Origin of the sequence: Variovorax sp. Sphag1AA (genome assembly GCF_014192575.1) — a bacterium.
GTDB lineage: Bacteria > Pseudomonadota > Gammaproteobacteria > Burkholderiales > Burkholderiaceae_C > Variovorax.
The window spans coordinates 507,533-565,203 of record NZ_JACHYC010000006.1; the positions used below are offsets into that span (position 1 = coordinate 507,533).

Annotated in this window: 47 protein-coding genes (2 of these 47 running past the window's edge); 30 read left to right on the plus strand and 17 right to left on the minus strand. The window is 65.6% G+C overall.

Annotated elements, in window-relative coordinates:
• Positions 1-875, plus strand: the 3' portion of a protein-coding gene (locus FHW64_RS25220) for an LLM class flavin-dependent oxidoreductase (protein WP_184530960.1). Its footprint begins 124 nt before the window's first position; 875 of the gene's 999 nt are visible here — the last part of the coding sequence; its start codon lies beyond the left edge, outside the window; its stop codon occupies positions 873-875.
• Between the two features lie 56 nt (positions 876-931).
• On the plus strand, positions 932-2,047 hold the full coding sequence (gene mnmA / locus FHW64_RS25225) for a tRNA 2-thiouridine(34) synthase MnmA (protein WP_184530961.1): 1,116 nt from the start codon (positions 932-934) through the stop codon (positions 2,045-2,047).
• On the opposite strand, the gene FHW64_RS25230 is transcribed toward mnmA, so the two are convergent.
• Genes FHW64_RS25230 through FHW64_RS25240 form a run of 3 tightly spaced genes read right to left on the minus strand, consistent with a single transcriptional unit; the run spans position 2,044 to position 5,661 of the window.
• Positions 2,044-2,520: an NUDIX hydrolase gene (locus FHW64_RS25230; protein ID WP_184530962.1), complete on the minus strand. Its 477-nt coding sequence runs from the start codon at positions 2,518-2,520 to the stop codon at positions 2,044-2,046. The genes mnmA and FHW64_RS25230 overlap by 4 nt on opposite strands.
• A gap of 7 nt (positions 2,521-2,527) precedes the next feature.
• A complete protein-coding gene (locus FHW64_RS25235; RefSeq protein WP_184530963.1) occupies positions 2,528-4,924 on the minus strand; it encodes a CHASE2 domain-containing protein in 2,397 nt (798 codons plus the stop codon).
• Complete coding sequence (locus tag FHW64_RS25240; protein ID WP_184530964.1) at positions 4,921-5,661, minus strand: response regulator transcription factor; 741 nt, start codon at positions 5,659-5,661, stop codon at positions 4,921-4,923. The genes FHW64_RS25235 and FHW64_RS25240 overlap by 4 nt, the downstream gene beginning before the upstream one ends.
• A 263-nt stretch (positions 5,662-5,924) precedes the next feature.
• Between FHW64_RS25240 and FHW64_RS25245 the strand changes: the two genes are divergently transcribed.
• The 10 genes from FHW64_RS25245 (at position 5,925) to FHW64_RS25290 (ending at position 17,235) form a co-directional block, all read left to right on the plus strand.
• Positions 5,925-7,067 (plus strand): Re/Si-specific NAD(P)(+) transhydrogenase subunit alpha, encoded by a 1,143-nt coding sequence (locus tag FHW64_RS25245; protein WP_184530965.1) that lies wholly within the window; start codon positions 5,925-5,927, stop codon positions 7,065-7,067.
• A gap of 32 nt (positions 7,068-7,099) precedes the next feature.
• Positions 7,100-7,429 carry an NAD(P) transhydrogenase subunit alpha gene (locus FHW64_RS25250; RefSeq protein WP_184530966.1) on the plus strand — a complete coding sequence of 110 codons (330 nt, stop codon included), beginning with the start codon at positions 7,100-7,102 and terminating at the stop codon, positions 7,427-7,429.
• A gap of 1 nt (position 7,430) precedes the next feature.
• Positions 7,431-8,921: an NAD(P)(+) transhydrogenase (Re/Si-specific) subunit beta gene (locus FHW64_RS25255; RefSeq protein WP_184530967.1), complete on the plus strand. Its 1,491-nt coding sequence runs from the start codon at positions 7,431-7,433 to the stop codon at positions 8,919-8,921.
• Between the two features lie 113 nt (positions 8,922-9,034).
• The gene (locus FHW64_RS25260) at positions 9,035-10,714 is read left to right on the plus strand and encodes a long-chain-fatty-acid--CoA ligase (protein WP_184530968.1); all 1,680 of its coding nucleotides are present in this window, start codon (positions 9,035-9,037) and stop codon (positions 10,712-10,714) included.
• Positions 10,715-10,765: 51 nt separating this feature from the next.
• On the plus strand, positions 10,766-11,776 hold the full coding sequence (locus FHW64_RS25265) for an ABC transporter permease subunit (RefSeq protein ID WP_184530969.1): 1,011 nt from the start codon (positions 10,766-10,768) through the stop codon (positions 11,774-11,776).
• Entirely contained in the window at positions 11,773-12,669 is an 897-nt protein-coding gene (locus FHW64_RS25270) for an ABC transporter permease subunit (RefSeq protein ID WP_184530970.1), read from the plus strand. Before FHW64_RS25265 ends, FHW64_RS25270 begins: the two co-directional genes overlap by 4 nt.
• A 2-nt stretch (positions 12,670-12,671) precedes the next feature.
• Positions 12,672-13,691: an ABC transporter ATP-binding protein gene (locus FHW64_RS25275; RefSeq protein WP_184530971.1), complete on the plus strand. Its 1,020-nt coding sequence runs from the start codon at positions 12,672-12,674 to the stop codon at positions 13,689-13,691.
• On the plus strand, positions 13,688-14,707 hold the full coding sequence (locus tag FHW64_RS25280) for a dipeptide ABC transporter ATP-binding protein (protein WP_184530972.1): 1,020 nt from the start codon (positions 13,688-13,690) through the stop codon (positions 14,705-14,707). Before FHW64_RS25275 ends, FHW64_RS25280 begins: the two co-directional genes overlap by 4 nt.
• A gap of 14 nt (positions 14,708-14,721) precedes the next feature.
• Positions 14,722-16,341: an ABC transporter substrate-binding protein gene (locus FHW64_RS25285; protein WP_184530973.1), complete on the plus strand. Its 1,620-nt coding sequence runs from the start codon at positions 14,722-14,724 to the stop codon at positions 16,339-16,341.
• Between the two features lie 117 nt (positions 16,342-16,458).
• A complete protein-coding gene (locus tag FHW64_RS25290; RefSeq protein ID WP_221210477.1) occupies positions 16,459-17,235 on the plus strand; it encodes a 5'-methylthioadenosine/adenosylhomocysteine nucleosidase in 777 nt (258 codons plus the stop codon).
• A 114-nt stretch (positions 17,236-17,349) separates the two neighbouring features.
• Here the strand turns inward: FHW64_RS25290 and corA are convergent, their stop codons facing one another.
• The gene (gene corA, locus FHW64_RS25295) at positions 17,350-18,336 is read right to left on the minus strand and encodes a magnesium/cobalt transporter CorA (protein WP_184530974.1); all 987 of its coding nucleotides are present in this window, start codon (positions 18,334-18,336) and stop codon (positions 17,350-17,352) included.
• A gap of 213 nt (positions 18,337-18,549) precedes the next feature.
• Here corA and FHW64_RS25300 point away from each other — a divergent pair, with 213 nt between their 5' ends.
• The 4 genes from FHW64_RS25300 to hprK all read left to right on the plus strand — a co-directional run bounded on the left by FHW64_RS25300 (position 18,550) and on the right by hprK (position 22,970).
• Entirely contained in the window at positions 18,550-20,661 is a 2,112-nt protein-coding gene (locus tag FHW64_RS25300; protein WP_184530975.1) for an ATP-dependent helicase, read from the plus strand.
• A gap of 329 nt (positions 20,662-20,990) precedes the next feature.
• Positions 20,991-21,320, plus strand: coding sequence for a ribosome hibernation-promoting factor, HPF/YfiA family (gene hpf / locus FHW64_RS25305; protein WP_184530976.1), 330 nt, complete (start codon positions 20,991-20,993; stop codon positions 21,318-21,320).
• 95 nt (positions 21,321-21,415) lie between these two features.
• Positions 21,416-21,883: a PTS sugar transporter subunit IIA gene (locus FHW64_RS25310; RefSeq protein WP_088958292.1), complete on the plus strand. Its 468-nt coding sequence runs from the start codon at positions 21,416-21,418 to the stop codon at positions 21,881-21,883.
• A 127-nt stretch (positions 21,884-22,010) separates the two neighbouring features.
• Positions 22,011-22,970, plus strand: coding sequence for an HPr(Ser) kinase/phosphatase (gene hprK, locus FHW64_RS25315; protein ID WP_093166495.1), 960 nt, complete (start codon positions 22,011-22,013; stop codon positions 22,968-22,970).
• Positions 22,971-22,980: 10 nt separating this feature from the next.
• Here the strand turns inward: hprK and fur are convergent, their stop codons facing one another.
• Complete coding sequence (gene fur / locus FHW64_RS25320; RefSeq protein WP_184530977.1) at positions 22,981-23,400, minus strand: ferric iron uptake transcriptional regulator; 420 nt, start codon at positions 23,398-23,400, stop codon at positions 22,981-22,983.
• Between the two features lie 85 nt (positions 23,401-23,485).
• Between fur and FHW64_RS25325 the strand changes: the two genes are divergently transcribed.
• The 4 genes from FHW64_RS25325 (at position 23,486) to FHW64_RS25340 (ending at position 26,073) form a co-directional block, all read left to right on the plus strand.
• Positions 23,486-24,052 (plus strand): outer membrane protein assembly factor BamE, encoded by a 567-nt coding sequence (locus FHW64_RS25325; protein ID WP_184530978.1) that lies wholly within the window; start codon positions 23,486-23,488, stop codon positions 24,050-24,052.
• A gap of 64 nt (positions 24,053-24,116) precedes the next feature.
• Complete coding sequence (gene dapB, locus FHW64_RS25330; protein ID WP_184530979.1) at positions 24,117-24,947, plus strand: 4-hydroxy-tetrahydrodipicolinate reductase; 831 nt, start codon at positions 24,117-24,119, stop codon at positions 24,945-24,947.
• A 7-nt stretch (positions 24,948-24,954) separates the two neighbouring features.
• Positions 24,955-25,614, plus strand: a complete 660-nt coding sequence (locus tag FHW64_RS25335; RefSeq protein ID WP_184530980.1) for a MotA/TolQ/ExbB proton channel family protein — start codon at positions 24,955-24,957, stop codon at positions 25,612-25,614.
• A gap of 3 nt (positions 25,615-25,617) precedes the next feature.
• Positions 25,618-26,073 (plus strand): biopolymer transporter ExbD, encoded by a 456-nt coding sequence (locus FHW64_RS25340; RefSeq protein ID WP_184530981.1) that lies wholly within the window; start codon positions 25,618-25,620, stop codon positions 26,071-26,073.
• 117 nt (positions 26,074-26,190) lie between these two features.
• Here the strand turns inward: FHW64_RS25340 and FHW64_RS25345 are convergent, their stop codons facing one another.
• The 6 genes from FHW64_RS25345 to FHW64_RS25370 all read right to left on the minus strand — a co-directional run bounded on the left by FHW64_RS25345 (position 26,191) and on the right by FHW64_RS25370 (position 37,327).
• A complete protein-coding gene (locus FHW64_RS25345) occupies positions 26,191-28,647 on the minus strand; it encodes a glycogen/starch/alpha-glucan phosphorylase (RefSeq protein WP_184530982.1) in 2,457 nt (818 codons plus the stop codon).
• A gap of 31 nt (positions 28,648-28,678) precedes the next feature.
• Complete coding sequence (gene glgA, locus FHW64_RS25350; protein ID WP_184530983.1) at positions 28,679-30,139, minus strand: glycogen synthase GlgA; 1,461 nt, start codon at positions 30,137-30,139, stop codon at positions 28,679-28,681.
• A gap of 6 nt (positions 30,140-30,145) precedes the next feature.
• Positions 30,146-31,444, minus strand: coding sequence for a glucose-1-phosphate adenylyltransferase (gene glgC, locus FHW64_RS25355; RefSeq protein ID WP_260306331.1), 1,299 nt, complete (start codon positions 31,442-31,444; stop codon positions 30,146-30,148).
• A gap of 63 nt (positions 31,445-31,507) precedes the next feature.
• On the minus strand, positions 31,508-33,550 hold the full coding sequence (gene glgX, locus FHW64_RS25360) for a glycogen debranching protein GlgX (RefSeq protein ID WP_311733360.1): 2,043 nt from the start codon (positions 33,548-33,550) through the stop codon (positions 31,508-31,510).
• Positions 33,547-35,706, minus strand: a complete 2,160-nt coding sequence (gene glgB, locus FHW64_RS25365; protein WP_184530985.1) for a 1,4-alpha-glucan branching protein GlgB — start codon at positions 35,704-35,706, stop codon at positions 33,547-33,549. Before glgB ends, glgX begins: the two co-directional genes overlap by 4 nt.
• The gene (locus tag FHW64_RS25370) at positions 35,696-37,327 is read right to left on the minus strand and encodes an alpha-glucosidase family protein (RefSeq protein ID WP_184530986.1); all 1,632 of its coding nucleotides are present in this window, start codon (positions 37,325-37,327) and stop codon (positions 35,696-35,698) included. The genes glgB and FHW64_RS25370 overlap by 11 nt, the downstream gene beginning before the upstream one ends.
• 190 nt (positions 37,328-37,517) lie before the next feature.
• On the opposite strand from FHW64_RS25370, the gene leuS reads away from it, so the two are divergent.
• The 9 genes from leuS (at position 37,518) to gshB (ending at position 49,892) form a co-directional block, all read left to right on the plus strand.
• Positions 37,518-40,157, plus strand: a complete 2,640-nt coding sequence (leuS, locus tag FHW64_RS25375; protein WP_184530987.1) for a leucine--tRNA ligase — start codon at positions 37,518-37,520, stop codon at positions 40,155-40,157.
• 8 nt (positions 40,158-40,165) lie between these two features.
• Positions 40,166-40,672 (plus strand): LPS assembly lipoprotein LptE, encoded by a 507-nt coding sequence (gene lptE, locus FHW64_RS25380; RefSeq protein WP_311733361.1) that lies wholly within the window; start codon positions 40,166-40,168, stop codon positions 40,670-40,672.
• A gap of 8 nt (positions 40,673-40,680) precedes the next feature.
• Entirely contained in the window at positions 40,681-41,724 is a 1,044-nt protein-coding gene (gene holA, locus FHW64_RS25385; protein WP_184530989.1) for a DNA polymerase III subunit delta, read from the plus strand.
• 139 nt (positions 41,725-41,863) lie between these two features.
• Positions 41,864-43,150 carry a glutamate-5-semialdehyde dehydrogenase gene (locus FHW64_RS25390; protein ID WP_184530990.1) on the plus strand — a complete coding sequence of 429 codons (1,287 nt, stop codon included), beginning with the start codon at positions 41,864-41,866 and terminating at the stop codon, positions 43,148-43,150.
• A gap of 167 nt (positions 43,151-43,317) precedes the next feature.
• Complete coding sequence (gshA, locus tag FHW64_RS25395) at positions 43,318-44,613, plus strand: glutamate--cysteine ligase (RefSeq protein WP_184530991.1); 1,296 nt, start codon at positions 43,318-43,320, stop codon at positions 44,611-44,613.
• A 152-nt stretch (positions 44,614-44,765) separates the two neighbouring features.
• A complete protein-coding gene (locus tag FHW64_RS25400) occupies positions 44,766-46,634 on the plus strand; it encodes a potassium transporter Kup (RefSeq protein ID WP_184530992.1) in 1,869 nt (622 codons plus the stop codon).
• Positions 46,635-46,795: 161 nt separating this feature from the next.
• A complete protein-coding gene (locus FHW64_RS25405; RefSeq protein ID WP_184530993.1) occupies positions 46,796-47,623 on the plus strand; it encodes a hypothetical protein in 828 nt (275 codons plus the stop codon).
• A 24-nt stretch (positions 47,624-47,647) separates the two neighbouring features.
• Positions 47,648-48,940: a benzoate/H(+) symporter BenE family transporter gene (locus FHW64_RS25410; RefSeq protein WP_184530994.1), complete on the plus strand. Its 1,293-nt coding sequence runs from the start codon at positions 47,648-47,650 to the stop codon at positions 48,938-48,940.
• Position 48,941: 1 nt separating this feature from the next.
• Positions 48,942-49,892 carry a glutathione synthase gene (gene gshB, locus FHW64_RS25415; protein ID WP_184530995.1) on the plus strand — a complete coding sequence of 317 codons (951 nt, stop codon included), beginning with the start codon at positions 48,942-48,944 and terminating at the stop codon, positions 49,890-49,892.
• 10 nt (positions 49,893-49,902) lie between these two features.
• Here the strand turns inward: gshB and FHW64_RS25420 are convergent, their stop codons facing one another.
• The 3 genes from FHW64_RS25420 to FHW64_RS25430 all read right to left on the minus strand — a co-directional run bounded on the left by FHW64_RS25420 (position 49,903) and on the right by FHW64_RS25430 (position 54,492).
• Positions 49,903-52,122, minus strand: coding sequence for a TonB-dependent siderophore receptor (locus tag FHW64_RS25420; protein WP_184530996.1), 2,220 nt, complete (start codon positions 52,120-52,122; stop codon positions 49,903-49,905).
• 123 nt (positions 52,123-52,245) lie between these two features.
• Positions 52,246-53,010, minus strand: a complete 765-nt coding sequence (locus tag FHW64_RS25425; protein WP_184530997.1) for a class II glutamine amidotransferase — start codon at positions 53,008-53,010, stop codon at positions 52,246-52,248.
• A 9-nt stretch (positions 53,011-53,019) separates the two neighbouring features.
• Complete coding sequence (locus tag FHW64_RS25430) at positions 53,020-54,492, minus strand: DHA2 family efflux MFS transporter permease subunit (protein ID WP_260306332.1); 1,473 nt, start codon at positions 54,490-54,492, stop codon at positions 53,020-53,022.
• Between the two features lie 111 nt (positions 54,493-54,603).
• On the opposite strand from FHW64_RS25430, the gene FHW64_RS25435 reads away from it, so the two are divergent.
• Positions 54,604-55,869, plus strand: a complete 1,266-nt coding sequence (locus tag FHW64_RS25435; RefSeq protein WP_184530999.1) for a putative zinc-binding metallopeptidase — start codon at positions 54,604-54,606, stop codon at positions 55,867-55,869.
• Here the strand turns inward: FHW64_RS25435 and FHW64_RS25440 are convergent.
• The 3 genes in view from FHW64_RS25440 to FHW64_RS25450 are tightly spaced (at most 45 nt apart) and all read right to left on the minus strand, a layout consistent with a single transcriptional unit that may run on beyond the window.
• Positions 55,860-56,084: a cysteine-rich CWC family protein gene (locus FHW64_RS25440; RefSeq protein WP_184531000.1), complete on the minus strand. Its 225-nt coding sequence runs from the start codon at positions 56,082-56,084 to the stop codon at positions 55,860-55,862. The two genes, FHW64_RS25435 and FHW64_RS25440, sit on opposite strands and share 10 nt — an antisense overlap.
• Positions 56,084-57,340, minus strand: a complete 1,257-nt coding sequence (locus tag FHW64_RS25445) for a 6-phosphofructokinase (RefSeq protein ID WP_184531001.1) — start codon at positions 57,338-57,340, stop codon at positions 56,084-56,086. Before FHW64_RS25445 ends, FHW64_RS25440 begins: the two co-directional genes overlap by 1 nt.
• A 45-nt stretch (positions 57,341-57,385) precedes the next feature.
• A protein-coding gene (locus FHW64_RS25450; protein WP_184531002.1) for an acyl-CoA dehydrogenase family protein crosses the window boundary here: on the minus strand, positions 57,386-57,671 show its 3' portion. The gene runs 878 nt beyond the window's last position; 286 of the gene's 1,164 nt are visible here — the last part of the coding sequence; the start codon falls outside the window, past its right edge; it ends in the stop codon at positions 57,386-57,388.

The window sequence follows — 57,671 nt, forward strand, 5'->3', positions numbered from 1 at the left end:
TGGCCGAGCATCACGGCATGCCTGGCATCGCGAGCGCCGCGACGGCCGTGCTGCTGGCATTCGTCGGCGCGGGCACGTCGACCATCCGAATCGGCGCCGGCGGTGTGATGCTGCCCAACCACTCGCCGCTGGTGATCGCCGAGCAGTTCGGCACGCTGGAGTCGCTCTACCCGGGCCGCGTCGACCTCGGCCTCGGCCGCGCGCCGGGCTCCGACCAGCGCACCGCGCAGGCACTGCGGCGCGACCTCCAATCCGATTCCGATCGCTTTCCGCAGGACGTGATCGAGCTGATGGACTTCATGTCCAAGGAGCCGCGCCAAGCGGTGCGCGCCGTGCCCGGCATGGGGTTGGAAGTGCCGGTGTGGATCCTCGGTTCGAGCACCTTCGGTGCGCAGCTCGCGGCGCATCTTGGCCTTCCTTATGCCTTTGCCTCGCACTTCGCGCCGCAGCAGCTCATGCAGGCGATCCGCATCTATCGCGAAACTTTCAAGCCCTCGGCGCAACTGGCGAAGCCTTACGTCATGCTGGGCTTCAACGTGTTCGCCGCCGACACCGATGAAGAAGCCCAGTTCCGCGCGACCTCATGGCAGCAGGCCTTCGTCAACCTGCGCAGCGGGCGCCCCGGCCGCCTGCCGCCACCGGTGGCCGGCTATCGCGAGCGCGTGGGCCCGGCCGAGAACGCGCTGCTCGATTCGGTGCTGTCGTGCTCCGCGGTGGGTTCGCGCGACACGGTGCGAGAGCGCCTGCAGGCATTCATCGACCAGACTGGCGCGGACGAGCTGATGATCACCTCGCAAGTCTTCGATCACCAGGCGCGACTGAAGTCCTACGAGATCGTGGCTGGCCTGCGCAGCGAGATCACCGCCAGGGCCTGAACGCGATTTCCCCGACGCGGGCACCGGCTTGGCGGGGCTGAGACAATCCCAGCCCTATGAAAAAGCAGCGCATCGTGGTGGGCCTGAGCGGCGGAGTGGACTCCGCAGTCACGGCGCACCTGCTGAAAGAGCAGGGCCACGAGGTGGTCGGCATCTTCATGAAGAACTGGGAAGACGATGACGACAGCGAATACTGCTCGTCGAACATCGACTTCGTCGACGCCGCCAGCGTGGCCGACGTGCTGGGCATCGAGATCGAGCACGTCAACTTCGCGGCCGACTACAAGGACCGCGTCTTCGCCGAGTTCCTGCGCGAATACCAGGCGGGCCGCACGCCGAACCCGGACGTGCTGTGCAACGCCGAGATCAAGTTCAAGGCCTTCCTCGACCATGCCATGCGCCTGGGCGCGGAGAAGATCGCGACCGGCCACTATGCGCGGGTGCGCTTCAATGAGGCGAAGGGCCGGCATGAGCTGCTCAAGGGCCTCGATCCGGCGAAGGACCAGAGCTACTTCCTGCATCGGCTGAACCAGCAGCAGTTGTCAAAGACCTTGTTCCCGGTCGGCGAACTGCGCAAGACCGAGGTGCGCCGCATCGCAGACGAGATCGGTCTGCCCAATGCAAAGAAGAAGGACTCGACCGGCATCTGCTTCATCGGCGAGCGGCCGTTCCGGGAGTTCCTGAACCGCTACATCTCGAAGGAGCCGGGCCCGATCCGCGACGAGCGCGGTCGCAAGATCGGGGAGCACCAGGGCCTGAGCTTCTACACGCTGGGGCAGCGTCAGGGGCTGGGCATCGGCGGCATCAAGGAAAAGGGCGCGCAGCGCGGCGGCGGCGAGCACGCGCCGTGGTTCGTGGCGCGCAAGGATGTCGAGAACAACACGCTGTGGGTGGTGCAGGGGCACGACCATCCGTGGCTGCTGTCGAATGCGCTGGAGGCCGATGACGCGAGTTGGGTCGCCGGCGAAGCGCCTGCGCAGGGCGCGTATGCGGCGAAGTCGCGCTACCGGCAGGCGGACTCGGGCTGCGATCTTGCTGATGGTGCGAACGGCGTGTTCCGGCTTGACTTCGCGGAACCGCAGTGGGCCGTCACGCCAGGGCAATCGGCAGTGCTCTATGACGGCGAGGTCTGCCTGGGCGGCGGCGTGATCGCGAAGGCCGTCGGCGGCTAGGCGTCCGGCGCTGCCACCGAATCGTCGAGGTGGATCAGGTCGAGTGGATAGCGCTTGCCCGCAAGGAAATCCTCGACGCACTGCAGCAGGAGTGGGCTGCGATGTCGCTCGCGGCTCGCGCGGATTTCATCGGCGGTCATCCAGAGCGTGCGCACGATGCCTTCGTCGAGCTGGCGATCGGCTTCGAATGCGCCGAGCGTGCCAGTGAAGGCGAAGCGCATGTAGGTGATGTCTTCCGCGCGTCGGGTGCGGGCCATGTAGACGCCCAGCAGTGCGGTCGGCGTGAAGTGGTGCGCCGTCTCTTCGAGCGTCTCGCGGATGCATCCCTCGGCCGGCGATTCACCCGGATCGAGATGGCCTGCGGGCGTGTTGAGCATCAGGCCGTCGGTCGTCTCTTCCTCGACGAGCAGGAAGCGGCCGTCCTTCTCGATCACCGCTGCCACCGTGACATTGGGCTTCCATCGCTCTGCCATGTGCTTGCTACTCCTGGGTTGGTGCCAGTGCTTCGAGTTCGGCCGCGGTGGGCTTCGGCAGCACCAGCGTGACGGTGCAACCTGCTCCCTCGGCGCTGTCGATCTCGACCGTTCCGCCGTGTCGCTGCGCCACAGTTCGCACCAGCAATAGCCCCAGGCCGACGCCGTGGACTTCGGGGTGCGCCTTGTGATGCAGGCGATGGAAGGGCTGGAAAAGCTGCGACTGTAGCTCGACCGGAATACCAGGGCCGTGGTCGCGGAACGCGATCCGCCAGTGCCGGTCTTGCTCGTGCACCGCACATTCGAGATCGGCGCCCCGCGGCGAGTACTTGAGCGCGTTGCTCAGCACGTTGGTCAGCGCGCGCATCAGCAGCGTGCGGTCGGCGATGCACAGCGCTTCTTCCGGTGCGGCCGTCAGCAGCATGCGCACCTGCTGTTTCCGGGCATGAGCCCATCCGTCGTCGATCGCCTGCTGCACCAGCGCGACGATGTCGAGTGCTTCGGGGTGGAAGCGCTCAGCCTCGGCGCGCGCGAGGTTGACGAAGCCGTCTGCCAGCTCCAGCCCGGTTCGTGCCTTGCGCTCGATGCCTGCAAGCAGGTTCTCGAGGTTCACGTCGGGCGTTTGGCGGGCCAGTTCGAGGATGGTCAGGATCGAGGCGCTGGGCTCGCGTGCGTCGTGCGAGATGAAGCGGAGCGCTTCGTCGCGCTGGCTCTGCGCGCGGCGCAACTCGGTGATGTCGACCAGCGCGATCACCCAGCCGGCATGGGCGTTGTCGGCATTGAAGAAGGGCACGCAGCGCAGCAGAAGCGTGCGCGCCTGCGCATCCACGCATTCGCCAGTGATGGGCTCCGGCTCGGCGAGCAGCGCGCCGGGCGGCATCATCGGCGCCCCTGTAGTGCGACGGCGGATGCCTGCCATTAGGGCGTGCGCATCGGCACCGATCATTTCCGAGCCATCGCGCGCCCAGTAAGCCAGCGAGGCGGCGTTGGCGAGCACGACGTGGCCGGAGGGGTCCAGGGTGATCGTGGCGTCGGGAAGGTGGTCGATGACGTCGCGGACAAAGCGGTGCATGTCGCGCATGCTGTCGACGGCGGCGCGCGTGGCTTCCATCTGGCGGTCGAGGAAGTCCCCGGCGATGCCCTTCGGCGCCGCAGCCGGCCGGCGGCCCATGTCGCGCAGGATGGCGGCGGTGCCGCGCTGCAGATGCCGCACTGCGGCCGACAGGCGCATGAGACTCCACAGCGGATAGAGCAGCAGCAGGCCGGTGACGCCGGCCGCCGGCGCGAAGAGCACGCCGATCGACGGCCGCCCGAGGTGGATGCCGAGCTGCAGCGCGAGCATGGCGCCGATCAGCGCGATCACGCCCAGCGGCCGCAGCCAGAGGACGCCGAGGAGCGCAACGGCCAGTGGCGCCAGATTGAACAGCAGGTCTTGCCACGGCTTCGCGATCACGACAGCCCGTCCATCGGTCAGGGTCTGCAGCACGTTCGCAAAAACCTCGACGCCGGACATGAGGCCCGGCACATCGGGCGAGGTGTTGGCATGCACGTCCCCCAGGCTCGGCGCGGTAGCACCCACCAGCACGTAGCGGTTGCCGAACACGTCGGGCGGTACCTTGCCTTGCAGTACGTCGATGTACGAGACGGTCGTGAAGCGTCCCGGGCCGCGTGTGAACAGCAATACCCGCTGGTCGCTGCGCAACCAGGGGCCGGACATCGGCGTGGGTGTCGGCGGCGGCGGTTCGGCGTGGCCGAGCGCCGCATCGCGCAACGCGAGCGCAAAGTGCGGGCGCATGCGGCCTGCGAAGCCTTCGTACAGGTAGACACTGCGCACGACGCCGTCCTGATCGAACGCAAGGCGCGTGTGGCCGATGCCCGTGGCGGCCTCAGCGAGAACTGGCGCGGGGACCCACTCCAGCAGCTGCTGCGACTTCAGTGTGCTGACGGACGCCGGCAGCACTGTGCAGCGGCTGTCGCGGATCGCCTGCGCAAGCGCGGCGTCGTCATCGGGGTGTTCGGTGTCCGGCCCGATCAGTCTCAGGTTCAGTCCGATGCATTTGGGCGATTGGGCGGCGATGCGGTCGAGCAATTCGGCGTGGGTCACGCGCCGCCATGGCCAGCGGCCGATGGCAGCGAGGCTTTTTTCGTCGATCGCGACGATCACGATGTCGTCCGAAGGCGGCGGCGCCAGCGCCGCGCGGGCGCTGTCCTGGAGAAGCTGGTCGACGCGCGGGAGCGGCTGGGTCAGGCTGAGGAAGGCAACGAGCGTGACCAGGCCGATCGAAAGGAGCACCCACGGTCCACGGCGACGCAACCAGCCCTGCAGCGGCGTGAGCTTCGCTGCAGCGTGGCCGGGGTCCTGCCGGGAATCGGTGCCGCCCTTCCGGTGGGCGGCGCCGTTCATTTCGACCTGTCGCCAGTCAAGGGCCCGAGCGGGCTCAACGGGTCGAGTGGATCGCCGCCGGTGCACTCCAGCCGATAGCCGAGGCCGTACACCGCTGACAGCAGGAAGCCGTTGGAAGGCACCAGATCGAGCTTGCCGCGCAGGCGCGAGATGTGGGTGTCGAGGGTGCGTGAGGGGGAATCCTTGATCTCGCCCCAGATGGCCTCGCGGATGTGCTCGCGCGAGAGCAGGCGGCCCATGTTCTGGAACATGAGGAAGGCGAGGTCGTATTCGCGGTGGCTGAGCTCGGCAGCCTGCCCCCTGATGCGGAGCGTGTGCGTCGCGGCGCTGAACTGGTAGTCGCCGAACGTCAGGTCGGTGCCATGCAGCGCCGGATAGGAACGGCGCAGCAGCGCACGCACACGTGCCTGCAGCTCCCCGACGCGGATCGGCTTCACCATGAAGTCGTCTGCGCCGGCAGCGAGGCCTTCGACCATGTCCGCCTCTTCATGCCGGTTCGTCACGAACAGGATGGGGATTCGGCTGTTGAGGTCATCACGGATCCATCGCACCACGCGTGGGCCGTCCACGTCGGGCAGGCTCCAGTCGAGGATCAGCAGGTCGTAGCTCTGTTGCCGGAGATCGCGCAACAGGACCTTGCCTTCGGAGAAGGAATGGCACTCGTGGCCGATGTCCTCCATGGTGTGCCGGATGAGTTCGAGCTGGCACGGCTCGTCGTCGAGCGCTGCAATTCGCATTCCATTCCCTGTATCTTGTTTTGGCGCTGACCCGTCGACTTGCACGAGCCGCGCGAGCGTCAGTGTACTCATGGCCAGACGATTGGGGTTCACCATCCGGCGACCTGCTGCGCATGCTGAAATTGCTATGGATTTCGTAGCTGCGATGTCAATAAGGATGCGCCCTGAGCCGCATGTCCGTGCCGTGACAAAGGAGCGACTTCGGGGGAGCGTCTTCATGTAAGCTCGGGCGCCAATTCCAACGCTTCCCGAGGAGATTTCCCATGCTCATAGGCGTGCCGGCCGAAACTGCGCCAGGCGAAACCAGAGTGGCCGTCACGGCGGAGACCGCGAAGAAACTGGTGGCGCAAGGCCATACCGTTCGAGTGCAATCGGGAGCGGGCACGATCGCCAGCGTCACCGATGCGGCCTACCAGGCAGCGGGCGCGGAGATCACCGATGCTGCAGGCGCCTTCGGCTGCGAGATCGTGCTGAAAGTGCGCTCGCCCGACGAGCGTGAGATCACCCTCATGAAGCCTGCGACCGCGCTGGTCGGCATGCTCAACCCCTTCGACGCCGCGGGCCTGCAGCGACTGGCTGCAGCCGGCCTCACCTCCTTCGCGCTCGAAGCTGCCCCGCGCACCACGCGTGCGCAGAGCATGGACGTGCTCTCCTCGCAGGCCAACATCGCCGGCTACAAGGCCGTGATGATGGCCGCCGACAAGTACCAGCGTTTCTTCCCGATGCTGATGACCGCTGCCGGTACCGTGAAGGCGGCCCGTGTCGTCATCCTCGGCGTTGGCGTGGCCGGATTGCAGGCGATCGCTACTGCCAAGCGGCTCGGCGCGGTCATCGAGGCTTCGGACGTGCGTCCCTCGGTCAAGGAGCAGATCGAATCGCTCGGCGGCAAGTTCATCGATGTGCCGTATGAGACCGCCGAAGAGAAGGAAGCCGCAGAAGGCGTCGGCGGCTATGCGCGCCCGATGCCCCCGAGCTGGCTCGATCGCCAGAAGATTGAAGTCGCCAAGCGCGTGGCACTGGCTGATGTGGTCATCAGCACCGCGCTGATCCCCGGCCGCGCCGCACCGACGCTGATCACCGAAGACATGGTCAAGTCCATGAAGCCAGGCTCGGTCATCGTCGACATCGCCGCCGGCAAGGGGCCTGTCAATCCCGATGGTGGCATCGGCGGCAACTGCCCGCTCTCCGAAGCCGACAAGACGGTGGTCAAGCACGGCGTGACGATCATCGGCGAGACCAACCTGCCCGCGCTCGTAGCGGCCGATGCTTCCTCGCTCTATGCGCGCAACGTGCTCGACTTCCTCAAGCTCGTGCTGCCGAAGGAGGGTGGGCTCAAGATCGACCTCGAGGACGACATCGTCGCCGCCTGCCGCATGACGCAGGACGGCCAGGTCACGAAGAAGTAAACGAACGACGAGAACCCCGAGGAGAAGAACCCATGGATCCCGTTTCCCATACCGTCATCAACCTGATCATCTTCGTGCTGGCCATCTATGTGGGCTATCACGTGGTGTGGACTGTCACGCCGGCGCTGCACACGCCGCTGATGGCCGTGACCAACGCCATTTCCGCGATCGTCATCGTGGGCGCCATGCTCGCTGCTGCACTCACCGAATCGACGCTCGGCAAGACCATGGGCGTGCTCGCCGTCTCCTTGGCGGCGGTGAACGTCTTCGGCGGCTTCCTGGTCACCCGGCGCATGCTGGAGATGTTCAAGAAGAAGGACAAGAAGGCAGCCCCTGGCGCCGAGAAGGCGGAGGGCCACTGACATGTCGATGAACGTCGTCACGCTGCTCTATCTCGTCGCCAGTGTCTGCTTCATCCAGGCGCTCAAGGGCCTCTCGCATCCGACCACTTCCATTCGCGGCAACATCTTCGGCATGGTCGGCATGGCCATCGCCATCCTGACGACCGCGGCACTGATCGTGCAGCTCTCGGGCGGCAAGGCCATTGGCATGGCCTGGGTGCTGCTGGGACTCGTCGTCGGCGGCGGCTACGGCGCGTATCGCGCCAAGACCGTCGAGATGACGCAGATGCCCGAACTGGTGGCCTTCTTCCACAGCATGATCGGCTTGGCGGCCGTCTTCATCGCGGTGGCGGCGGTGGTCGAGCCCTGGGCCTTCGGCATCACGCCGGCGCCGGTGGCTGCGGCCGTGGGCGTGCAGACGCCCGAAGGCGCCGCGATCATCGACGGCTTCCTGCGCTACGCGATTCCTGCTGGCAACCGGCTGGAGCTCTTCCTGGGCGCGGCCATCGGCGCGATCACCTTCAGCGGCTCGGTCATCGCCTTCGGCAAGCTCTCGGGCAAGTACAAGTTCCGCCTCTTCCAGGGCGCGCCGGTGCAGTTCAAGGGCCAGCACATGCTGAACCTGATCCTCGGGCTCGTGACCATCGGCCTGGGCCTGGTCTACATGGCCACCGAGAGCTGGTTCGCCTTCCTGCTGATGGTGATCCTGGCCTTCGTGATGGGCGTGCTGATCATCATCCCGATCGGCGGGGCGGACATGCCGGTGGTGGTGTCGATGCTCAACAGCTACTCGGGCTGGGCGGCCGCCGGCATCGGCTTCAGCCTGAACAACGCGATGCTGATCGTGGCCGGCTCGCTGGTGGGCTCTTCGGGTGCGATCCTGAGCTACATCATGTGCAAGGCGATGAACCGCTCGTTCTTCAACGTGATCCTGGGCGGCTTCGGCGGCGAGGCGGCTGCAGCGGGTGCCGGTGGCGCCAAGGAGCAGCGGCCGGTCAAGAGCGGCAGCGCGGACGACGCGGCCTTCGTGCTCAGCAATGCCGAGACGGTGATCATCGTCCCGGGCTATGGCCTGGCGGTCGCCCGGGCGCAGCACGCGGTCAAGGAACTCGCGCAGAAGCTCACCGAGCATGGCGTGACGGTGAAGTACGCGATCCACCCGGTGGCGGGCCGCATGCCGGGCCACATGAACGTGCTGCTCGCCGAAGCCGAAGTGCCCTACGACCAGGTCTTCGAGATGGAAGACATCAACAGCGAGTTCGGCCAGGCCGACGTGGCGATCATCCTGGGCGCCAACGACGTGGTGAACCCGGCAGCCTTGCAGAAGGGCACGCCGATCTACGGCATGCCGATCCTGGAGGCCTACAAGGCCAAGACGGTGATCGTGAACAAGCGAAGCATGGCCGCGGGCTATGCGGGCCTGGACAACGAACTGTTCTACATGGACAAGACCATGATGGTCTTCGGCGACGCCAAGAAGGTGGTCGAGGACATGGCAAAGGCCATCGAGTAACGCGGCCGCCATCAAAACCACAACGGGCCGCAGAGATTCGCGGCCCGTGCCGCTTGGATACGTCAAGTTACGATAGCGGCAATTTTTCCTATCGAGATTCTGGAGACTTCAACGTGACTGACCGCCCCTGGCTTTCGAGCTATCCGCAAGGCGTGCCTGCCGACATCGACGCTTCGCACTACACCTCGCTCGTCGGGCTGATGGAGGAGAGCTTCACCAAGTACGCCGATCGCACGGCCTACAGCTTCATGGGCAAGGACGTGAGCTACGCGGAGGTCGACCGCCAGAGCCGCGCCTTCGGGGCGTATCTGCAAGGCATCGGTCTCGCCAAGGGCGATCGCGTCGCGGTGATGATGCCGAACTGCCCGCAGTACCCGATCGCAGTCGCGGGCCTGCTGCGTGCGGGCCTCATCCTGGTCAACGTCAACCCGCTCTACACCCCGCGCGAACTGGAGCACCAGCTCAAGGATTCCGGCGCCAAGGCCATCGTGCTGATGGAGAACTTCGGCACCACGCTGCAGCAGTGCCTCGCGCACACGCCAGTCAAGCACATCGTGCTGGCCTCGATGGGCGATCGGCTCGGCATGTTGAAGGGCGCGATCGTCAACTACGTCGTGCGCAACGTGAAGAAGCTGGTGCCCGCGTACAGCCTGCCCGGCGCGGTGCGCTTCAATGACGCGCTCGAGAAGGGCGCGACGCGCAAGCTGCAGGCGCCGGCGCTCGGTCCCGATGACGTCGCGGTGCTGCAATACACCGGCGGCACCACTGGCGTCTCGAAGGGTGCGGTGCTCCTGCATCGCAACGTGATCGCGAACGTGTTGCAGTCCGAGGCGTGGAACGATCCGGTCATGCAGAAGGTGCCGGCCGGCGAGCAGCCGACGAGCGTCTGCGCGCTGCCGCTGTATCACATCTTCGCGTTCACGGTCGGCATGATGCTGTGCATGCGCACCGGCGGGAAGCTGATCCTGATCCCCAATCCGCGCGACATCGCGACAACGCTCAAGGAACTGTCGAAGCACACCTTCCACAGCTTCCCGGCGGTGAACACGCTGTTCAATGGCCTCGCGAACCATCCCGACTTCAACACCGTCAACTGGAAGAACCTGAAGGTCTCCGTCGGCGGCGGCATGGCCGTGCAAGGCGCGGTCGCCAAGCTCTGGCTCGAGAAGACCGGCTGCCCGATCTGCGAAGGCTATGGCCTTTCGGAAACCTCGCCCTCGGTCACCTGCAACCCGACCACTAGCATTGCCTACACCGGCACCATCGGCGTGCCGTTGCCGAGCACCTACGTGAAGCTGGTCGACGACGACGGCAACGAAGTCGCGCCCGGCCAGTCCGGCGAACTGGCGGTGATGGGGCCGCAGGTGATGGCCGGTTACTGGCAGCGTCCCGACGAGACCGCCAAGGTCATGACCGCCGACGGTTACTTCAAGACCGGTGACGTCGCAGTCGTCGATGAGCGCGGCTACTTCAAGATCGTCGATCGCAAGAAAGACATGATCCTCGTGTCGGGCTTCAATGTGTATCCGAACGAGATCGAGGACGTCGTCGCACAGATTCCGGGCGTGCTCGAATGCGCGGCGGTCGGTATTCCCGACGACAAGACCGGCGAAGCAGTGAAGCTCGTGATCGTCAAGAAGAACCCCGATCTCACTGAAGCCGAGGTGCGCGCGTTCTGTCACGACAACTTGACGGGTTACAAGCGGCCGCGCGTGATCGAGTTCCGCACCGATCTGCCCAAGACGCCTGTCGGAAAAATTCTGCGCCGCGAGTTGCGCGACACCAAAAAATAAGGGTTCCGCCGGGGACGAGACCCGGCATCGCTCTTGCATATTGGGTGATGAATGTTCCGCTTCATCGTCACGCGTGCGAGCCTGCTCGTGCCGACCTTCATCGGCATGACCTTGCTCGCCTTTTTCCTGATCCGGCTGGTCCCCGGCGACCCGATTGAAACGCTCGCCGGCGAGCGCGGCATCGACCCTGCGCGCCATGCTGTCCTGCTGAAGGAATACGGGCTCGACAAGCCGCTCCTCACGCAATACGGCATCTACATCGAGCGCGTGCTGCACGGCGACCTAGGCAAGTCGGTGATCACGCAGGAGCCGGTGATGAGCGAGTTTCTCGCGCTCTTTCCGGCCACTGTCGAGCTCGCGATCTGCGCGGTGCTCTTTGCACTGCTGCTGGGCATTCCGGCGGGCATCATCGCGGCGGTCAAACGCAACTCCGTGTTCGACCACGGCGTGATGGCGACATCGCTCACCGGCTACTCGATGCCGATCTTCTGGTGGGGCCTGCTGCTGATCTTGTTCTTCTCGGTGCAGCTCGGCTGGACGCCCGTGTCGGGCCGCATCGCGGTGCAGTACTACATCGAGCCTGTCACCGGCTTCCTGCTGATCGATTCGCTGCTGTCGGATGACAAGGGCGCTTTCTTCTCGGCGGTACAGCACCTGATCCTGCCGGCGATCGTGCTCGGCACCAACACGCTTGCGGTCATCGCGCGCATGACGCGCTCAGCCATGCTCGAAGTGCTGGGCGAGGACTACATCCGCACCGCCCGCGCCAAGGGTCTCGCACCGATCCGGGTGGTCGGCGTGCATGCGCTGCGCAACGCGCTGATCCCGGTGGTGACGGTGATCGGCTTGCAGGTCGGCGTGCTCTTCACCGGCGCGATCCTGACCGAGACCATTTTTTCGTGGCCGGGCGTGGGCAAGTGGCTCATCGAGGCTATCGCCCGTCGCGACTATCCGGTGCTGCAGGGCGGCATGCTGCTGCTCGGCGTGATCGTGATGCTGGTCAACGTGCTCGTCGACCTCGCGTACGGCCTTATCAATCCGCGTATCAGGCAGGCACGATGAGCTCGGTGGCTGTTCCTTCCAACAAGAGCGCGCCGCCCGGCCCGTGGCGCGAGTTCTGGATTTCGTTTTCCGCCAATCGCGGCGCGGTGATCGGTCTCGGCGTCATCGTGCTTCTGCTGCTGGTAGCGCTCTTCGCGCCATGGATTGCGCCGCATGCGCCCAACCAGACCGACAGCAGCGCCTTCCTGCGACCTCCTGCATGGCAGGCAGGTGGCTCCATCACGCATCTGCTCGGCACCGACGCCATCGGTCGCGACGTACTTTCACGGTTGATGTATGGCGCGCGACTGTCGTTGTCGATCGGTGTCGCGGTGGTGGCGATCTCGGTCGCAGTCGGCATTGCGCTCGGCATGGTCGCTGGCTTCTTCCGCGGCATCCTCGAGATCGCGATCATGCGGCTGATGGACGTGATCCTCACGCTGCCGAGCCTGCTGCTCGCCATCGTGATCGTCGCGATTCTGGGACCGGGACTCATCAACGCGATGCTCGCCGTTGCGATCGTGGTGTTGCCGCACTACGTGCGCATCACGCGCGCGGCGGTCATCTCCGAAGTCTCGCGTGACTACGTCACTGCCGCGCGCGTGAGCGGCGCCGGCACGCTGCGCCTGATGTTCAGCGAAGTGCTGCCCAACTGCGCCGCGCCGCTCATCGTGCAGGCCTCGCTCGGTGTCTCGACTGCGATTCTTGATGCGGCCGCACTGGGCTTCCTCGGCCTCGGTGCGCAGCCGCCTTCACCGGAGTGGGGAACCATGCTCGCCGATGCACGTGAATTCGTGTTGCGTGCATGGTGGGTCGTCACCTTCCCTGGCCTCGCGATCCTCGCCGCCGTGCTTGCGTTCAACCTGCTGGGCGACGGCTTGCGCGATGCGCTCGATCCCAAACTCAAGCGATAGCCATGGCACTCCTCGACATCCGTGATCTCCACGTGGAGTTCCCTTCGCAGGGCGGCACGCTGCATGCGGTCGATGGCGTGAGCCTCAGGCTCGAAGAAGGCGAAGTGCTCGGCATCGTCGGCGAATCGGGTTCGGGCAAGAGCGTCACGATGATGGCGCTGATGGGCCTCATCGGTTGGCCCGGCCAAGTGCGTGCGGAGCATCTGCGCTTTGCGGGGCACGACCTGCTCGGCTTGACCGACAAGGCACGTCGCGGCCTCGTCGGCAAGGACATCGCGATGATCTTCCAGGAGCCGACGACCAGCCTCAACCCGTGCTTCACGATCGGCTGGCAGCTCATGGAAACCATCCGGCTGCATCTGCGTCTCGACAAGCGCGAAGTGAAGAAACGCGCGATCGAGCTGCTCGAACAGGTCGGCATCCCGGCTGCTTCGTCGCGGCTCAACAGCTATCCGCATCAACTCTCAGGTGGCATGAACCAGCGCGTGATGATCGCGATGGCGATCGCGTGCAATCCGCGTCTCCTGATTGCCGACGAGCCGACCACCGCGCTCGACGTCACCATCCAGGCGCAGATCCTCGACCTGCTGCGCACGCTGCAGAAGGAGCGCGGCATGGGGCTCGTGCTCATCACGCACAACATGGGTGTGGTCAGCGAGATGGCGCAGCGCGTGGCCGTGATGTATGCCGGCCAGCTGATGGAAGAGCGCAGCGTGGACGATCTCTTCGCGATGCCGCAGCACCCGTACACCGCCGCGCTACTTGCTGCGCTGCCCGAGCGCGCGACCGGCGAGCAGCGACTGGCGACCATCGCCGGCGTGGTGCCTGGCGTGCATGACCGGCCGGCGGGTTGCCTATTCGCGCCGCGCTGTGCCTATGCCACGCCGCATTCGCACGCCGTGCGTCCCGAGCTGCGCGAATGGCTCGGCGGACAGGTGCGCTGTCACTATCCGCTCGGCGAGCGGGATCGGGATGCGCACCGTCTGCGGGATGGCGGCCAGGTCGTGGAGTTCGTGCGATGAGCGAGGTCGTGGTCGAGGCGAAGGACCTGCAGCGCGTCTACACCGTGCGGCGCGGTTTGTTCCATGCGCCGGCGCATCTGCAGGCCGTCGGCAGCATTTCCTTCAAGCTGGAGAAGGGCCGCACGCTCGCAGTGGTCGGTGAATCGGGCTGCGGCAAGTCGACGCTCGCGCGCATGGTCTCGCTGATCGAGAAGCCCACGGCCGGCTCGCTGACGCTGGTGGGGGTCGATGCGGTTCATCCGCCCGCTGACCGCAAGCGCGAGCTGCGCCGCGCGGTGCAGCTCGTGTTCCAGAACCCCTACGGATCGCTCAATCCGCGCAAGAAGATCGCGACGGTGCTCGAGGATCCGCTGGCCATCAACACCACGCTCGGCAAGGCGGAGCGCGCCGCAAAGGCGCGCGAGATGCTCGCGCGCGTCGGCCTGCGGCCCGAGTACGCGAACCGCTATCCGCACATGTTCTCCGGCGGGCAGCGGCAGCGCATCGCGATCGCGCGTGCGCTCATGCTCGGTCCGCAGTTGCTGGTGGCCGACGAGCCGGTGTCGGCGCTCGACGTGTCGATCCAGGCGCAGGTGCTGAACCTGCTCGCGGACTTGCAGGCGGAACTCGGGCTTTCGTACCTCTTCATCTCGCACGACCTTGGCGTGGTGCGTCACATCGCGCATGACGTGCTGGTGATGTACCTGGGCCATGCGGTCGAGCAGGGTCCGAAGGCGCGCATCTTCGCGCGGCCGCTGCATCCCTACACGCAGGCTCTGCTGGCGTCGACGCCGGGCCTGGCCGAGCAGCGCATCGTGCTCAAGGGCGAATTGCCATCGCCGCTTTCGCCGCCACCGGGCTGCGTGTTCAACACCCGCTGCGCTCATGCCACCGAGCGTTGCCGCGCCGAGCGCCCGTTGCCGCGTCTGCTCGACGAGCGGCTGGTGGCTTGCCATCACGCCGAAAAGTTTCTGGATGGCGTGGCCGTGGGCCACGTCGACCATTCCCCGCCCGCCGTTGCGCGGATTCAACCCTGAAGGAGCAGAGTCTCATGTCCCACATCTCCAAACTCTCGCGCCGTCTGCGCGCCGCCTCGCTGCTGGCGCCGACCGCGCTCGCGCTGGCTTGCGGCGCGGCGTCGGCGAAGACGCTGGTCTTTTGCTCCGAGGGCAGTCCCGAGAACTTCTATGCGGCGGTGAACACGACGGGCACGTCGTTCGACGTCACCACGCAGGTCTACAACAACCTCGTCGAATTCGAGCGCGGCGGCACCAAGGTCGTGCCGGGCCTTGCAGAAAGCTGGACCATCTCGCCCGATGGCACCGAGTACACCTTCAAGCTGCGCAAGGGCGTGAAGTGGCACAACACCTCCAAGAGCTTCAAGCCGACGCGCGACTTCAATGCCGATGACGTGATCTTCATGATGGAGCGGCAGTGGAAGGAAAGCGACCCCTACTACAAGGTCACGAGCACGAATCACTCGTACTTCAACGACATGGGCATGCCCAAGCTGCTGAAGTCCATCGATCGCATCGACGACTACACGGTGAAGTTCGTGCTGAACAAGCCGGAGGCGCCTTTCCTTGCGAACCTCGCAATGCCGTATGCCGGCATCCAGTCGAAGGAATACGCGATCGCGATGCTCAAGGCCGGCACGCCCGAGAAGGTCGACCAGGACCCGATCGGCACGGGCCCGTTCTATCTCGTGCAGTACCAGAAGGACGCGATCGTCCGCTTCAAGGCCTTCCCGCAATACTGGGGCGGCAAGGCCAAGATCGACGACCTCGTCTTCGCGATCACGCCCGATGCCTCGGTGCGCTGGGCCAAGCTGCAGAAGGGTGAATGCCATGTGATGCCGTATCCCAACCCCGCAGACCTGGATGCGATTCGCAAGGATGCGAATGTGCAGGTGCTCGAACAGCCCGGCCTGAACGTCGGCTACCTCGCCTACAACACGACCAAGAAGCCATTCGATGACGTGCGCGTGCGCAAGGCGATCAACATGGCGATCAACAAGAAGGCGATCATCGACGGCGTTTACCTGAGCACCGGCGTCGCGGCAAAGAACCCGATCCCGCCGACGATGTGGTCGTACAACGACTCGGTCAAGGACGATCCGTACGATCCCGAAGCCGCGAAGAAGCTGCTCGCGCAGGCGGGCTATGCGGACGGCTTCACGACCGATCTGTGGGCGATGCCGGTGCAGCGGCCTTACAACCCGAACGCGAAGCGCATCGCCGAGCTGATGCAGGCCGATCTCGCCAAGGTCGGCGTGAAGGCCGAGATCAAGTCCTTCGAATGGGGCGAGTACCGCAAGCGCATGCAGGCCGGCGAGCACCAGATGGGCATGCTCGGCTGGACCGGTGACAACGGCGACCCGGACAACTTCCTCTACACCTTGCTCGGTTGCGCGTCGGCGCAGTCGAACGGCAGTAACGTGGCGAAGTTCTGCTACCAGCCGTACGAAGACCTGGTGGTGAAGGCCAAGAACGTGCCGAAGCAGGCGGAGCGCGACGAGCTCTACAAGAAGGCACAGGTGATCTTCAAGGAGCAGGCGCCGTGGTTCACGATCGCGCATGCGGTGCAGCTGAAGCCTGTGCGCAAGGAAGTGGTCGACTTCAAGCTGAGCCCGTTCGGCCGCCACACCTTCTACGGCGTTGATATTAAGTAAACCCCCAGCCTCGCCCACTTCGTGTGGCTCTGCACCCCCTTGCAGGGGGCAACCCCGGCGGCCCGGCCAAGCCGGTTCCGCGGGGTTTCCCGCTTGGGCCAGTGATGGCGCGCTTCGATGAATGATTCTGTGATCGCGCCCATCGCCATCGTCTCGGCGATGCACGAGGAGCTGGGCGCCTTGCTCGCGCAGATGCCGGACGAGCAACGCATTCCGGTTGGCGGACGCGACTTCTGGGTGGGCCATCTGCAGGGACAACTCATCGTCGCGGTGCTGTCGCGCATCGGCAAGGTGGCGGCCGCGACGACTGCTACGGTGCTGCTGGAGCGCTTCGGCGCACGGGCCGTTGTCTTCACCGGGGTCGCTGGCGGGTTGGCGCCCGGCGTGGACGTCGGCGACGTGGTGGTGGCGACGCGACTGCTCCAGCACGATCTCGATGCCTCGCCCATCTTTCCGAAATACGAAGTGCCGCTGACCGGTCATGCGCGCTTCGCGGCCGACACGGAAATCAGCGACGCACTCGCCGTCGTGGCCGCTGACGTGTTGGCCGATCCGGTGACGCTGCTCGGCGAGAAGGTGGCTGACGACTTTGCGCTGAAGGCACCGAAGGTTCACCGCGGCTTGCTGATCAGCGGCGATCGCTTCGTGTCGACCGCCGCCGAAAGCGAAGCGCTGCGCCGTGACCTGCCCGATGCGCTTGCGGTGGAAATGGAAGGCGCGGCCGTTGCGCAGGTCTGTCACGACTTCGGCGTGCCGTTCGCGGCAGTGCGGACCATCTCCGACCGCGCCGACGACGCGGCGCACGGCGACTTCACGCGCTTCGTCTCTTCGGTGGCGAGCCGCTACAGCCTCGCCCTGGTCAGCGCCTGGCTAGCAACTCTCTCGGAGCCATAAGACGCTCAAGTCATCGTGTACCAGGGCACCCGCGGAACCGGCTACGCCGGGCCGCCGGGTGCGCCCCCTTGAGGGGGTGCAGAGCCACACGAAGTGGGCGAGGCTGGGGGTGGGCTACTTCAACCAGCCTCGGCGGCGGAAGTACCACATCGGGACCAACGCGCTGGCGACCATCAGGCCGATCGCAAATTCGTACCCGAACGACCACTCGAGTTCCGGCATGAACTTGAAGTTCATGCCGTAGACGCTGGCGATCAGCGTCGGCGGCAGGAGCGCGACGCTCGCGACCGAGAAGATCTTGATGGTCTTGTTCTGGTTGATGTTGATGAAACCGACGGTTGCATCCATCAGGAAGTTGATCTTGTCGAAGAGGAAGGCGGTATGGCTGTCGAGCGATTCGATGTCGCGAAGAATCTGCCGCGCTTCCTCGAACTGCTCGGCATTGAGCATGCGGCTGCGCATCATGAAGCTCACGGCGCGGCGCGTGTCCATGACATTGCGGCGGATGCGACTGTTCAAGTCTTCCTGCCGCGCGATGAGGCCGAGCACCTCGCCGGCCAGTTCATCGCTCACGTTGCCCGACAGCACTTTCTTGCCGGCCAATTCCAGTTCGTCGTAGATGTTCTCGAGCGTGTCGGCCGAATATTCCGCGTCGGCGTCGAACAGCTTCAGGAGCACTTCCTTCGCGTCCTCGATCAAGCCGGGCGCGCGGCGCGCGCGCATGCGAACGAGGCGGAACACCGGCACGTCCTCGTCGTGGATCGAGAACAGCACGCCACGGCTGCGCAACTCGGTGTTGTGCTGATTGAGGATGAAGGCGACGCGCACCGAACGCGGGTTCTCGGCGTCATCGATCAGGAAGTCGCTGCGGATGTGGAGTTCGCCGTTGTCTTCCTCATAGAAGCGCGCGGATTCCTCGATGTCCTCGTCCATCGCGTCTTCAGGGATGGACAGGCCGTAGTACTGCTTGATCCAGCGCTTCTCCTCGAGGGTCGGCGATTCGAGATCGACCCAGATCGGCTGGAACTTGGACAGCTCCTCCAGCGCCTCGATCTCTTCCTGGACGAGGCGGCCATTGGCGAGCGTGAAGATGTTGAGCATGGCTCACTCCCTGTGAAAGTCTGGCGGTATGGCGAGTGGGGTGGGGCGCTTTCAATCCCCTCGCCGGCAGTGCGTCAGAAGGGGAGTGAAAGCTGCCGAGACGGGACGATTTCCATCGAAAAACTCCGGTTTTGCAGCGAGGCGCGATTATGTCATCGGGTTGTTACCAAGGCATCGCGACCTCTGGATAAACATCCAGTACAGTTGCGCTCGATGTCGAGCGTCGCGACCCCCTTGATCCACAGCCCCGAAGAGCGGCTTGCCGAGGCGCTCGCGCAACTCAACGACGCACAGCGCGCGGCAGTGCAGCATGGGCTCGATGCCGCGCTCGGCGATGCCGCGCGAGACGAACGCCCGCTGCTGGTGATCGCCGGCGCCGGTTCGGGCAAGACCAGCACATTGGCGCATCGGGTGGCCAACCTGATCGCCCGCGGAGCGGATCCACAGCGCATTCTTCTGCTGACCTTCTCCCGCCGTGCTGCGCAGGAAATGGAGCGCCGCGCCGGCCAGGTGCTTGTGCGTGTATTGGGCCTGCCCTCGCAATCACCGCCGGCATTGCCGTGGGCCGGCACCTTCCACGGCGTGGGTGCGCGGCTGCTGCGCGAGTACGCCGCGCAGATCGGTCTGGACGAGAACTTCACCATCCACGACCGCGGCGACGCCGAGGATCTGATGGGGCTCGTGCGCAACGACCTTGGGCTATCGACCTCCGCCCGGCGGTTCCCGCTGAAGGGCACCTGCGTCTCGATCTATTCGCGCACCGTGAACACCTGTGCACCTCTGGCGGAAGTACTCAAGCAGGCGTTCCCGTGGTGCGCGGAATGGGAGACCGAACTCAAGCGGCTCTTCGGCGCTTATGTCGAAGCCAAGCAGCAACAGCACGTGCTCGACTATGACGATCTGCTGTTGTACTGGGCCGAGATGATGTCGGAGCCGACGCTCGCACGGCAGGTCGGCGAGCGGTTCGATCATGTGCTGGTGGACGAATACCAGGACACCAATCTGCTGCAGGCGGCCATCCTGCGATCGCTCAAGCCCGACGGTCGTGGCGTGACGGTGGTCGGCGACGATGCGCAGTCGATCTACTCGTTTCGCGGCGCAACGGTACGGAACATCCTCGATTTTCCGGAGCACTTCAGCCAGCCGGCGCGCATCGTCACGCTCGAGCGCAACTACCGATCGACCCAGCCGATCCTCGATGTGTCGAATGCGGTAATCGCCGCGGCGGCAGAGCGCCATGCCAAGACGCTCTGGACCGACAAGCCATCGGCGGGCCAGCCGCAGCTTGTGCTGGTGGCGGACGAGGCCGCGCAGGCGACGTGGGTCGCCGATCGTGTGCTCGCGCACCGCGAGGGCGGGCTGGCACTCAAGTCGCAGGCGGTGCTGTTTCGCACATCGACCCATAGCGCCGCGCTCGAACTCGAACTGGCCCGGCGCAACATCCCGTTCGTCAAGTACGGCGGACTCAAGTTTCTCGAAGCGGCGCATGTGAAGGACATGCTCGCGGTGCTGCGTTTCGCGCAGAACCCGCGCGGGCGCATGGCCGGGTTCCGGGTGACCCAGCTCATCCCGGGCATCGGCCCGGTCACGTCTGCAAGGCTGCTCGATGCCATGGATACCGCGGCCGATCCGGGCGAGGTCGTGCGCTCCTTCGTGCCGCCTTCCCAGGCGCAGGCCGAATGGGCGCGATTTGCGGAGGCCTATGCCGCGCTGCGCCAGCCATCGCTTTCGTGGCCAGCCGATATGGAGATCGCCCTGGCGTGGTATCTGCCGCATCTGGAGCGCCTCTACGACGACTCAGGCGTTCGGCGCGGCGATGTGGAGCAACTTGCCCGCCTCGCGGCCGGCTACGGGTCGCGCGAGCGCTTTCTTACCGAGCTGACGCTCGATCCGCCCGAAGCCACCAGCGACCGCCCGGGGCCGCCGCTGCTCGACGAGGACTACCTCATCCTTTCCACCATCCATTCCGCCAAGGGTCAGGAATGGACGTCGGTGCACGTGCTGAACGTGGTCGACGGCTGCATACCCGCCGACGTGGCGCAGGGCGCGCAAGAGCTCGAGGAAGAGCGCCGGCTCCTGTACGTCGCCATGACGCGGGCGCGCGATCACCTGCACCTGCTCGTGCCGCAGCGCTTCTATGTCACGCAGCAGGCGGTTCGCGGCGATCGCCATCTGTATGCCGGTCGCACCCGGTTCATCACGGCGGCCGATGCGAAACGCTTCGAGCAGGTGACCTGGCCGCCACCGCCGCCGCGCGCGCCGCATGTTCCTCCGCCCGCGGCAACGATCGATCTCCTCAGCCGTATGCGCGCCGCCTGGCGTTGAGGCAGGGCGCGGCCCTTCGGTCGGCGTGGTCGTATTTCCCCGGTCTTGACACGTTGACTGGGCTTCCGGATGGGCTGCGATGTCCTGTGTCTCCGGGCTTTTCTGCTATCGATTTCATAGCGATTTCACGCCGTGAATTCGACGTGGATCAAGCATATGTGGCGAAGGCATTGCAATTCGATGACAGCCTGTGCATAGTGAACCGACCTTCCCGCATTTGCTTGTCTTCCCTCTCTTCTCTCCCCACACCCCCCTTGATTTCCCCCGGTCGCGTCTCCCAACTGGAGACACGGCTATTTCCCCAACCGTCAATTTCCAGGAGGTCATTCATGAATTTGACGATCAGCGGTCACCACCTCGACGTCACCCCCGCGCTGGACAACTACGTTAGGAACAAGCTGAGTCGGATCAACCGCCACTTCGATCAAGTCGTCGACGTAAAGGTGATCCTCACGGTGGAAAAGCAAAAGGAAAAGGAACGCCGGCAACGTGCCGAATGCAATATTCACGTCAAGGGCAATGACATGTTCGCGGAAGCGAGCCACGCTGATCTCTACGCCGCAGTCGACGAACTGGTCGACAAGCTCGACAGACAGGTCGTCCGCCACAAGGACCGCCTGCAGGATCACCATCACGCAGCACCCAAGCGTGTGATGTAGTTGCAGCCTTCGGGCAAATACTCTTGCGGGCCGCTTTCAAGCGGCCCTTTGCTTTTTGCGGGCTGGGTGCATAATCGCCCCCGCCCCGCATCAACATGAACCGACTCGCGTCCATCCTGCCGCCCGCTCAAGTGCTTGTGAGCGTCGACGCCACCAGCAAGAAGCGTGCTTTTGAAGAAGCCGGCCTGCTGTTCGAAAACCTGCATGGTCTCGGCCGCGCCCTCATCACCGACAGCCTCTTCGCGCGCGAGCGCCTGGGCTCCACCGGCCTGGGTCATGGCGTAGCCATCCCGCACGGCCGTATCAAGGGTCTCAAGTCGCCGATGGCGGCTGTGTTCCAGCTCGCTAACCCCATCGGGTTCGACGCGCCGGACGAGCAACCGGTCGTCCTGCTCATCTTTCTGCTCGTGCCCGAGGCAGCGACGCAGAAACACCTTGAGATACTTTCCGAGATTGCCGAGCTGCTCAGCGACGCGAACCTGCGCGAGCAGATCAAGTCGAGCACCGATGCGGCGGCGCTGCACGCGCTGATCGCCGGCTGGCAATCCGCCCAGGTCGCCTGAAGCAGTGCTGCCCGACCGGGTCGCTGCTTCGTCCTCCTCGCTCCACTGGAATCCGTCGCCTCTACGGGCAAGCCCGTGCTTGGCGCCGCTCGTCCGCGGCCGCTAGTGCCCCATACTCTGCGCCATCATGAAGCCCACAGTCATCAGCGCCGACGCCATGTTCGAGGAGTTCCGGGGTTCGCTCCGGTGGGAATGGCTGGCGGGTCTGGGGGCCTCGGAGCGCCAGTTCGACCCCGACGTGATCAGCCGGGCCCAGTCCGCGGCGGATCTGGTGGGTTATCTCAACTACATCCATCCTTACCGGGTGCAGATCCTCGGCGCCCGCGAGGTGGCCTATCTCACGCGGGGCACGCACGAGGACTGCGTGCGGCGCATCGCCCGTATCGTCACCCTCGAGCCGCCGATGCTGGTTCTGGCGGACGGTCAGCCGGCGCCTGACGAACTCCTCTCGATCTGCGAGCGCGCTCAACTGCCGCTTTTCGCGACGCGCGAATCGTCGGCCTTCGTGATCGACCTGCTGCGGGCTTACCTATCGAAGCACTTTGCCGAGCGCACCTCGATGCACGGCGTGTTCATGGACATCCTGGGCCTCGGTGTGATGATCACGGGCGAGTCGGGCCTCGGAAAGAGCGAACTCGGCCTTGAGCTGATTTCGCGCGGCAACGGCCTCGTCGCGGACGATGCGGTCGATCTCTACCGCATCAACCAGACCACGCTGGAAGGCCGCTGCCCCGAGCTGCTGCAGAACCTGCTCGAAGTGCGGGGCATCGGCCTGCTGGACATCCGGGCGATCTTCGGCGAGACCGCGGTGCGCCGGAAGATGCGGCTCAAGCTGATCGTGCACCTCGTGCGCCGCGACAGCTTCGAGCGCGACTACGAGCGGATGCCCTCGGCGCCGCTCACCCAGGACGTTCTGGGCATCCCGGTCAGGAAAGTGATCATCCAGGTGGTCGCCGGCCGCAACATCGCCGTGCTGGTGGAAGCGGCAGTGCGCAATTCGATTCTGCAATTGCGCGGCATCGACACCTACGCCGATTTCGTCGCCCGCCACCACAAGGCCATGGAAGCCGCGAGAGACGACGACTGACTCGCTGGGGTTATCTTTTGCTAGTGCACTCGGCGCACAGGCCGTACAGGGACATGGAGTGATCCTGCAGGATCCAGCCCTTGTCCTTCGCGATCATCTGCTGCCGCCGCTCGATCTCGGCGTCGTAGAACTCCTCGACCCGGCCGCACGACGTGCAGATGAGGTGGTCATGGTGCTTGCCCTCGTTCAGCTCATAGACGGCCTTGCCGCTCTCGAAATGGCTGCGTTCGAGGATCCCGGCCTGCTCGAACTGCGTGAGCACACGGTAGACCGTGGCCAATCCGATGTCGGAATGGTCGTTGAGCAGCACGCGGAACACGTCTTCGGCCGTCATGTGGCGTTGCCCGCCGTTCTGGAAGATCTCGAGGATCTTGAGGCGTGGCAGCGTGGCCTTGAGGCCGGTGTTCTTGAGTTCGTCGATATTGCTCATGAGTCTTCCCTGCGGCCAGCCCGGAAAAGGGGCTTCAGAGGCCAACCGCTACAATGATTTGATCATATCGTCCAACCCCTTTTCCATGCCTGCCATTCCCCAACGCCGTCTCTGGCCGCTTGCTGCCGCCGTCGCGGCAAGCCTGGGCCTCGGCGCTTGCAGCAGTGTCAACAACAGCGCGCGCAATGCGCTGTACGCGGTCACTCCCTACAAGATCGAAGTGGTCCAGGGCAATTTCGTGTCCAAGGAGCAAGTCGAGGCGCTCAAGCCCGGCATGACGCGCCAGCAGGTGCGCGAAATCCTCGGCACCTCGTTGCTGACCGATGTCTTCCATTCCAACCGCTGGGACTACGTCTTCACGATCCGTCGCCAGGGCGTCGAGCCGCAGCAGCGCCGGCTGACCCTGTACTTCAACGGCGAGGTGCTCGATCGCTTCGAGGGCGATCCGATGCCGAGCGAAGAAGAGTTCGTCGCCACGCTCGACACCCGGCGCCGCATCGGCAAGGTGCCCCAGCTCGAAGCGTCGGAAGACCAGCTCAAGAAATACGAGCCCAGCGACAAGGACAAGGCAAAGGACAAACCGTCCGACAGCGAGCCTGCCGCATCGACCGCGCCGCTGCCGGCTGCGTATCCTCCGCTCGAATCGCGCTGATCCGCGCACGCCGGTCCAGCGACCGGCGTGATCCCCCGAATCTGCATTTCCGAGGTCGAGACTCGTGACTGCCAATCCCACTTCCTCTTCCTCCCTCCGCCGCGTCGCCGTTGCCGGTGCTTCCGGGCGCATGGGCCACATGCTCATCGAGGCCGTGCGGCAATCCGGCGATTGCCAGCTGGCCGGCGCGCTCGACATCGCCGGCAGCAGCGCCATCGGCACGGATGCCAGCGCCTTCCTGGGCGCGCCGAGCGGCGTCCCGATCGTTTCCGATCTGCGCGAGGGGCTGAAGAACGCCCAGGTCCTGATCGACTTCACCCGGCCCGAAGGCACGATGGCGCATCTCGCCGTGTGCCGCGAACTCGGCGTGCAGCTCGTGATCGGCACGACCGGCTTCAGCGATGCGCAAAAAGCCGAGATCGCCGCGGCCGCCAAGGACATCGCGATCATGTTCGCGCCCAACATGAGCGTTGGCGTCAATGTGACCTTGAAGCTGCTCGAGATGGCCGCCAAGGCGATGTCGACCGGCTACGACATCGAAATCATCGAAGCGCACCACCGCCACAAGATCGACGCGCCTTCGGGCACCGCCCTGAAGATGGGCGAGGTGATTGCCGATGCGCTCGGCCGTGACCTCAAGCAGTGCGCGGTGTACGGCCGCGAGGGCGTGACCGGCGAGCGCGATCCTTCGACGATCGGCTTCGCGACCATCCGCGGCGGCGACATCGTCGGCGACCACACAGTGCTGTTTGCCGGCACCGGCGAGCGCATCGAGATCTCGCACAAGTCCTCCAGCCGCGCCGGCTACGCGCAGGGCAGCCTGCGCGCGGTGCGATTCCTGGCTGACAAGCGCGCGGGCCTCTTCGACATGTTCGACGTGCTGAACCTCCGCTGACTATCGCATGAGCGTCATCGAGCTGCTTGCGCACGGTGACGGCGTCAGCCGTTCGGTGGCGATTCTCCTGCTGGTCATGTCGATCTCGAGCTGGGTCGTGATCCTCTGGAAGGCCTGGCTGCTGCGCGGCGGCACGCGCGACGTGGTCCGCAGCATCGCCGCGTTCTGGCAATCGCCGTCGCTCGGCGAGGCCGAGTCCAGTCTCAAGTCCTTCGATCGCGCCGAGCTGGTGCTGCCGGCGGTGAGCGCGGTTCGTCATCTTGCGGTGCAGGCCGATGGCGGCACGCTTGGCGGAGCGGTGAATCGCACCCAGCGTGTCACGCGTGTCCTGCGCGACGCGCTGCATGCGGCGCTCCGGCGCCTGCAATCCGGCCAGATCCTGCTTGCGACCGTGGGGGCGACCGCGCCCTTTGTGGGTCTTCTGGGCACCGTCTGGGGCATCTACCGCGCACTGGTCGGCATTGCCGGCGAAACCGGCGGCTTCACCATCGACAAGGTCGCCGGTCCGGTCGGCGAGGCGCTGATCATGACCGCCTTCGGCCTCGCGGTCGCGATCCCTGCCGTGCTGGCCTACAACGTGTTTGGGCGCGTCGTCGGCCGTATCGAGGCCGAACTCGAAGGTTTTGCGCACGACCTGCTCGGCATGCTGGGCGAGCCGGAGGTCTGAGCCATGGCCTTCGGTCGCACGTCGCTCGGCAGCACGCCCACCGGCGGGCGCTCGATCGGCGCGGGCGGACAGCGACCGCTGTCGGACATCAACGTCACGCCGCTGGTGGACGTGATGCTTGTGCTGCTGGTGATCTTCATCATCACCGCGCCGCTGATGGCGAGCTCGATCAAGCTCGATCTGCCGCGCACCGATGCCGGCAAGCCCAACGAGACGCCCAAGTTCGTGAGCCTCGTCGTCGATGCGTCGGGCAAGGTATTCCTCAACGAGCAGCCGGTTTCGAACGATGAACTCGCGGCCGGGCTCGCCAAGGCGGCCGCCGACAGCCGCGACACCGAAGTCCAGCTCCGCGCCGACCAGGCCGTGCCCTACGGCAAGGTGGTCGAACTCATGGGCATCGCCAACAAGGCGGGGCTGAGCCGCATTGGCTTCGTGACTGAAGCGCCCCCACCCAAGTAGCCAGCCGCCGGCGAAGCCCGGCGCGTTCGGGAAACACCGCGGAACCGGCTTGGCCGGGCCGCAGGTGTTGCCCCCTGAAAGGGGTGGAGAGCGACACGAAGTGCGCGAGCCTGGGGGTTAGCTCAGCTGCACCGGCTTGGTGTGCCAAATCTGGTGTGCGTACTCTGCGATCGTCCGGTCCGACGAAAACGCCCCCATCCCCGCCACATTGAGGATCGCCATGCGCGTCCACGCTTCCGGATCGCGGTAGAGCGCATCGACCTTGCCCTGCGCCTCGATGTAGCTGGCGTAATCGGCCAACAGAAGATAGTGGTCGCCCCAGCTCACCAGCGCGTCGAAGATCTCGTGATAGCGCGTCGGCTCGGCCGGGGAGAACAAGCCGTCACGGATGCTGTCGAGCACACGCTGCAGTTCCGGATTGGCCTCGTAGTAGTCGCGCGGCTGATAACCGCTCGCGCGAATCGCCGCCACCTGCGGCGTGGTGTTGCCGAAGATGAAGAAATTCTCCGCGCCGACGTTCTCGCGCATCTCGACATTGGCGCCGTCGAGCGTGCCGATGGTCAGCGCACCGTTGATCGCGAACTTCATGTTGCCGGTGCCGGACGCTTCGGTGCCCGCGGTCGAAATCTGCTCCGACAGATCGGCCGCCGGCATGATCATCTCGGCCAGGCTCACGCTGTAGTTGGGAATGAACACCACCTTGAGCAGCCGGCCGACGCGCTCGTCATTGTTGATGGTGTGCGCGACGTCATTGATGAGCCGGATCACCAGCTTGGCCATGTGATACGCCGACGCCGCCTTGCCCGCGAACACCACCACGCGCGGCACATGGTTGGCCTCGGGCGCTTCCAGGATACGGTGGTAGCGCGTGATGACATGCAGCACATTGAGCAGCTGCCGCTTGTACTCGTGGATGCGCTTGACCTGCACGTCGAACATGGCGTCGGTGTCGATGTCGATGCGCAGGTGCTCGTCGATCCAGTTCGCGAGCCGCAGCTTGTTCTCGCGCTTGGCATGGCGGAAGGCGCGCACGAAGGCCGGCTGCTGTGCCATCGGACGCAGCACTTCGAGCTGCATCAGGTCGCGCCGCCAGCCGCGGCCGATGCGCGTGTCGAGCAGCGTCGCGAGCGGCGAATTGGCCTGGGCCAGCCACCGGCGCGGTGTGACGCCATTGGTCTTGTTGTTGAAGCGCTCGGGAAACAGCTTCGCGAAGTCCGCGAAGATCGATTGCTTCATCAGCTCGGAATGCAGCCCGGAGACGCCGTTGACCGAATGGCTCGCCAGCACCGCCACATAGGCCATGCGCACGCGCCGTTCGCCCGACTCGTCGATGAGCGACAGCCGGCGCATCAGTTCGACGTCATGGCCGCACGTTTGCGTCACGCTGGCGAGGAAGCGCGCGTTGATGTCGAACAGGATCTGGAGGTGGCGCGGCAGCACGCGGCCGAACATCTCCACCGGCCAGGTCTCCAGCGCCTCGTGCATCAGCGTGTGATTGGTGTAGCTGAACACCTTCTGCGTGTGCGCCCAGGCGATGTCCCACGGCAGGTCGTGCTCGTCCACGAGCAGGCGCATCAGCTCCGGCACGGCCAGCACGGGGTGTGTGTCGTTGAGGTGGATGCTGACCTGGTCCGGCAGATCGTCGAAGGTCGTGTGGTTGCGCAGGTAGCGGCGCAGCAGGTCCTGCACGCTCGCGCTGACGAAGAAGTACTCCTGGTGCAGCCGCAGCTCGCGGCCCGAGGGCGTGGAATCGTCGGGATAGAGCACGCGCGAGACGTTCTCCGAGTGATTCTTGCTTTCCACCGCCTCCATGTAGTTGCCGCGGTTGAAGGCCGAGAGATCGATCTCCTCCGTCGCGCGCGCCGACCACAGCCGGAGCGTGTTGGTCGCCTGCGTACCGTAGCCGGGGATGATGGTGTCGTAGGCCACCGCCAGCACGTCGTGCGTGTCGACCCACCTTGCCGCGCCGCCTTCGCCCCGCTGCACATGGCCGCCAAAGCGTACGCGGTAGGTCACCTCGGGCCGCTGGAATTCCCACGGATTGCCGCGTGTGAGCCAGTAGTCCGGCGTCTCGATCTGCTGGCCATCGACGATGCGCTGGCGGAACATGCCGTATTCGTAGCGGATGCCGTAGCCGATGCCGGGCACGCCGAGCGTCGCCATCGAATCGAGAAAGCACGCGGCGAGCCGCCCCAGGCCGCCGTTGCCAAGTGCCGCATCGGGCTCACGCTCGGCAATGGCCTGGATGTCCACACCGAAATCGGCCAGCGCCTGCTTCACGGTGCCCTGCAGTTCCAGCGCAAGCAGCGCGTTGGTGAAGGTGCGGCCGATGAGGAACTCCATCGACAGGTAGTACACGCGCTTCAGCCGCTGCGCGTAGATCTGGCGCGTGGTGGTCATCCAGCGCTCGACGATCTGGTCGCGCACCGCGAGCGCGGTGGCGTGCAGCCAGTCGTCCTGGCTCGCGGCGACCGGGTCCTTGCCGACCGCGTAGATGAGCTTGTTCGCGACCGCGCGCTTGAAGGCAGCCACGTCGCGATCGGGATGGTCGTACTTGAAGTCTTCGATGGTCATGGTGGGGCCGTGTGGTTTCGCGGGGGCGGGGTCAGCCGATCGCCTCGGCATAGACATCGAGATAGCGTGCGGCGGCGGTGCCCCAGTCGGCGGGGCGGCTCATCGCATTGGCGCGCACCGCCCGCCAGTCGGTCGGGCGTCGGTAGAGCGCGAAGGCGCGGCGGACCGCGCGGGCGTAGCCGGCTGCGTCGAAGGCATCGAAGGTGAAGCCGGTCGCGTCGCCGCTTGCCATGTCTTCAAGGGACGCATCGACCACCGTGTCGGCCAGCCCGCCGACGCGATGCACCAGCGGCAGGCTGCCGTACTTGAGGCCGTACATCTGCGTGAGTCCGCAGGGCTCGAACAGCGACGGCACGAGCGTCACGTCGCCGGCGGCGAACAGGCGATGTGCGAGCGGTTCGCTGTAGCCCAGCGTGACGCTGACCGAGCGCGGTGCATCGGTGGCGCGCTGCCGGAATGCGGCTTCGAGGTCGGCATCGCCGCTGCCCAGCAGTGCGAGTTGCCCGCCCTGCGCGACGAGGGCGTCGAGCCCTTCGAGGACGAGTCGCAGGCCCTTCTGCTCGGTCAACCGGCTGACCACCACGAAGAGCGGCGCGTCCGGCTGCGGTGCGAGGCCCAATTCTTCCTGCAGGGCGGTCTTGCAACGCGCTTTGCCGGGCATGCGCCGCGCTTCGTACCGATGCGCGATCAGCGTGTCGGTCGCAGGGTTCCAGACTTGATCGTCGACGGCGTTGAGGATGCCGCTGAGCACATGCGATCGGCTGCGAAGCAGGCCGTCGAGCCCGAAGCCCTGTTCTGGCATCTGGATCTCGTGCGAATAGGTCGGGCTGACGGTCGTGATCCGGTCGGCAAAGCACAGCCCGCCTTTCATGAACGACAACTGGCCGTGGAATTCGAGACCGTTGACGCTGAAGGCGGCCGGGGGCAGACCCAACTCGGAGAAGTGCCAGGGCGCGAACAGCCCCTGGTAGGCCAGGTTGTGCACCGTGAATACGCTGCCCACGCGCGGACGGCCATCGGGTTGCGCGAAGGCCAGGTAGGCCGGCGCGAGTCCGGCATGCCAGTCGTGGGCATGGACCAGTTCGGGGCGCCAGTGCGGGTCGAGGTCACGCGCCAGTTGCGCGGCCGCCCAGCCCAGCAGGGCGAAGCGCCGGTGGTTGTCGCCATAGGGCTGGCGGCTGGTGTCCTCGTAGGGATTGCCGGGGCGATCGTACAGCCAGGGCGCATCGATCACATAGGCTGGAATGGCCGGCGCACCATCGATCGGAATGCGGCCGAAGCGCAGGCGCACCTGTTCGCCCCACGGCGCGGTGAATTCGGCGACTGGCTCGGAATCGGCGATTCCCGCGACGATCGCCGGAAAGCCCGGAAGCAGCACGCGCACGTCCTGCCCGGCCGCCAGCAGCGCGAGCGGCAGCGCGCCCGCGACATCGGCCAGCCCTCCAGTCTTCAGCAGGGGAAACAGTTCGGCGCTGACCTGAAGAATCCGCATGCGTCGTTACTGGGGATAGCCGAGACGCTTGAGCATCTCGCGCGTGACGAGCACCACGCCGCCTTCGGTGCGTTCGAAGCGCGCGGTGTCGGCGTCGGCGTCTTCGCCGATCACCGTGTTCTCGGGCAGGATGCAGGCGCGGTCGATGACCACCTTGTTCAGCCGGCAGCCCTGGCCGATCTGCACGTCGGGCAGCAACACCGCCTCGTTGATCGTGCAGAACGAATGCACGCGCACGCCGGAGAACAGCACGGAACTGCTCACCTTCGAGCCGGAGACGATGCAGCCGCCGGAGACGATGGTGTTGACGGTCATGCCGTGCTTGCCTTCGCGGTCGAGCACGAACTTGGCCGGCGGGAGCTGTCGCTGGTAGGTCCAGATGGGCCAGTCGGTGTCATAGATGTCCAGCTCGGGGGTGATCGAGGCCAGGTCCAGGTTGGCTGCCCAGAATGCATCAATCGTGCCCACGTCGCGCCAGTAGGCCTTGGCGTCGCCGCCGCGCTGGGCGCGGGTCACGCACGACATGCCAAAAGGATGCGCCACCGCGCGCCCCTCCGCCACGGCGCGGGGGATGATGTCCTTGCCGAAGTCGTGGTCCGAGTCGGGGTCGGCGCTGTCTTCCTCGAGCATCCGGTAGAGGTACTCGGCGTCGAAGATGTAGATGCCCATGCTCGCGAGCGCCACATCCGACCTGCCGGGCATCGGGGGCGGGTCGGCGGGCTTTTCGAGGAAATCGACGATGTTGCGGTCGGTGTCCACCGCCATCACGCCGAAGGCCACCGCTTCCATGCGCGGCACTTCGATGCAGCCGACCGTGCAGCCGCGGCCGTGCGCGACATGGTCGGTGAGCATGATCGAGTAGTCCATCTTGTAGACGTGGTCGCCGGCCAGCACCACCACGTAATCATGTGGCGTGGAGCGTGTCCGGAAGATGTCGAGGTTCTGATAGACCGCATCGGCGGTGCCGCGGTACCAGTGCTCGTCGCCCACCCGCTGCTGGGCGGGCAGCACGTCGACCATCTCGTTGAGTTCGGCGCGCAGGAAGCTCCAGCCGCGCTGCAGGTGGCGCATGAGCGAGTGCGACTTGTACTGCGTGACCACCGCCATCCGCCGGATGCCCGAGTTGAGGCAGTTCGACAACGCGAAATCGATGATGCGGAACTTGCCGCCGAAGTACACCGCCGGCTTGGCGCGCCGGTCGGTGAGCTGCTTGAGCCGGGATCCCCGGCCGCCCGCGAGCACCAGCGCGATGGTGCGGCGAACGAGTTGATGGGCCTGCAGGTTCGGTTGCTCGATGTCGTTCATCATTTGCCTCCGTTTGTTGTTTCCCGGTGATTCCAGCCTAGCATTCCGGCGAGCGCTTGGCTCCTATGTTTTTGCGACCCAGAGGCTGCCGGGTGCGAGCGTCACGGTCTGGCCGAGCGGCAATGCCTCGGCGGTGTCCTCATCGCTTGCAAGCTGGCGCACCCAGGGGCCTCCATCCAGGTGGAAGGTGACCTCGGCGACTTCCGCGTTCACGAGCACGAGCCAGCTCGATGCAGGCGCCGGAGCGTCGAACAGGATCGCAAGCGCGTGCCGGTCGCGACGCTCCCAGTCAGCAGTGGTCATCGCCTGGCCTTCAGGCGTGTGCCAATGCAGCGTCGTCATTCCGGGCATTGCATAGACGGGCCACCACTGCGTACTGCGCAGGGGCGCGGCCTCGCGGCGCAAGGTGAGCAGGCGGGACACGTAGTCGGCAAGCTCGGCGTCGGCCAAGCCCCAGTCGAGCCAGGTCGTCTCGTTGTCCTGGCAGTAGGCGTTGTTGTTGCCGCGTTGCGTGTGCCCGAGTTCATCGCCTGCGAGCAGCATCGGCGTGCCCTGCGACAGCAGCAGCACCGCCAGCAGGACACGGCTGAGGCGCTTGCGTTCGGCGAGCACCAGCGGGTCGTCCGTTTCGCCCTCCACACCGCAGTTGCGGCTCAGGTTGTGCGCGTGGCCATCGCGGTTGTTTTCGCCATTCGCGAGGTTGTGGCGTTCGTTGTAGCTCAGCAGGTCTTGCAGGGTGAAGCCGTCGTGCGCGGTGATGAAGTTGACGCTCGCGGTGGGCGACCGGCGATCGTGGCTGAACGCATCGCTCGATGCGGTAAAGCGCTGCGCGAATTCGCCGAGCCCGACGCTGCGATGCAACCAGAAGCCGCGCTGCGCGTCGCGAAAGCGGTCGTTCCATTCGAGCCAGCCCGGCGGGAACTGGCCCAGGCAATAGCCCCCGGGCCCGATGTCCCAGGGCTCTGCGATGAGCAGCGTGCGAGCCAGCGTCGGGTCTTGCGCAGCAGCCGCGAGGAACGGAGCGCGCGGATCGAAATCGCCGTCCTCGCGGCGTTCGAGGATCGGCGCGAGATCGAAGCGGAATCCATCGACGCCGAGTTGCGTGACCCAATGGCGCAGCGCGTCCATGACCAGTTGCACCACGCGCGGCTCGGAGAGATGGAGGCAATTGCCGCAGCCAGTCCAGTTCTGGTAGAGGGCGCGATCGTCCGGGCGAAGGTGGTAGTAGAGCGGGTTGTCGATCCCGCGCAGGCTCAACGTGGGGCCGAGTTCGTCGGTCTCGGCGCTGTGGTTGAAGACCACATCGATCACCACTTCCATGCCGCGCGCGTGAATCGCGTCGGTCATCGCGCGGAACTCGCTCGCGGGCGTGGTGCCGGGGCGGCCGCTCCAGTAGCGTGCTTCGGGCGCGAACCAGCCGATGGGGCTGTAGCCCCAGTAGTTGCTGAGCCCGAGCTTGAAGAGCCTTTCTTCATCCGCGCGGAACTGCACTGGCATCACGTTCAACGTCGTGATGCCGAGCCGCTGCAGATGGTCGAGCACCGCGGGTTCCGCGAGGCCCGCATAGGTGCCGCGCAGCTCCGGCGGGACATCGGGATGCAGTCGCGTCTGGCCGCGAACGTGCAGTTCGTAGATCACGCGATCCCCGTCGGCGATGAGCGGCCGGGGCGAAGATGCAGCCGGCAGCGGTTCGACGACGCGCGCCTTGAGTGCGATCGACGCGTTGTCGCGTGCGTCGGGCCGGTTCGGGTCCGCCGGGTCGTGCCCGAGGAAAAGGTCCTCGCCACCATAGCGGCCCACCACCTCGCGCGCGTACGGGTCGAGCAGCACCTTGGCGGGGTTGAAGCGCAACCCCTCGTGCGGCGACCAGGGCCCATGAACGCGCCAGCCGTAGACAAGACCCGCTCGCGCATGCGGCAGGACGGCGTGCCAGATGCCGTTGGTCTGGGTGGTGACTTTGAGACGCTGCTGTTCGTGCTGACCGGTGGCATCGAAAAGGCACAGCTCCACCAGCGTCGCGCGCGGCGCTGCCAGCGCGAAGTTGACGCCGTGCGGCCCCGGCGTTGCGCCGAGTGGATAAGGGGTGCCCGGATGCAGCCCCGTCACGCCAGTACCCACATCAAGGTGCAGAGCGCGGGCAGTGTCAGCGTCATCGATTGCGGCCTTCCATGCCAGCGCAGCTCCTGCGTTTCGATGACACCATTGCCGAGTCCGCTTCCACCGTAGATCTGGTTGTCCGTGTTGATGATCTCGCGGTACTTGCCAGCAAGCGGCATGCCCAGCCGGTAGCCGTGCCGGACCATCGGGGTGAAGTTGCACACCGCGACGACGAAGCTGCCGTCGCCGGCGCGCCGCATGAAGGCGAACACCGACTGATCCGCATCGTCATGGCAGATCCACTCGAATCCCTGCGGTTCGCAATCGAGTTCGTGCAGCGCCGCGAAGTGGCGGTAGACATTGTTCAGGTCGCGCACCAGCCGCCGGATGCCCTGGTGCGAGGGCTGTTCCAGCAGGTGCCAGTCGAGGCTGCGGTCCGCGTTCCATTCGGCCCATTGGGCGAACTCGCTGCCCATGAACAGCAGCTTCTTTCCCGGATAGGCCCAGAGGTAGCCATAGAGGTTGCGCAACCCCGCGAACTTCTGCCAGTGGTCCCCCGGCATGCGGCTGATCATCGAGCCCTTGCCGTGAACCACTTCGTCGTGAGAGAACGGCAGCACGAAGTTCTCGCTGTGTGCGTACATCAGCCCGAAGGTGATCTGCCGGTGATGGTGCTTGCGATGGACCGGATCGATGCCCGCATAGCGCAGCGTGTCGTTCATCCAGCCCATGTTCCACTTGAAGTGAAAGCCCAGGCCGCCCTGTTCCGGTGGCCGCGTCACGCCTGGGAAGCTGGTCGACTCCTCGGCGATCGTGATCGCGCCAGGCCGTTCCACGCCGACGACATGGTTCATGCGCCGCAGGAAGTCGATCGCTTCGAGGTTCTCGCGGCCGCCGTGCGCGTTGGGAATCCATTCGCCTGCATCGCGGCTGTAGTCGCGATAGAGCATCGACGCCACCGCATCCACCCGCAGGCCATCGACGCCGTACCGCTCCAGCCAGTACAGCGCGTTGCCGACAAGATAGTTGCGCACCTCCGTCCGTGCGTAGTTGAAGATCAGCGTCTGCCAGTCGTTGTGAAAGCCTTCGCGCGGATCGGCGTACTCGTAAAGCGCAGTGCCGTCGAATTGCGCGAGCCCGTGCGCGTCGGTGGGGAAGTGGGCCGGCACCCAGTCGAGGATCACGCCGAGCCCGGCCGCATGCGCCGCTTCGACGAACGCGCGGAAATCGCCAGGGGTGCCAAAGCGCGAGGTTGGCGCGTAGAGGCCGATCGGCTGGTAGCCCCACGATCCGTCGAAGGGGTGTTCGCTGATGGGCAGCAGCTCGATGTGGGTGAAGCCCATGTCCCGCGCATAGGGCACCAGCGTGTCGGCGAGCTCGCGGTAGTCGAGCCACTCGTGGCCGTTCTTGCGCCGCCAGGAGCCCAGGTGCACTTCGTAGATGCTGATGGGCGCGTTGCGCGCGTTGGCCTGCACCCGGTTCGGCGGCACCTTGGCCGGTGCAGGCAGCGGCTGCACCACGCAGGCAGTGTCGGGTCGCAGCCGTGCCGAGAAGCCGAAGGGATCGGCCTTGCGCAGCACATGGCCCTGGGCCGAAAGAATCTCGAATTCGTAGCTGTCCCCCGGCGCGACATGCGGCGCGAAGATCTCCCACACGCCGCACTCGCGGCGCAGCCGCATCATGTGGCGGCGGCCGTCCCACTGGTTGAAGTCGCCCACCACCGAGACGCGGCGCGCGTTCGGCGCCCACACCGTGAAGGCGCAGCCGCGAACGCCGTCGATCTCGCGAAGGTGGGCCCCCAGTTGCTCGAAGGGGCGCAGGTGCGTGCCCTCGGCCAGCAGCCAGACGTCGGTGGCGCCGAGCACGAGCGGGAAGCGATACGGGTCGTCGAGCTGCGAGGTGTGCGTGCCCCAGTCGACGTGGAAGTGATAGCCGAGCCGGGCTTCCGAGGCAGGAACGAGTCCGGCGAAGAGGTCGCTGTCGCCTTGGCGGTCGAGCTCGGCCAGTGGCCAGCCCGAGCCCGATTGCATGACCGTCACCGACTTCGCGCCCGGCAGCAGGGCGCGGACGCGGAGGCCTTCGTCCGTCTCGTGCGGGCCGAGCGCGGCGAAGGGATCGCCATGTTCTGCGCGCATCAGGGCACGGACTTCGGCCTCAGGCAGCATCGAGCGGTACTCCGAAGAAGACGCCATATGGCGGCAGCGCGAGCAAGCCGCCTTCGATGCCAGTGTCTACTAAAGGCGCGCCTTCTGCCGGCGCAAGCCTGCGGGGCAGGTCGAGCGACACCGGCTGGTCGGAGAGGTTGAACACACCGTGCAGCGAGGCGTCGCCGTCATGTCGCTCGAACCAGAGCACCGTGTCCGGCACGCCGGGCGCATCGATGAAGCGCATCTCGCCTTTGCGAAGCAGCGGTTGCCGGCGACGCCAACGCAGCAGCGCTCGGCTGAAATTGAGCATCGAAGCCGGGTCGTCCGACTGCCGGTCGATCGCCAGCGGCAGGTGCATGTCCGAGACCGGCAGCCACGGCGTTCCACTGGTGAAGCCTGCGTGGTGTGCATCCGTGACCCAGGGGATCGGCGTGCGGGCGCCGTCGCGGCCCTTGAATTCGGGCCAGAAGGCGCGTCCGTAGGGGTCCTGCAGCAGTTCGAACGGCACTTCGGCCTCCGGCAGGCCGAGTTCCTCGCCCTGGTAGACGCTCGCACTCCCGCGCAGCGAAAGCAGCAGCGTGAGCCAGAGCCGGTCGCGGCGGGTGTCCTCGGTGCCGTTGGCGTTCCAGCGGGAGGCGACCCGCGGCACATCGTGGTTCGACACCGCCCAGCAGCCCCAGCCGCCGGTCTTCGCGAGCGCCTGGTCGAGCGCCTCGACCTGTGTGCGCAGGTGCGATGCGCTGTGCTCGCTGGTCAGAAGGCTGAAGCTGTAGGCCAGATGCAGGCGCTTGCCGCGTTCGGTGTAGCTGGCCATCACCGGCGGCGCGTTCTCGTCGCCCACCTCGCCGAGGCCCACCGCGCCGAACTCGTCGAGCACGGCGCGCAGGCGTTCGAGAAAGCGAAGGTTCTCCGGCTGGCTCTTGTCGTGGAGATGCTTCTGCATCGCGTACGGGTTGTCGGCCCGTACCGTGCTGACCAGGCCGCCGTCGGCCGGCGGGTTGTCGCGCAGCTGCGCGTTGTGGAACTGGTGGTTGCAGGCGTCGAAGCGGAAGCCGTCCACCCCGCGTTCGCACCAGAAGCGGACTTCGGCCAGCAAGGCGTCCTGCACCGCCGGGCAATGGAAGTTGAGGTCCGGCTGCTCCACGAGGAAGCTGTGCAGGTAGTACTGCCGCCGCCGCGAATCCCACTGCCAGGCGGAGCCGCCGAAGACCGATAACCAGTTGTTGGGCGGTGTGCCGTCCGGCCGCGGGTCGGCCCAGACGTACCAGTCGGCTTGCGGGTTGTCGCGACCGGCGCGGCTCGCGGCGAACCATGCGTGCTGGTCGGAAGTGTGGGAGAGCACCTGGTCGATGATGACCTTGATCCCCAGCGCGTGGGCGCGGGCCAGCATCGCATCGAAGTCCTCCAGCGTGCCGAACATCGGGTCGACCGCCCGGTAGTCGGCCACGTCGTAACCGAAATCCTTCATCGGCGACCGGAAGAAGGGCGACACCCAGATGGCATCCACCCCAAGTGCCGCGACGTGATCGAGCCGGGCGGTGATGCCCGGCAGGTCGCCGATGCCGTCGCCGTTGCTGTCCATGAAGCTGCGCGGGTAGATCTGGTAAATCACCGCGCCGCGCCACCAATCTTTGTCCATGCAGGTCCTCCCAGGCCCAAAAATGATTCTGCATGCAAAAAGCTGGCCCTCCGGGCTCGCGCACCACTTGGGTGCCTGGGATGGTTGCCCCTCTGAGTAGAGGAGCCCGAGCAGTACGACGGGGACGGGGCGGGGGGTGATAATCACGATCCCCCGGCCGCCTGGCGCCGGGGCTCGTTGCGAAGCCCGAATGAACCCCAGCTACAAACCCGCCGACGTCGAGTCCGCCGCCCAGGCTTATTGGACGGCCGCAGACGCCTATCGCGTGACCGAGGACACGCGCAAGAAGAAGTACTACGCCTGCTCGATGCTGCCGTACCCCAGCGGCAAGCTGCACATGGGCCACGTGCGCAACTACACGATCAACGACATGCTCACGCGCTACCTGCGCATGAGCGGCTACAACGTCCTGATGCCCATGGGCTGGGACGCCTTCGGGTTGCCGGCCGAGAACGCAGCGCTCAAGAACGGCGTGCCGCCGGCTGCGTGGACCTACGACAACATCAGCTACATGAAGGGCCAGCTCCAGGCGATGGGCCTGGCCATCGACTGGAGCCGCGAGATCGCGACCTGCGACCCGAGCTACTACAAGTGGAACCAGTGGCTGTTCCTCAAGATGCTCGAGAAGGGCATCGCCTACCGCAAGACGCAGGTCGTCAACTGGGACCCGGTCGACCAGACCGTGCTCGCCAACGAGCAGGTGATCGACGGCAAGGGCTGGCGCACCGGCGCACCGGTGGAACGTCGCGAGATCCCCGGCTACTACCTGAAGATCAGCGACTACGCCGAGGAACTCCTCGACCACACCCAGCACAAGCTGCCGGGCTGGCCCGAGCGCGTGAAGCTGATGCAGGAAAACTGGATCGGCAAGAGCGAAGGGGTTCGCTTCGCTTTCAAGCACAACATCAAGGACGACAAGGGCGAGCTGATCCAGGGCGGCCGCATGTACGTCTTCACGACGCGCGCCGACACGATCATGGGCGTGACCTTCTGCGCCGTGGCGCCGGAGCACCCGCTCGCGCTGCACGCCGCGAAGTCCGACGCCAAGGTCGCGGCCTTCATCGAGGAGTGCAAGAGCGGCGGTACCACCGAAGCCGAACTCGCCACGCAGGAAAAGAAGGGCGTACGCACCAGCCTCACGGTGACGCATCCGATCACCGAGGAGCAGGTGCCGGTCTGGGTCGGCAACTACGTGCTCATGAGCTACGGCGACGGCGCGGTGATGGGCGTTCCGGCGCACGACGAGCGCGACTTCGCCTTCGCGAACAAATACGGCATCGAGATCATCCAGGTGGTGCTTGTCGATGACGAGCCGCATTTCAACTACCACCGCTGGCAGGACTGGTACGCCGACAAGGAGCGCGGCGTCACCATCAATTCCGACAACTTCAGCGGCATGTCGTACACGGAGGCGGTCAAGGCTGTGGCTCATGCGCTCGAGGTGAAGGGCCTCGGCGAGATGAAGACGACCTGGCGCCTGCGCGACTGGGGCGTCAGCCGCCAGCGCTACTGGGGCACCCCGATCCCGATCATTCACTGCGAGCAGCACGGCGCCGTTCCGGTGCCCGAGAAGGACCTGCCGGTGGTGCTGCCCACGGATTGCGTGCCCGACGGGTCCGGCAACCCGCTGCACAAGCACGAAGGCTTCCACGCCGGCGTCGTCTGCCCGGTGTGCGGCAAGCCCGCCCGCCGCGAGACCGACACGATGGACACCTTCGTGGACAGCTCGTGGTACTTCATGCGCTATTGCGACCCGAAGAACGACGATGCGATGGTCGCGGGCGGCGCCGACTACTGGATGCCGATGGACCAGTACATCGGCGGCATCGAGCACGCGATCCTGCACTTGCTCTATGCGCGCTTCTGGACCAAGGTGATGCGTGACCTCGGCCTGCTGAAGTGCGACGAGCCCTTCAGCAAGCTGCTCACGCAGGGCATGGTGCTCAACCACATCTTCTATACGCGCAACGAGAAGGGCGGCAAGGACTACCACCCGCCATCAGAAGTCACGCAGGTGCTCGACGCCCAGGGCCGCATCACTGGCGGAACGCTGGCTGACGGTACCAAGGTCGAGTACGGCGGCGTGGGCAAGATGGGCAAGAGCGAGCGCAACGGCGTCGACCCGCAGGACCTGATCGAGAAGTACGGCGCGGACACCGCCCGGCTCTACACCATGTTCACCGCACCGCCCGAAGCGACGCTCGAGTGGAACGACGCCGCGGTCGAGGGCAGCTACCGCTTCCTGCGCCGGGTCTGGAACTTCGGCGTGGCGCTCGACGGCGCCGGCGCCAACAAGGCGATCGAGGGCAAGCCGGCCTTCGGCAAGGACGCGAAGGCCCTGCGCCACGAAGTGCACACCGTGCTGCGCCAGATCGACTACGACTACCAGCGCATGCAATACAACACGGTGGTGTCGGGCGCGATGAAGCTGCTCAATGCGCTGGAGGGCTTCAAGCCCGCCCAGCCGGACGCCGGTGACCGCGCTGCAGTTCGGGAAGCGATGGGCATCTTGCTGCGCTGCCTCTACCCGGCAACGCCGCACATCGCGCACCAGCTCTGGCACCAGCTCGGCTACGACAAGGAGATCGGCGAGCTGCTCGATGCACCGTGGCCGGTTGTCGACGTCAGCGCGCTGGAGCAGGACGAGATCGAACTGATGCTGCAGATCAACGGCAAGCTGCGTGGTTCGCTGCACGTGCCGGCGACCGCCTCGAAGCAGGAGATCGAAAAGATCGCGCTCGCCAGCGAAGCATTCGTCAAGCACGCCGAAGGCGCGACGGCCAAGCGCGTCATCGTGGTGCCGGGACGGCTGGTCAACGTGGTGGTCTGAAGGCGATGGTGCTGAACCAGCTTCGGTCGCGCCGCGGCCTTCTGATCGGCTTGTCCGGCGCGCTCGTGCTGGCAGGCTGCGGCTTCCAGTTGCGCAAGGCGCCTGAATTCCAGTTCAAGACCATCGCGGTCCCGGCCACGTCGTCGTTCGCGAACCAGGTGAAGCGCAATCTGCGGGCCACCGGAACGGTCCAGGTGTTGCCAGCCGAACAAGTGAAGGACGCCGAGGCGGTGCTCGAGATCCTCGCCGAGAACCGTGAAAGCGTGGTGATCTCGACCAACGCCGCCGGACAGGTGCGCGAACTCCAGTTGCGGCTGACCATCCGCTTCCGGGTTCGTGGCCAGGATGGCAAGGAATTGCTGGCGCCGACCGAGATCAGCCAGTCGCGCGACATCACCTACAACGAAACAGCCGCCCTCGCGAAGGAAGGCGAAACGGCGCTGCTGTATCGCGACATGGAATCCGACATCGCGCAGCAGATCCTTCGTCGCCTTGCCGCGGCGAAGGCCGCCTGAGCCGCTCCATGCAACTGGCGTCCGCGCAGCTTGCCGCGCACCTCGCCAAGCGGGTGGCGCCGCTCTACGTCATCCACGGCGACGAAGCGCTGCTGGCGCAGGAGGCGGCCGATGCGATCCGTGTTGCGGCGCGGGCGCAGGGCTATACCGAGCGCAGCGCCTACACCGTGGCTGGCGCGCATTTCGACTGGAGCGCGGTGCTCGCGGCAGGCGGATCGCTGAGCCTCTTCGCAGATCGGCAGATCGTCGAGATCCGCATCCCGTCCGGCAAGCCGGGCAAGGACGGCAGCGCGGCGCTCCAGCAGATCGCCGAAGCCGCCCAGGGCAACGACAGCACGCTCACGATGGTGATGCTGCCGCGCCTGGACAAGGCCACCCGCACCGGCGCGTGGTTCGGCGCGCTCGAAGGCAATGGCGTCAGCATCCAGGTCGACACGATCGAACGCGCCGCCTTGCCGCAATGGATCGCGCAGCGTCTCGCCCAGCAAGGCCAGCGCGTGAAGCCCGGCGAAGAAGGCCAGAGAACGCTGCAGTTCTTCGCTGATCGGGTCGAAGGCAACCTGCTCGCGGCGCACCAGGAAATCCAGAAGCTCGCGCTGCTGCATCCCGAAGGCGAACTGAGCTGGGAGCAGGTCGAGGGCGCGGTCAACAACGTGGCGCGTTATGACGTCTTCAAGCTCTCGGAGGCCGTGCTGGCAGGCAACCCGCAGCGCGTCTCCCGCATGCTCGAGGGCTTGCAGGCCGAGGGCGAGGCCGAGGTGCTCGTGCACTACACCATCGCCGAGGACATCCGCGCCCTGAAACGCGTCAAGGACGCCATGGCCGCCGGCAGGCCACTGCCGATGGCGCTGCGGGAGAACCGCATCTGGGGGCCCCGCGAGCGGGCTTTCGAGCGCGTGCTTCCCCGGTTGGACGATCGCGCGCTGGCTCGCCTGCTGCGCTCGGCGCACGTGGTCGACGGCATCGTGAAGGGCCTGAAGCAGCCCGACTGGCCGGCCGACAACTGGCAGGCGCTGCAGCGGCTGGCGCTGATGCTGTGCAGGAACTGTTAGCCCACCCCCAGGCTCGCGCACTTCGTGTCGCTCTCCACCCCCTTGCAGGGGGCAATCCCAGCAGCCCGGCCGAGCCGGTTCTGCGGGATTTCTGGGTTTGGCTGCGCCGGATTTGGGGGGCGGGTGACAATTGAGGGCTATGAACATGTTCAACGTTTCCGAGTACATGCAGACGCTGGGTCTGCAGGCCAAGACGGCGTCGGCCCTGATGGCCCGTGCGGATGCGGCCTCCAAGAACAAGGCGCTGAAGGCGCTCGCACGGCGCCTGCGCGAGGCGGGCAGCGGCCTGGCCGATGCCAATGCCCAGGATCTGGCCCGCGCCACCGCGGCGGGGCTGTCGGCGCCGATGGTGGATCGGCTCAAGCTCACGCCGAAGGTCATCGAAACCGTGGCCCTGGGCTGCGAGCAGCTCGCGGCGATGCCGGATGTCATCGGCGAAGTCATCGGTATGAAGCAGCAGCCGAGCGGCATCCGGGTCGGCCAGATGCGGGTGCCGATCGGGGTGTTCGGCATGATCTACGAGAGCCGGCCCAACGTGACGATCGAGGCAGCGAGCCTCGCGATCAAGAGCGGCAATGCGGCCATCCTGCGCGGCGGCTCGGAGGCCATCGAATCGAACAAGGCGCTTGCCCAGCTGGTGGCCGACGCGCTCTCTGAAGCAGGGCTGCCTGCAGCGGCGGTCCAGCTCGTGCAGACGACCGATCGCGAGGCGGTGGGCCAGCTCATCGCGATGCCCGCCTTCGTCGACGTCATCATTCCGCGCGGCGGCAAGGGGCTGATCGAGCGCATCAGCCGCGAGGCCAAGGTGCCGGTCATCAAGCACCTGGATGGCAACTGCCACGTCTACGTGGACGACACGGCCGAGCTCGACATGGCACTGCGCATCGTCGACAACGCCAAGACCCAGAAGTACAGCCCCTGCAATGCCGCCGAAGGCCTGCTGGTGGCGTCGTCGATCGCCGAGAGCTTCCTGCCCGAGATCGGCGCAATCTTCGCGGCCAAGGGTGTGGAAATGCGTTGCGACGCCGAGGCAGGCCGCATCCTGCGTGAAGGCCTGCGCAGCAGCGGCAAGGTGGTGGATGCGGTCGAATCGGACTGGTCGGAGGAATACCTGGCCGCCGTCATCAGCATCAAGGTGGTCGAGGGCGTGGACGAGGCGATTGCGCACATCAACCACTATTCGAGCCATCACACCGACGCGATCGTCACGCGCGACCACATGAACGCCCAGCGCTTCCTGCGCGAAGTGGATTCGGCGAGCGTGATGGTCAACGCGAGCACGCGTTTCGCCGATGGATTCGAGTTCGGGCTCGGCGCCGAAATCGGCATCAGCACCGACAAGTTCCATGCACGCGGACCGGTGGGGATCGAAGGGCTGACGTCGCTGAAGTACGTCGTTCTGGGTCAGGGCGAAGTCAGGACCTGAACGTGCAGGGGTTCAGGCCCCTACCACGTCTTCTCCGGCGCACGCCGGAGCGCAGTGTTTCCATTTGAAGAACAAAACTGCGTCTACAGTGCCTTGTCATCAGGGGCGGTACCCCAAAATCTACAATTCCGCCCTAGCACACGCCACAAATCGAAGAAGGCCGCCGCATGGTCCCGCATCTCGTCACCGCCCTCACCGGCCCGATCAATGAGCTCGAGCAGCGAGTGCTCGACTCCACGCCGGCCATCGAGCGCTGGTTCCGGCTCGAGTGGATGGAGCACACGCCGCCGTTCTACAGCTCGGCGGACATCCGGAATGCGGGCTTCAAGCTGGCGCCGGTCGACACCAACCTGTATCCGCGCGGCTGGAACCATCTGACGCACGAGATGCTGCCTCTGGCGGTGCAGGCCGCCCAGGCCGCGATCGAGAAGATCTGCCCCGAGGCCCGCAACCTGCTGGTGATCCCCGAGAACCACTCGCGCAACACCTTCTACCTGGCCAATGTCGCGCAGCTGGTGCGCATCTTCCATATGGCCGGATTGAACGTGCGGGTCGGCTCGATCGACCCGGCGATCAAGTCGCCCAAGAAGATCGAGCTGCCCAACGGCGAAACGGTGTGCCTGGAGCCGGTGGTGCGCAGCAAGCGCCGCCTGGGGCTCAAGCATTTCGACCCGTGCACCATCCTGCTCAACACGGACCTCTCGGCCGGCGTGCCCGGCATCCTGGAGGAGTTGTACGAGCAGTACCTCCTCCCGCCGCTGCACGCGGGCTGGCCGATGCGGCGCAAGAGCAATCACCTGCACAGCTACGAAGAGGTGTCCAAGCGCTTCGGCAAGCTGCTGGGCATCGACCCGTGGCTCATCAACCCCATGTATGCCAAGGTGGGAGAGGTCAACTTCGCCAACGGTGACGGCGTCGACGTGCTCACCAGCCATGCGGATGCGCTGCTGACCAAGATCCGCCGCAAGTACAAGGAATACGGCATCAACGAGAAGCCGTTCGTGGTCGTCAAGTCCGACAACGGCCGCAGCGAGATGGGTGTGGTCACCGTGCGCGATGCCAAGGAAATCGAGGCGCTGGCCCGTAAGCTGAAGCCGCGCGCCGGAGCCGCCAAGGTCCCTGCCGAGCGGCGCGAGCTGATCGTGCAGGAGGGCGTGCTCACCAAGGAGCGGGTGCACGACGGCGTTGCCGAGCCGGTGGTCTACATGATGGACCGCTACGTGGTGGGCGGTTTCTATCGGGTGCATGCCGACCGCAACCCGGACGAGGATCTCAAGATTCCCGGCGCGAGCTTCGTGCCGCTGGCTTTTTCCGAGAGTGCACATCTGCCTCAGCCGGGCGCCAAGCCGGGCGCGAGCGCCCCGAACCGCTTCTACATGTATGGCGTCATCGGCCGGCTCGCCATGGTGGCTGCCAGCTACGAGCTCGAGGCGACCAACCCCGACGCCGAAATCTACGAATGATTGGCTCCGCCATCTTGCGAGCCGTGCCGGCGGCGGCAAAATAGCGACCCCATACCAACGCAAACCAACCAGGGCGGAGGCGATGCGGCGGCCGCGAGGCTGGCGACGCGCCGGAACGTGCTGCACGTTCCAGGGCCCTTTGCATCGTCCCCGTGTCCGCCCCTAAATCCCTCTCCCCTGCGTTGATCCTCGCGGCGATCGGCGTCGTCTACGGCGACATCGGCACCAGCGTCCTGTATGCGGTCAAGGAAGTCTTCGGGCACGGGCATGTGCCTTTCACGATCGAGAACGTCTACGGCATCCTGTCGATGTTCTTCTGGACGCTCACGATCATCGTCTCGATCAAGTACGTGGTGCTGGTGCTCCGGGCGGACAACGCGGGCGAGGGCGGCCTGGTCGCCATGCTCGCGCTGGCTTCGCAGGCCGTGATCGACAAGCCGCGTCTGCGCCACGTGCTGCTGGTGGTCGGCGTCTTCGGCACCTCGCTCTTCTATGGCGACGGCGTCATCACGCCGGCGATCTCGGTGCTGTCGGCGGTCGAGGGTCTGGAGGTGGTCTCGCCGCAGTTCATGCACTACGTGATTCCGATCACGCTCGTCGTGCTGTTCTGTCTCTTCGCTCTCCAGAAGCACGGCACCGCGGGCATCGGCCGCTTCTTCGGTCCGATCACGCTGACGTGGTTCATCGTGATCGCGCTGCTCGGTATCTCGCAGATCGTGAGGCATCCCGAGATCCTGAAGGCGGTCAGCCCCTTCTACGCGCTGCGGTTCATCTGGCTCAATCCTGGCACCAGCTTCATCATCCTGGGCGCCACCGTACTGTGCGTGACCGGCGCCGAGGCGCTCTACGCCGACCTCGGCCATTTCGGCAAGCGCCCGATCCGCGTCGCATGGTTCTCGGTCGTGATGCCCGCGCTGACGCTCAACTACTTCGGGCAGGGCGCGCTGCTGCTCGAGAACCCCGAAGCAGTGAAGAACCCCTTCTTCATGATGGCGCCCGACTGGGCGCTGCTGCCGCTGGTGTTCCTCGCCACGGCAGCGACGGTGATCGCGTCGCAGGCCCTTATCACCGGCGCCTTCAGCGTGACCCGGCAAGTGATCCAGCTTGGCTATCTCCCGCGCCTGAACATCGAGCACACCAGCGTGCGCACGGCCGGCCAGATCTACATACCTTTCGTGAACTGGGGCCTGTTCGTCGCCATCGTGCTTGCCGTGGTGATGTTCCGCTCGTCGAGCAACCTGGCCGCGGCCTACGGCATCGCGGTGACCACCGACATGCTGATCACGACGGTGCTGACCTTCTTCGTGATCCGCTATGCATGGAAGTACCCGCTGGCGCTGTGCATCGCCGCGACCGGTGCGTTCTTCGTGGTCGACTTCATGTTCTTCGCATCGAACCTGCTGAAGCTGTTTGAAGGCGGCTGGTTCCCGCTGCTGATCGGCGGTTCCGTCTTCCTGCTCATGCTGACCTGGAAAGAGGGACGGCGCCTCATGGGCGAGGCGCAACTGGCCGAGGCCATCGACCTGCGCAGCTTCCTCGATTCCGTCTTCGTCAATCCGCCCGCGCGCGTCGACGGCACCGCGGTCTTCATGACGGCGGAGCCGGGCGTCGTGCCGAACGCGCTGCTGCACAACCTCAAGCACAACAAGGTGATGCACGACCAGAACCTGTTCGTCACCGTGCGCAACCACGAGGTGCCCTGGATTCCCATGGACAAGCGCATCGAAATGGAGCCGCTGGGCCACCACTGCTGGCAGGTGGTGGTGCACTACGGCTTCAAGAATGACGTCGACATCCCCCGCGCGCTCGAGCACGCACGCCTGCGCGGCTGCCAGCTCGAGACGATGACCACGAGCTACTTCCTTTCTCGCGATGTCGTGATCCCGACGCTCGGTAGCGGCATGGCGCCCTGGCGCGAGAAGCTCTTCGCGCAAATGCACCACAGCGCGAGCGGCGCGGCGGACTTTCTGGGCTTGCCCAACAACGCCGTGGTGGAGCTGGGCTCGAAGATCGAGATCTGACGCTGGGCTCCCGGCCGCCATGACTGTCAAAAGGGTTTGACAGTCATGGCGGCCGTTCACATTGCGTCGGCCGCCGGCAACGAACTTCACGAAAGAAGTACCGGATCGTCTGGCTCCAGATGTATCTTCATGTGACAACATGAAGGCGTCAGGGAGAAGCAATGGAAAACCGTCGTGCCGGCCTGCGCCGATGGAGAACACGTATCGGCCTCGCGATGCTGGTGGTCATCGCGCTTTTTCTGCGTGCCTACAGCGAGCCGAAGCAGACGGTGCCCACGGCGCCGGCCTGGTCGTTCTGGGGCGCCACCGTCTATCCGGTCATCGGTGATCTCGGTGGCGCTCCGGTGTCGATCCCTTCGCCCTATGCGCGACTGGCTGAGTACGAGGGTGATCCGGCGATCGGACAGGCTGCGGTAGGCGACGCGACTCCGCGCACGTGGACGTCGAAATTGAGGAGCGTTGCATTCGATCTCCGCTTCCCCGACATGAAAGGGCTCGACGACGACCTGGCCGGGGAGGAAGCCGAGACCACCGTCTGGACCACCAACTGGATGCGGGTGCTCCTCAACGCGGGTTCACGCTACTTCGGAAGCGACTTCCTTGAAGCGAACGTCGAGAGTCTCGCGGATCCCGAGAAGCGCAAGTACGTCTACCGCCTCCTGCCGGACCTGGAATTCGGGCTGTTTGCCTATGCGCCCGTGGGTGTCGACGAGTCCCGACGCCAGCTCACGAACCTCGGCAGCGCCGATGCCAGTGACCTGAACATCTATGTCCATCGCGACGGTCGCGGCCACGTCGCCACCTATATCGAGTGCAGCAACGTCCACCACCAGGCCGCGCGATGCGCACAGGAGTTCGACCTGAGTCCGGACATGGAGGCAGCCGTATCGATCAGCTACCGGAAGGACCTGCTCGTCCACTGGCGGGCGATCCAGGATTCGGTCCGGCACACCGTGCTGGGTTTTCGGGCCGACCCGCCATCGAACTGAGCGCACCCCGGCACAATCGCCGGCATGCGTTTTTTCAAGGATTTGAGTGTCTCGGCCTTTTCCGCCGGTTTCGTGGCGGTGCTCGTGGGCTTCACGAGTTCGGTGGCGATCGTGTTCCAGGCGGCACAGGCCTTCGGTGCCACGCCCGAGCTGATCTCTTCGTGGATGTGGGCGCTGGGGCTCGGCATGGGCCTCGCGGCGGCGGTGCCTTCGATCTGGTGGCGCAAGCCCGTGATGATTGCCTGGAGCACGCCCGGCGCCGCCGTGCTTGCGGTGGCCGGCGCCGGCTATTCGATGCATGAGGCGGTGGGAGCTTTCATCGTCTGCGCGCTGCTCATGACCCTGGCCGGGGCCACCGGCTGGTTCGAGCGGGTGATGAACAAGATCCCGATGGCATTGGCCTCCGCGCTTCTTGCCGGTGTGCTGGCGCGCTTCGGCCTGCAAGCGTTCGTCGCCGCCCAGACGGCGTTGCCGATGGTGCTCCTGATGCTCGGCACCTACCTGGTCGGCAAACGCGTGCTGCCGCGCTACGCGGTGCCGCTGACCTTGCTGGTGGCGATCATCTTTGCGGCCGCACGCGGCGAACTCGCCTGGAGCGCAGTGCACTTCAGCGTCGCGATGCCGGTGTTCACGATGCCGGTGTTCACCTGGCAGGCGGTGGTAAGCCTCGCCTTGCCGCTCTTCGTCGTCACCATGGCTTCGCAGAATCTCCCCGGCGTCGCGGCCATTCGCGCGGCGGGCTACGAACTGCCGGTGTCGAAGCTCATCACGATCAGCGGGCTGACGACGCTCGTGCTGGCGCCTTTCGGTGCGTTTGCCCTCAACCTCAGCGCGATCACTGCCGCCATCTGCATGGGCCGCGAGGCGCACGAGGACCCGGCACGCCGCTACACGGCGGCTGTGAGCTGCGGTGCGATCTACGTGGTGATCGGCCTGTTCGGCGCGGCTGTCACGGGACTCCTGACGGCCTTCCCCAAGGAATTGGTCGCCGCGATCGCGGGCCTGGCTCTGCTCGGCACCATCGGTACCGGCATGGCTGCGGCGGTGCGCGACGAATCGCATCGCGAGGCTGCGCTCATCACCTTTCTCGTCACCCTCTCGGGCGTGACGCTGCTGGGCATCGGCTCGGCCTTCTGGGGCGTGGTGGCGGGCGCTGTCGCGCTGGGCATCCAGCAGATCGGCCGCAAACCCTTTGCGGGCAAGGACATCGCGGCTGCCTGCAAACTCAAGCTCGATCAACGCGCAGCTCATGCCGCCGAAGAAGCGGCCGCGTCTTCTTCCTCATCTTCCACGCCGAGCGCGGGAAAGACTTCCTGACATGCACTTCCTCTTCGTCGCCGATCCGATCGAGCACTTCAAGATCTACAAGGACACCACCTTTTCGATGATGCGCGAGGCCCAGCGGCGCGGCCATTCGATCTCGGTGTGCGAGCCGCGCGACATGAGCTGGCAGCGCGGCAAGCCCGTGACGGCCACGGTGCGCAAGATCAGGCTGACCGGATCGCCCGACGCGTGGTTCAGCGAGGAATCCACCGACCAGCTGGCGCTCCATTCATTCGACGCGGTGCTGATGCGCAAGGACCCGCCGTTCGACGCCGAATACATCTACGCGACGCATCTGCTCGAGCAGGCCGAGCGCGAAGGCGCTCGTGTCATCAACAAGCCGGCCGCGCTGCGTGACCATCCCGAGAAGCTCGCGATCATGGAGTTCTCGGAATTCACCACGCCCACGCTGGTCACGCGCGATGCGGCGGCGGTGCGCGCCTTTCATGCCGAGCATCAGGACATCATCCTCAAGCCTCTCGACGGCATGGGCGGCATGGGCATCTTCCGCGTCAAGGCTGACGGGCTGAACCTCGGCTCGATCATCGAGACGCTCAACAAGGACGGCGCGCAGACGATCATGGTGCAGCGCTTCGTGCCCGAGATCGTCCAGGGCGACAAACGCGTTCTGGTGATCGGCGGAAAGCCTGTGCCTTACAGCCTTGCGCGCATCCCGCAGGGCAATGAGGTGCGCGGTAACCTCGCCGCCGGCGGCAAGGGCGTGGCCCAGCCGCTGACTGATGACGACCGCCGCATTGCCGAGGCGATCGGCCCCGTGCTCGCCGAACGCGGCCTGCTGCTGATTGGCTTGGACGTGATCGGCGGTTCGCTGACCGAAATCAACGTCACCAGCCCGACGTGCTTTCAGGAAATCACCGAGCAGACCGGCTTCGACGTCCCGGCCATGTTCATCGATGCGCTGGAAGCGGCCGTGAACAAGGCCTGAGGAGCGTGGGTCAGAACTCCACAGAGGCGCTGACGCTGTAGGTGCGTGGGTTGCCGAGCACGAGGTAGCCAGCACCCGGGTAACCGCCGACCGAGGCCCAGTAGTTGCGGTCGGCCACGTTCTCGATGCGAGCACGCAGCGTCACGAGCTTGCCGGCAACATCCGTGACGTAGCGGGCGCCAAGATCAACGCGGCCCCAGCCCGGCACGCGCAGCGTGTTGGCCGAATCGGCATAGCTCGATCCGGTGGCGATCAGGCGACCGTCGAACGTCAGGCCGCGAACGCCCGGCACATCCCATTCGAGGCCGATGGTGCCCTGCTGCTTCGGTACGCCGATGACCTTCTTGCCGTCGGTCGTGATGCTTCCGGTGTCGCGCTGCTCGGCGTCGAGGAAGGTCACCCCACCCAGGACGCGGAAGCCCTTGATCGGCTCGCCGTAGGCGTTTAGCTCGATGCCCTGATGACGATCCTGGCCCTCGGCAGCGAACACGCCTGAGGCGTTGCGCAGCGCGCGCGGCTTCTCGATCGAGAAGAGCGCGGCCGTTGCACCGAGTCCGTTGGCTTCGTACTTGAGGCCGATTTCCTTCTGCTTGGCGACATACGAAGCCAACGTCTCGCCCACGTTGAGCACCGGCAATCCGCCGACCTGGGCAGGCGCGGTTTCGCCGGGTGTGAGGCTCTCGATGTAGTTCGCGTAGGCGGACAGTTGCTTGTTGAACTTGAACACCACGCCCGCCGCCGGGCTGGTGCGGCTGTCGTTGTTGCCGCCGGTGGGTGCGCCGGTGTCGTAGGCGAAGTTGTCGATCTTCAGGGTCTGGTAGCGCGCGCCGAGTGTGACCAGCAGCGTCTCGTCCAAGAAGCCCATCGTGTCGCCGACGGCATAGCTGGTCAGGCGCTTCGCCTGCGTAAGCGCCGGCGCCGCCAGGTTGTTGCCGCCAAAGGCGAAGGGGCCGAAGGCGGGCTGCAGCAGCGTCGGCGTCGGGTAGTAGAGGTTGGTCGACTGCGTGTTCAGGAAGTCGAACTTGTAGGCGTTCTTGCGTTCCGAATCGAAGTAGTCGTAGGAGGCCACCAGCGAGTGCTTGACGGAGCCCGTCCGCACCGTGCCGCGCACGCCGACTTCGGCGGACTTCACGTCTTCATCTGCCGTGTTGTCGAAGCGGTAAGTCGTTCCGGCGCCCGTGAGCGCGTTGGTGACCGTGAGGTTGGCGAGCGAGTTGGCCTCGCTGCCGCTGCGCTTGCCGAGTGCGAACCAGCCGGTCACGTTGTCGGTGAAGTCGTATTCGCCGCGAATCGTGCCGAATGTGTCGCGTTCGTTGGAATAGCTCCATGGCTGCGCCCAGTTGGTCTGGGAATCCGGCGCGGAAGGCACGGACGTCAAGGTGGAATCCAGCGTGACGTTGGTGCGCGTCTGCTTCAGCCGGTGGTCCTGGTAGCCGATGTCGGCCGACAGCCGGGCATTGCGGCTGCGCCAATCGAGGCCCACGGAGGCGACGTCCAGACGCACGTCTTCGTTGTCGACGCCCGTGCCGCCATCGCGATGTGCTGCGTTCACGCGGATGCCGACGCTGTTGTCGGGCCCGAAGCGGCGCGCGATGTCGGCAGCCGCGTAGAGCTGCGAACCGCTCGCGGTGCCAAGAGTGACCTGCGTCAGCAGATCATTGCCGGCGCGCTTGGGCAGCAGGTTGATGGCGCCGCCGATGCCGTCACCGCCGGGCGAGGCGCCGTTCAGGAATGCACTGGGCCCACGCAGCACTTCGACGCGCTCGAACAGCTCGGACGAGATGTACTGGCGGGGCAGCAGGCTGTAGAGGCCGTTGTAGGCGATGCTGTCAGATCCGAGCAGAAAGCCGCGGATGAAGTAGCTTTCCTGGAAGTTGCCGAAGCCTCGGGCCACGCGCACCGATGGATCGTTCAGCAGCACATCGCCGACGCTGCGCGCCTGCTGGTTCTGGATGAGTTCGTTGGTGTAGCTCGTCGCGCTGAACGGCGAGCTCATGTTGTCGACGTTGCCGAGGATGCCGACGCGGCCTCCGGTGGCGACTTGCCCACCGGCAAAGGGCTTCGGGAGACCGGCAGCAGAGGCGTCTGCACTGGCCTCGACTGTCACCGTCGAGAGCGTCGCAGCCTCCGGCGCAGCCGCGGGAGCGGTTTGTGCAGTCGCGACCAGCGTCTGGAGCGCGAGGGTCGCCGCGATGGCGACTGGGCGGAGGGGAAAGCGATGGGAAGACATGGACGGTTCTTTGTGTGCAATGCAAATGCGAACCGTTATTATCCGCATCGAGACGCGCGAAACCGCCACGCCGCAGCCGAAATCAGCTGCGGCGTTGTTTTTTGATCAGTCGGTGGTGCGCCTTCAGCCGCTGCGGCGGCCATCCACGAACACCATGAGCTCCTGCGGCGCGAAGGCCGTCCACGTCTCGTTGGTAGTCAGCGGCGAGGTCACGACGATCGCGACCCGGTCGGTCGGCGTCGTGTGGCGCGCGAAATCGATGCTCAGGTCTTCATCGGCCAGTTGGGCACTGAGGAAGGGATGCTTGCGCTCGATGTACCAAAGATTTGTCGAGGCATGCGCCCACAGCGCCTGTCCGTTCGACAGCATGAAGTTGAAGGTGCCGTGCGCCGCCAGCCGAGGCGCCAACTCACGCAGCGTCAGCGTGAGTTCCTCGACGCTCGGCACGTCTGCGTGCGACTTGGCCAGCTCCTGCATGATCCAGCAGAAGGCGTGCTCGCTGTCGGTGTTGCCGACCGGGTGGAAGTTGCCGTGAAGACGCGGCCGGAAGTCCTTCAGGTCGCCGTTGTGCGCGAAGACCCAGTAGCGCCCCCACAGCTCGCGCACGAAGGGATGGCAGTTCTGGAGATTGACTGCGCCCTGGGTGGCTTTGCGGATGTGCGCGATGACATTGCGGCTTTGAATGGGGTAGCGGCGGATCAGCTCAGCCACAGGCGACTCGCAGGCGGGCTGGTGATCGACGAAATGCCTGAGCCCCCGATCCTCGAAGAAGGCAATGCCCCAGCCGTCCGCATGATGGTCGGTGCGCCCGCCGCGCTGCGCGAACCCCGTGAAGCTGAAGGTCACGTCGGTCGGCGTGTTGCAGTTCATTCCGAGTAGCTGGCACATCTCGATAGCTTAGTTCACGGGCTGTTCGTCGAGCTTGCTGGAAGGCTTTTCGCGCAACTGCCAGGCGGCGCAGATCGCGAGCGCGCAAACAGCTGCGAGCATGACGAAGACCTCATCAAAGGCAGCGAGCCGCGCGGGGCTGCTGGAAGCATTGGCCAGCGAATCGCCATGTGCGGCAAGTCGCCATTCGAGAATGACCGCGCAGAGACTGACGCCTGCCGCGCCGCCGAGCATGCGCAGGAAGTTGATCGAGCTGGCACCCTGCGGAATCATGTGCTTGGGCAGTGGCCGCATCGAACCGAGATTGAGCGACGGAAGAATGAACCCGAGCCCGATGCGCCCGATGACCGCGAAGACGACCAGCAGCCACAGCCCGCTGTCCAGACGGAGCACGATCATCAGCGCGAACGAGGCAGCCAGCAGCATCAGGCCGATGGTCACCAGCAGATAGGTCGGATGCCTGTCCGCGAGCCGGCCGACGCCGGCGATGGCGAACGCCAGCACCACGCCCGCCGGCAGCAGGATGGTGCCCACGTGCGACGCCGAAAGCTGTAGCCCGACTTGCATGTACACCGGCAGCAGATAGGTCGAACCGAACAGCGCGGTGCCGTAGATGAAGGCGACGATGCTGCCCATTGCGAACTGCCTGTGCTTGAACAGCGCGAGATTCATGAGGGGCATGCCGCCCGCCGCGGCGAACCGCCGCTGCCAGGCAAGAAAAGCGCCGAAAGCCACGCCGGCCGCGGCCAGAAGGGCGGTTGCCTGGGTCGGCGAGTCGCCCCGCAGTGCGACCAGTCCGTTCAGCAGACACAGCGTGCCGATGGTGCCGAGCGCGAGGCCGCGCCAGTCGAGCCCGGTGTCGCGCGACGCTGCCGCACCGCCCGGGGCAGTGGTCGGAACGAACTTGTAGGCCAGCCAGATCGACGTGATGCAGAACGGCACCACCATGAAGAAGATCGAGCGCCAGCCGAACAGGTCGACCAGCACGCCGCCGATGCTCGGTCCGATCGCCGGCGCAAGCACCACGCCCATGCCGAAGATGCCACTCGCGCGGCCCTGCTCGTGGGGCTCGAAGGCGCGCAGGATGATGATGGCCGGAATGGGCTGCACCACGCCGGCCGCCAATCCTTCCGCGACGCGCGCGAGCAGCACCAGCGAGAAGTTCGTTGCCAGCCCGCCGGTCATGCCGCCGGCCAGCAGCAGCACCATGGTCCCGACATAGGTGCGCCGGTAGCCGTAGCGCGACAGCAGCCACGGTGTGGTGAGCATCGATACCGTCATCGCCACCATGAAGCCCGAACTCACCCATTGCGCGCGCTCCTGGCCGAGCGAGAAATGGTGGCTCATGCCCGGGATCGCCACATTGACGATGGTGGAGGACATGATCGAAGCCATCACCCCCACCATGACGGAAAAGAGCAGGAGCCAGCGATAGCGCTCGCCGTAGCGGCTGCTCAGGGATTGCGCGGAAAGTTGATTCATGGGGGGAAGCCGGTCGGGCCGTCCTACAAGCATATCGGCGTTTGGGACGCGGACACCTCAAGTCGACGGCCCACAATGGCCAGCCGATCCGATCGCGACGAAAGACCCGCCATGGCCCTGGACGACAACGACATCGAGAGCAAGGACGACGCCACGCAGTCGCTTGCCGCCGAATTCAAGGCGCCGACCGTCACCCGCGCCTACCAGTGCCAGTGCGGCCGGCCGGTGTTTCTCGCCAACAGTCGCTGCCTCGCGTGCCAGACGCCGCTTGGTTACGTGATCGAACAACTGGGCGTCGTGCCACTCCAGCCTGCAAAGCACGACGGCGCCGAGCCCGACACATTCACCGTGTTCGGCGACACGGGCGGCAAGGCTTACAGGCACTGCGCAAACCTGATGACGCCGTCCGCTTGCAACTGGATGGTGCCCGCCCCACGCGAAGGCGACGATCCTTCATTCAACGTGGACGGACTGGCGCCCGGCATGTGCCTCGCCTGCAGCGTGACCCGCACCATTCCGGACCTGACCGTCGAGGGCAATGGAGACCGTTGGCTGGCGCTCGAACTCGCGAAGCGGCGGCTGCTCTCGCAGCTGCTGGCGCTGAAGTTGCCGGTGGTCACACGGCTGAGCGATCCGGTGCACGGCCTTGCCTTCGACTTCCTGAGCAACATGCCCGGTGCGCCGCACGTGCTCACCGGTCACGACACCGGTGTCATCACCCTCAACGCCGAAGAGGCGCAGGACGATGTGCGCGAACGCATTCGCGCCGAAATGCGCGAACCGTATCGCACGCTGCTCGGTCACTTCCGCCATGAGATCGGCCACTACTACTGGGATCTTCTGGTGCAGCCGACGCCTTGGATCGACGATTTCCGCGCGCTCTTCGGCGATGAGCGCGAGGACTACGCAGCGGCGCTACGCAAGCACTACGACAACGGCGCGCCAGCGGATTGGGCCGATCGCTTCGTCACCAGTTATGCCAGCTCGCATCCGTGGGAGGACTGGGCCGAAACCTGGGCGCACTACCTGCACATGGCCGACACCGCGGATACGGCCCTGAGCTTTGGTGTCGACGCGCGAAACGTCGAACTGGCCAGCGATCTCTTCGAGCCCACGGACCTCTGGCAGCCGGAGCATCCGGAAGCCGTGCGCTTCCTCGACTTCATCAACGGCTGGGTGCGGCTCACGAATGTGCTCAACGAGTTGTCGCGCAGCATGGGGCAGCCCGACTACTACCCCTTCGTGCTACCGCGAACAGCCGTCGGCAAACTGCAGTTCATCCACCTGGTGATCGCCGAACAACGCGAGCGCGGCACGCAATCGGCTGAAGCAGTGCCCGAGGTGGACCCTGCACCGGAGCCCGAACATCAGGCCTGAACGGCCGCCAACACTGCGCACCGTGCGCAGATGCACGCGAGCCCGCGTTTTTCCGGTGGCACCCTGGCCAGCAACTCGGGGCTGAAGCTGAATTCCGTTGCCATGCACCAGCACGGCGGTTGCTTCTGGCCGGTTTCGCGCTCCACTTCCATCGCGCAGCGATTGGCTTCGCCGCACAACGGGCAGTGCGAGGCGTCGAGACTTGAATAGTCCATCACGCTTTCTCGAAAGCCGGCAGCTTCTTCGGCACCGCATGGTTCGCGAGCGTGACGTACACCGGCAGCCCGTTGCTGTAGGCCGGATAGTCCTCGCCCTGGATCAACGGCAACAGATAGCGACGGCATTTGTCGGTGATGCCATAGCCGTCTTCCGAGATGAAATCGCGCGGCATGAACTTCTCGGTGTTCGCGACCGCATCGAGCGGCGCGGTGCCGATGCGGTATTGATAGGGCTCGTCGGAAATGCGCTCGATGGTCGGCATCACCGAGTTCTTGCCTTCCAGCGCCAGCTCGACAGCGCGTTGCCCGAGCTCGTAAGCCTGCTTCACGTCCGTCGCCGAAGCGATGTGACGTGCCGCGCGCTGCAGGTAGTCCGCAACGGCCCAATGGAACTTGTGGCCCAGCGCTTCCTTGACCATCTGCGCCACCACTGGTGCGGCACCGCCAAGCTGTGCATGCCCGAAGGCGTCCTTCGTGCCCTGTTCCGCGATGAAAGTGCCGTCGGGATGGTGGCAGCCTTCGGACACGACGACCGTGCAGTACCCGTGGTACTTCACCAGCGCATCCACGCGCGCGAGGAACGCCGGTTGATCGAACGGAATCTCCGGGAACAGGATCACCACCGGCACACCCTGATCGGCGACCAGCCCGCCGGCCGCAGCGATCCATCCCGCGTGACGGCCCATCACCTCGATCACGAACACCTTGGTCGATGTCGCCGCCATCGAGCGCACATCCATCGAGGCTTCGAGCGTCGACACCGCCACGTACTTCGCGACTGATCCGAAGCCCGGGCAGCAGTCGGTGATCGGCAGGTCGTTGTCGATGGTCTTTGGCACATGGATCGCCTGCAGCGGGTAACCCATGGACTGCGACAGCTGGCTCACCTTGAAGCAGGTGTCGGCCGAGTCGCCGCCGCCGTTGTAGAAGAAGTAGCCGATGTCGTGCGCCTTGAAGACTTCGATCAGCCGCTCGTACTCGCGCCGGTTCTTTTCGAGCGACTTCAGCTTGTAGCGGCACGAGCCGAACGCGCCCGAAGGCGTCGTGCGCAGCGCGGCGATCGCTTCGGCCGATTCACGGCCGGTGTCGATGAGATCCTCAGCGAGCGCGCCGAGGATGCCGTTGCGGCCCGCGTACACGGTGCCGATGCGGTCAGGATGCCGGCGAGCCGTTTCAATCACGCCGCAGGCCGACGCATTGATCACGGAAGTGACGCCGCCGGACTGGGCGTAGAAGGCGTTGAGGATGGGCATGCGGCATTCTCCCGCAGCCCTCCGCACGTTTCCAGTGGGGCGAACTCAGCGGCCGGGCAGGCCCATCGAGCGCGTGATCACCTCTTTCATGATCTCGTTCGTGCCACCGTAGATGCGCTGCACCCGCGCATCGGCATAGGCGCGCGTCACGGGGTATTCCCACATGAAGCCGTAGCCGCCGTGCAGTTGCACGCACTCATCCATGACCTTGCATTGCAGGTCGCTCGTCCAGTACTTGGCCATGCTGGCGGTCGCGGTGTCTAGCTTCTTCTGCATGAGCAGGTCGAGGCACTTGTCGACAAACACCTGCGCGATCTGCACCTGCGTCTGC

What these genes read in the sequence shown, in the direction of transcription:
- FHW64_RS25285 (WP_184530973.1), top strand. Translation starts at nt 14,722, where the DNA reads ATGTCCCACATCTCCAAACTCTCGCGCCGTCTGCGCGCCGCCTCGCTG.
- glgB (WP_184530985.1), bottom strand. Translation starts at nt 35,706, where the DNA reads ATGCTGCCTGAGGCCGAAGTCCGTGCCCTGATGCGCGCAGAACATGGC.
- FHW64_RS25290 (WP_221210477.1), top strand. Translation starts at nt 16,459, where the DNA reads ATGAATGATTCTGTGATCGCGCCCATCGCCATCGTCTCGGCGATGCAC.
- gshB (WP_184530995.1), top strand. Translation starts at nt 48,942, where the DNA reads ATGCACTTCCTCTTCGTCGCCGATCCGATCGAGCACTTCAAGATCTAC.
- FHW64_RS25275 (WP_184530971.1), top strand. Translation starts at nt 12,672, where the DNA reads ATGGCACTCCTCGACATCCGTGATCTCCACGTGGAGTTCCCTTCGCAG.
- FHW64_RS25390 (WP_184530990.1), top strand. Translation starts at nt 41,864, where the DNA reads ATGAACATGTTCAACGTTTCCGAGTACATGCAGACGCTGGGTCTGCAG.
- FHW64_RS25325 (WP_184530978.1), top strand. Translation starts at nt 23,486, where the DNA reads ATGCCTGCCATTCCCCAACGCCGTCTCTGGCCGCTTGCTGCCGCCGTC.
- FHW64_RS25430 (WP_260306332.1), bottom strand. Translation starts at nt 54,492, where the DNA reads ATGAATCAACTTTCCGCGCAATCCCTGAGCAGCCGCTACGGCGAGCGC.
- FHW64_RS25265 (WP_184530969.1), top strand. Translation starts at nt 10,766, where the DNA reads ATGTTCCGCTTCATCGTCACGCGTGCGAGCCTGCTCGTGCCGACCTTC.
- FHW64_RS25425 (WP_184530997.1), bottom strand. Translation starts at nt 53,010, where the DNA reads ATGTGCCAGCTACTCGGAATGAACTGCAACACGCCGACCGACGTGACC.
- FHW64_RS25410 (WP_184530994.1), top strand. Translation starts at nt 47,648, where the DNA reads ATGCGTTTTTTCAAGGATTTGAGTGTCTCGGCCTTTTCCGCCGGTTTC.
- hpf (WP_184530976.1), top strand. Translation starts at nt 20,991, where the DNA reads ATGAATTTGACGATCAGCGGTCACCACCTCGACGTCACCCCCGCGCTG.
- FHW64_RS25255 (WP_184530967.1), top strand. Translation starts at nt 7,431, where the DNA reads ATGTCGATGAACGTCGTCACGCTGCTCTATCTCGTCGCCAGTGTCTGC.
- FHW64_RS25235 (WP_184530963.1), bottom strand. Translation starts at nt 4,924, where the DNA reads ATGAACGGCGCCGCCCACCGGAAGGGCGGCACCGATTCCCGGCAGGAC.
- FHW64_RS25280 (WP_184530972.1), top strand. Translation starts at nt 13,688, where the DNA reads ATGAGCGAGGTCGTGGTCGAGGCGAAGGACCTGCAGCGCGTCTACACC.
- FHW64_RS25420 (WP_184530996.1), bottom strand. Translation starts at nt 52,122, where the DNA reads ATGTCTTCCCATCGCTTTCCCCTCCGCCCAGTCGCCATCGCGGCGACC.
- FHW64_RS25340 (WP_184530981.1), top strand. Translation starts at nt 25,618, where the DNA reads ATGGCCTTCGGTCGCACGTCGCTCGGCAGCACGCCCACCGGCGGGCGC.
- FHW64_RS25440 (WP_184531000.1), bottom strand. Translation starts at nt 56,084, where the DNA reads ATGGACTATTCAAGTCTCGACGCCTCGCACTGCCCGTTGTGCGGCGAA.
- FHW64_RS25250 (WP_184530966.1), top strand. Translation starts at nt 7,100, where the DNA reads ATGGATCCCGTTTCCCATACCGTCATCAACCTGATCATCTTCGTGCTG.
- FHW64_RS25445 (WP_184531001.1), bottom strand. Translation starts at nt 57,340, where the DNA reads ATGCCCATCCTCAACGCCTTCTACGCCCAGTCCGGCGGCGTCACTTCC.
- fur (WP_184530977.1), bottom strand. Translation starts at nt 23,400, where the DNA reads ATGAGCAATATCGACGAACTCAAGAACACCGGCCTCAAGGCCACGCTG.
- corA (WP_184530974.1), bottom strand. Translation starts at nt 18,336, where the DNA reads ATGCTCAACATCTTCACGCTCGCCAATGGCCGCCTCGTCCAGGAAGAG.
- FHW64_RS25270 (WP_184530970.1), top strand. Translation starts at nt 11,773, where the DNA reads ATGAGCTCGGTGGCTGTTCCTTCCAACAAGAGCGCGCCGCCCGGCCCG.
- FHW64_RS25370 (WP_184530986.1), bottom strand. Translation starts at nt 37,327, where the DNA reads ATGGACAAAGATTGGTGGCGCGGCGCGGTGATTTACCAGATCTACCCG.
- glgC (WP_260306331.1), bottom strand. Translation starts at nt 31,444, where the DNA reads ATGAACGACATCGAGCAACCGAACCTGCAGGCCCATCAACTCGTTCGC.
- glgA (WP_184530983.1), bottom strand. Translation starts at nt 30,139, where the DNA reads ATGCGGATTCTTCAGGTCAGCGCCGAACTGTTTCCCCTGCTGAAGACT.
- FHW64_RS25310 (WP_088958292.1), top strand. Translation starts at nt 21,416, where the DNA reads ATGAACCGACTCGCGTCCATCCTGCCGCCCGCTCAAGTGCTTGTGAGC.
- FHW64_RS25345 (WP_184530982.1), bottom strand. Translation starts at nt 28,647, where the DNA reads ATGACCATCGAAGACTTCAAGTACGACCATCCCGATCGCGACGTGGCT.
- FHW64_RS25405 (WP_184530993.1), top strand. Translation starts at nt 46,796, where the DNA reads ATGGAAAACCGTCGTGCCGGCCTGCGCCGATGGAGAACACGTATCGGC.
- mnmA (WP_184530961.1), top strand. Translation starts at nt 932, where the DNA reads ATGAAAAAGCAGCGCATCGTGGTGGGCCTGAGCGGCGGAGTGGACTCC.
- gshA (WP_184530991.1), top strand. Translation starts at nt 43,318, where the DNA reads ATGGTCCCGCATCTCGTCACCGCCCTCACCGGCCCGATCAATGAGCTC.
- FHW64_RS25300 (WP_184530975.1), top strand. Translation starts at nt 18,550, where the DNA reads ATGTCGAGCGTCGCGACCCCCTTGATCCACAGCCCCGAAGAGCGGCTT.
- leuS (WP_184530987.1), top strand. Translation starts at nt 37,518, where the DNA reads ATGAACCCCAGCTACAAACCCGCCGACGTCGAGTCCGCCGCCCAGGCT.
- FHW64_RS25240 (WP_184530964.1), bottom strand. Translation starts at nt 5,661, where the DNA reads ATGCGAATTGCAGCGCTCGACGACGAGCCGTGCCAGCTCGAACTCATC.
- FHW64_RS25230 (WP_184530962.1), bottom strand. Translation starts at nt 2,520, where the DNA reads ATGGCAGAGCGATGGAAGCCCAATGTCACGGTGGCAGCGGTGATCGAG.
- hprK (WP_093166495.1), top strand. Translation starts at nt 22,011, where the DNA reads ATGAAGCCCACAGTCATCAGCGCCGACGCCATGTTCGAGGAGTTCCGG.
- FHW64_RS25435 (WP_184530999.1), top strand. Translation starts at nt 54,604, where the DNA reads ATGGCCCTGGACGACAACGACATCGAGAGCAAGGACGACGCCACGCAG.
- holA (WP_184530989.1), top strand. Translation starts at nt 40,681, where the DNA reads ATGCAACTGGCGTCCGCGCAGCTTGCCGCGCACCTCGCCAAGCGGGTG.
- FHW64_RS25245 (WP_184530965.1), top strand. Translation starts at nt 5,925, where the DNA reads ATGCTCATAGGCGTGCCGGCCGAAACTGCGCCAGGCGAAACCAGAGTG.
- FHW64_RS25335 (WP_184530980.1), top strand. Translation starts at nt 24,955, where the DNA reads ATGAGCGTCATCGAGCTGCTTGCGCACGGTGACGGCGTCAGCCGTTCG.